Origin of the sequence: Vibrio bathopelagicus, from assembly GCF_014879975.1 — a bacterium.
GTDB lineage: Bacteria > Pseudomonadota > Gammaproteobacteria > Enterobacterales > Vibrionaceae > Vibrio > Vibrio bathopelagicus.
The window spans coordinates 1,845,485-1,903,155 of sequence record NZ_CP062501.1 but is presented as its reverse complement, the minus strand read 5'-3'; the positions used below and the strand labels follow the sequence as shown (position 1 = coordinate 1,903,155).

Here is a 57,671-nt window from a genome sequence, read left to right as displayed (position 1 = left end):
AATAAAGCCAGAGGTGATCAGCTTGTCTTTGTATTCTTTTACTTCGAGTGTTTTTGGTTGGCGAGCCAATACGTCATCCGCATGGCCTAGGTCAACGATGTGGCCGTTCTCAACCACTAAAACACCGTCTTCAAAATAGTCGTAAGACTCATCGATACCGACGTCTTTTGGGTCGGCTACGCTGTGTAAAATACTTGCGCGATAAGCTTTGCGTTGCGTTGTCATGTTTACTTCCTTTTAATGACTTCAGCGACGTTATGGCCACTGAAGCTTTGCGACTTTTATTAGGCGATCTTCTCTTCCAAAGGAGGTTCGCCTACATCGCTTGGTTGACTGTGTTGATCGGTCAAATCCTGATTTTGATATTGTTTGGTTGGACGCTTTTGTTCAAGTGCCTGGCCTTGATAATGTGCGATCAGTTCACCCGCAACCGATACCGCAATTTCGGCCGGATGTTTGCCATTCACAGCACTAATACCAATAGGGCAAACCATGGTTTCAATTTGTTCTTGGCTATAGCCACGTTGCTCTAGGCGGAAGTCGAATTTCTTGCGCTTGGTCAGCGAGCCGATCATGCCGAAGTAGCGACTGTCTTCACGGTCGATGATGGCTTTAGTTAAATCGAAATCAAGCTGGTGGTTGTGCGTCATCACAAGGTAGTAGCTGTTTGGTGGCATGTGTTTTACTTCGCCAACCGGATCGTCTGAGACCAGCTTTTTCACACCGTGAGGAAGTGTGTCAGGGAACACTTCTTCACGTTCATCAATCCAGGTCACACGGAAGGGCAGGGTTGCGACAATGTGCAGCAGAGCTTTGGCCACATGGCCAGCGCCGAACAGCACGAGGTGGTTCTGCTGAGTGCCGATCGGTTCAAAGCTTAATGTTGCCATTCCGCCACAACATTGGCCCAAACGAGCACCTAGGTTAAAGCGTTCTACTTTGAGCGATTTTTCGCTGGCAATCAGCATCTCGCGAGCCATTTTAGTGGCCACATGTTCAAGGTGACCACCACCAATCGTAGCGATGATTCGGTCACGAGTGACAAGCATCTTGGTACCCGCATCACGTGGCACTGAGCCTCTGTCTTCAAGCACTGTCACCATGACACATGGTTCGTAGTTCTCTTCCAGTTTTGCCAGTTCGTGAATCCAATTATCCTTAAACATATGTCCTCCTAAATCCCTTCTATGCTTCCTAAGCTGTTTATTACGCCCTAAGCCATATCTGTCAGCTCTAAGCCGTTTCTGATTGAGCATCGACCGAAGTCGGGGCTGTTTCAGAGACTTCCTGAATCGCCATCAGAATGCGCTCTGGCGTTGCTGGTGTGTTCAGCTTAGGAATCGCGCCATCAACGGCTACGTAGCTAATCGCATCTTTCAATGCACTCCATACCGACATACCCAACATGAAAGGTGGCTCACCCACGGCTTTCGAGTTGAATACTGTGTCTTCTGGGTTGCTACGGTTTTCCAAAAGGTGCGTTCTGAAATCAATCGGCATATCAGCAATCGCAGGGATCTTGTAACTTGCAGGGCCATTGGTCATTAAGCGACCTTGTTGGTTCCATACCAGTTCTTCGGTCGTCAACCAGCCAACACCTTGCACAAAGCCACCTTCGACTTGGCCGATATCAATCGCTGGGTTCAACGAAGCCCCCACGTCATGCAGAATATCGACACGTAGAATTTTGTTTTCGCCCGTTAGGGTATCAACGATAACCTCTGAACAAGATGCGCCGTATGCGTAGTAGTAGAACGGGCGACCGCGTGCTTTCTCGTGATCGTAGAAGATCTTCGGCGTGCGGTAGAAGCCGGTGCTCGACAGCGAAATTTGGTTAAACCAAGCCAGTTCAACAAATGAGTTGAAGGTCATGATCTCATCGCGGATCTGCACCATACCGTTCTTGAAGATGACTTCTTCGGGCCACACTTTGAAGTGTGAAGAAGCAAAGTCAATCAAGCGCTGCTTAATAGTTATTGCGGCGTTTTGCGCGGCCTTACCGTTGAGGTCGGCGCCCGATGAGGCTGCGGTTGGTGATGTGTTCGGAACTTTGTCTGTGTTTGTAGCGGTGATCTGGATACGTTCGACATCGACTTGGAACTCCTGTGCAACGATTTGTGCCACTTTGATGTTCAAGCCTTGCCCCATTTCCGTACCACCGTGATTCAAATGAATACTGCCATCGGTGTAGATATGGATGAGCGCACCTGCTTGGTTCAAGAAAGTCGCAGTAAATGAGATACCGAATTTCACTGGTGTGATCGCTAGGCCTTTCTTCAAGATAGGGCTTTGCTTGTTGAACTCGGCAATTTCTTTACGACGTGCGTGGTAGTCACTGCTGCGCTCAAGCTGTTCGGTTATCTCAGGTAAAAAGTTGTCTTCAACGGTTTGGTAGTAGTGGGTCACGTTACGGCCTTCTTCGCCGTAGTAGTTTGCCTTACGTACTTCCAAAGGATCTTTTTTCAGGTAACGCGCAATCTCATCCATGATGTGTTCGATGGTCATCATGCCTTGCGGACCACCAAAGCCACGATACGCGGTGTTCGATGCTGTGTTGGTTTTGCATCGGTGACCGACCACAGTTGCATCGCCTAGGTAATAAGCGTTGTCCGAGTGGAACATCGCGCGGTCGACGATAGAGCTTGATAAGTCAGGTGAGTAGCCACAGTTACCTGCAACGGTTATATCAGCACCTTGAATCACACCATTGTCGTCAAAACCGACGGTATATTGGTTGTAGAACGGGTGGCGTTTACCTGTTTGCTGCATGTCTTCACTACGCAGCAAACGCATTTTTGTTGGTCGACCGGTTAGGCTCGCGATAACCGCTGCCATACAAGCTGGAGAGGCCGCCTGAGTCTCTTTACCACCAAAACCACCACCCATACGACGCATATCAATCACGACTTTGTGCATCGGTACACCAATCACTTCCGCAACCAGTTTTTGAACTTCGGTCGGGTTTTGGGTTGAGGTATACACGATCATGCCGCCATCTTCGGTTGGCATCACGCTACTGATTTGTGTTTCTAGGTAGAAGTGCTCTTGGCCGCCGATCTCTAGGTCGCCAGAGATCACATGTTTTGCTTTTGCCAGTGCTGCTTTTGAATCACCACGCTGTTGAGTGTGGCTTTCTGTCACGAAGTGCTCTTTCGCCAGTGCTTCTTTTACATCAAGAATGGCAGGTAGCTCTTCGTATTCAATAATGGCGGCGTGTGCGGCTTTACGTGCGGTTTCTAAATCGTTGGCAGCCACGGCAATTACTGGTTGGCCGTAATACTCTACTTTGCCATCCGCAAGTAGTGGGTCACCCGGTAGGATTGCACCGATATCCAGTTCACCCGGTACGTCTTTGGCCTGAATAGCAATCGCCACACCTTCAAACTCGTAACACGGTGATAAATCTATCTTGGTGATGTTGGCGTGTGCTTGTGTGCTCAGGCGTGCGTATACATGCAGCTGATTTGGGAACTCTAGGCGGTCATCAATGTATACCGCTTCGCCCGTTACTTGTTTGGCTGCACTGTCGTGTTTAACGCTTTTACCCACGCCAGTTTTTAGGTCTTGTTTTGCAATGGTAACCATTTCTTCGTGGGTCATCGCATGCTCGTTTGATTTAGACATAAGACGTTACCCTTGTTTCGATTTGGTTGCTTTTGTTCTGTTGTTCAATGAAGTAGCGACGCAGCATGTTAGCCGCTGACAATGAACGGTATTCTTGGCTTGCACGGAAATCCGATAGCGGCTCAAAGTCGTTATACAGTTCCTGCATCGCTAACTTAATATTAGCGTCTGTCCACGGTTTGCCTAATAACGTATTTTCACAACGCGCCGCGCGCTTAGGTGTTGCTGCCATACCGCCAAAGGCGATGCGAGCATAGGAAACCTTGCCATCTTCAATTTGAATATCAAACGCACCACAAACCGCAGAGATGTCATCGTCTAAACGTTTAGACAGTTTGTAAGCTCGGAAGCTGTCATTGGTTGGCTTTGGAATAATAATCTGTTCAATGAATTCACTCTCTTTCTGAGCAGTCACCTTGTAGCTGATGAAGTAATCTTCGATCGGCATGATGCGTGACTCATCACCGCAACGCAGTTTGATTTTCGCGTTAAGTGCAATCAGCAGAGGAGGTGTATCACCGATAGGCGAAGCATTCGCAACATTACCGCCAATGGTTCCTTGGTTACGCACTTGCAGCGAAGCAAAGCGATGCAGAAGTTCACCAAAGTCTGGGTAGTGTTTTTTCAGTAGTGAGTATGAATCGCTAATAGGCAGGTTGGCACCAATGATTAAGTCAGTGTCTGTCTCTTCACATACTTTCATGTCTTCAACAAGGTTAACGCTGATTAGTGTTTCAATCTCACGATGGAATTGAGTCACTTCCAGTGCTAAATCCGTACCGCCAGCAACCAGCTTAGCGTTCGGATGTGCTTGAAAAAGCTTGGCCAACTCATCGGTGCTTTTCGGGGAAAAAGCCGTGAGGTGACCAAGGCGTAAGTTGGCCTCAGTGTCTTGAATGCTTTCTAATTTCTTGATGGTGTTGCGTTCAAGTTCAGCAAATTGGTCTATCAAAGGTTGGTCTGTTGAAAGTGACATCGCAGCATCAACAATTGGGCGGTAGCCAGTACAGCGACATAGGTTACCCGCCAGTGATTCCATGACGTCTTCTTTGCTCGCATCGGGTTTGTTCTTACCTAGCGCAAACATCGACATGATGAAGCCCGGAGTACAGTAACCACACTGTGAACCGTGAAAATCAACCACTGCTTTTTGCACTGGGTGCAGAGAGCGGTCTTTGTTTTGCAAATCTTCTACCGTGATCAGTTGCTTACCATGCAGCGCTGATACAAACGTTAGGCAAGAATTCACCGAACGGTATTGCAGTTGCCCATCAACTACTTCACCTAGAACGACCGTACATGCGCCGCAGTCGCCTGAACCGCATCCCTCTTTTGTACCCGTCTTATTTATCTTGGTACGAAGGTAGTTGAGCACTGTCATGTTAGGTGACAGATTGTCTTCACGTCTTATTTCCTGATTGAGCAAAAAAGTAATCAAGAGACCTCCTTGTATATCGACATATTTCCATGTGTATTCTTTTTGACTTCTAGGTCAATAATTATCCATCCTGACCCTGTGGTCAACTATTTATTTACAAAAATGCAACAAAGAGGCGCTAATTGGAATTGTATACAATAAATTATCGACTCTATTTGGTTGTTTTATAAAGGGTTGTCCGAAGTATTAATTAGTTTGACAGTGTGAATGAATTGATAGCGATGTATACAAAATAACGGCAGGGTTTGTGGGGTAGGAAGGAAATGCATTATTGAGGTTAAGTTAACGGTTCAGGCCTGTTTTGATGGGACTTTAAGGATAAGTGGTATCGATTTTTGTACCGAGTTAGAGAAGGTGGGGCATAAAAAAGAGAAGTGAGCACAGGCGCTTACTTCTCTCTATTTGTTAACAGGTGGTTACTAATGTTTGTGCTGTAATGTTCTTAGCATCGCTATATCGCTATATCGTTGATACGGTTATGATTTGCTCTTGAGCAGATCAGAGAACACCACGTGTAGGTCGCTAGAAGCTGTGCTGCTGTCTAAATTGAGCTTTGAACGGATGTGGCTTAAGTGTTCTTGCATCAACTCTACCGCTTGCTCTTCATTGCCTGATTCAATCGTATCAAGTAACCCAGAGTGCTCATCTAAAGAACAGTTTGAATGATTACCTGTTTCGTATTGAGCGATCAGCAGTGAAGTTTGTGACACTAAACTGCGTTGGAAGGCGAGAAGTGGTGCGTTTTCTGCCATTTCAGCCAGTTTGATGTGGAACTCACCAGACAGTCGTAAGCCAGAGCCGTAATCACCTTGGTCAAAGGCGCAATTCTCTTTCGCTACTAATTTTCTACATTCTTCGATTTGAGCTTTGGTCGCATTTTTCACTGCAAGTTCGGTGATAGCGATTTCCATCACTTCACGCGCTTTAAATATCTGTTTGGCTTCGTCTACCGTTGGCGCAGCAATCATTGCCCCTCGGTTTGGACGGATCACCACAACTTGTTCTAAAGATAGACGTAGCAAGGCACGACGGATGATTGTACGGCTAACACCAAAGATTTCTGCTAGGGCTTCTTCACTTAATTTAGTGGCTGGTGGTAGCCTTTGTTCTAGTATTGCGTCGAAGATATGGCAGTAAACAACATCGTCTTGAGTCTGGCCTGATACTTTTGTATTTACACCTTTGGAGACAGAGTTTTTGAGAGCTGTCATAGAGATAAGGACCCTTGTTTAGTCGAGTTGGTCTGGTCGAGAGTAATTCATGAGTATTACTCTATATTGTATACATTTATCTATACAATGCCACCGCATGAAAGTGTAATACACGCTTATTTGTTAATGACTTATAACATTTAGTTTGCAGGATACTGTGTGCAATATTGAGCTTTAAGCAATTCTAGCGATAACTAGACTCGATTATCGCCGCAGCTGTATGCAACGATCTGGCTGATTTCGCTTAGGCTACGCCCAGATTGTTGCTGCCACTCATTAAAGGCTTTACCTGCCGCCAGTTGTGCTCGCTTGGTGTTACGACCGCTATCGATAACATCTGTGCTACGCAGGTGTGCTTCAACGTCAGAAGACAGGATAAAGGTGTCTTTACCCATTTGACGCAAGGTATAGGCGCCTGTATTTCCGCCCAATCGCTTGCCGTGTTTCTTCAGGTAATCCCAAAGCTCAGTAATGCGTTCTGAAGGCCAGTCGGCTACCATTTGTGAGAATGAATCGGCTTCACGCTTGGCATTGTGGATCATGGTGGCGTTAGCTGGGATGGTCATCACCTTAGTGAGGTGGCGAATAATACGCGGGTCTTGTGCTTTTTGTTCCCACATTTCATTAGGCAGCATCAGCATTTTTTCGATATTGAATTCAAAGAACACTTCTTCAAATTGCGGCCATTTCTTTCTCACTACATTCCATGAAATGCCACATTGGAAGACCTTTTCGGTAAAGGCTGCCAACCAGCGGTCGTCTGTGATTTGTGATAGATCGGCTTGTGAAAGGGGCGCACGAACAATCTTTTCGAGTTCGGCTGCGCCACCTTTACGGTGAGCTGCACGTTGGTAAATGGTGTCGAATTTTTCTTGGGTCATTGAAGGTTCCAAACTAATGCGAGTTTTTAAGATATGGGGTCAAACCTGGTAATTAAAACCAGCCTGACAATTAAAACGAATTAGCCGAGCTGTAATTCCATTTGATACAAGGGCCATGTTTTACCATTGAATTCTTTAACGCTTGGTTCTTTGTCGACAACCTGAAACCCCGCTTTGTCGTAGCAGCGCTTTGCCCCTTGGTTTTGCTTGAATACGGCCAAGGTGATGGTGGTGACATCCGGTATTTCTTTCGCCGCTTCGAGGGCCGTTTCTAGCATCGATTGTCCTAACCCTTCGCCTCGAAGGTTTGGGTGTATGGCGACACGGCAAAAGCGAAGCTCACTGTCTGACATGCGTTGAAACTCCATAAAGCCAAGCAATGCACCTGTGCTAGAGCCAACATTAGGTTGAGAGAAGGTATATAGCTCAACATGTGGTTCTTGAGATCGTTCGATGATAGAAGTCGCTTCTAACGGCCAACCAAAGGTTCGTCCGCCCCATAGCACGTAATCTTCCAGTGACGTGAACCAAGTGACGATCTCGTCGGCGTCGGATTCCTTAAAGCGATTAATTTCCATATTCGAACTTCTCCCTTGTTGGCTAACTATTTTTCTAAGCAAGTAAGCCGTTAAACTTCTGTGCTCAACTGATCAAGAAAGCCACGCATATAGTCAGTGCGCTTGTTAGCTTCTAACTTGGCGGATTCTGTATTCATGGTTTCAGCGAGCTTAAACAGCTTCACGTAGAAATGGTCGACGCTGTAATGCTTGTCATCCAAGTCTCGTTGCGTCGCGAACGGGTCTTGATGGTTATAGAGTTCGGCATTAAAGCTCTGACCCACGTACAGGCAGCGAGCAATACCAATTGCACCGAGAGAATCAAGGCGATCAGCATCTTGGACGATTTGTGCTTCTAAGGTTTCTGGTGTGACATTGGCGCTGTAGCTGTGCGTGACAATGGCATGATGGATCTCATCAAGATAGGACACGGGGTAGTCGATAGTTTTGAGGAAAGAAATCGCCTTGTCTGCTGCCATTCTTGAGCTTTGGGCTCTGTCTGGATGGTTCTTAGGAAAGGTGAAGCAATCGTGAAGGTAAGCAGCGGGAAGAACGACTTCAAGTTTAGCCTGTTCTTGAGTACACAAAGCTTTGGCAGTTTTGACTACGCGCTTAATGTGGCTGATGTCGTGCGCTGCATCTTGTGTCATTTCTCGCTGTGCAAAATCAAGCAGTTGGCCTTTAAATTTCTCAATCACGTGTCTCTTTCTCCATCTTTAGGCGTTAGCAATCTTGTTCATCATTTGGCATATGTTTCACATCGACTTTAACAGTTTCAAGCGCGAGTTTTTATCTTTTATAAAAACTATACCGACAAAAAAACCGACTCTGTGAGTCGGCTTAATAGGAGGCTTGTCTACGTTGATAAAAGCATTATCAACGGCAGTTAGAGCTTAAGCTGCAGCTTGTTGAAGCTGTGCTAATACATCATGCAGAGAAGGGCTGATGGTGTGACCAAGCGCTTTTACTTCGTCACATGGCTCTACTAAATCAGGGATTTGAAAGCTGATCATGTTGGCTGCCATCGAAGCGCGAATGCCGTTGTTTGAATCTTCAAACGCGAGACAAGTTTCAGGTGCAACCCCTAGGCGTTCAGCTGCAAGTAAGTAAATCTCTGGGTGAGGCTTACCATTAGTCACTTCGCAACCTGTGCTTAATGAGGTGAAATAAGAATCTAAGCCAGCCAGTTCCAGCTTTTTCTTCGCGATATCAAGCTGCGTCGATGTTGCCACCGCGATAGGAATATCGTTCGACTTTAGCCACTCTAAAAGCTCAATCACGCCGTCTTTTACTGGAATAGCTTGGTTCTTCACTATCGCGCTATAGCGGGTGCGCCATTCGTTATTTAGAGCCGGATAATCGAGATCTTCACCATAACCATTTCGAAAGATCTGTTCGATGGTTCTTGCGTTGCAGCCAATGATGCCTAGGTAAACGTCCTTTAAAAATGGGACACCCTGCGCGTGACATGCTTCTTCAAAAATCTGCATACAAAGTCGCTCGGTGTCGAGCAGCAGTCCATCCATATCAAAAATAGCAGCTTGAAAATTCATATCCGTGGTTCTTTATGTGTTGTCGTCGTGAGGGCAGGTATTTTGACATAGTGTCTAGGGATAGGCGAGCCAGTGTTGTGTGAGAATATGTCTAATTAGTTCGGCAATATGCTTATGAGTGACTTTAATTGTGATTGGTTGTAGTTGAAACAATACCGTTAAGTTATGAGTCTGGTGTTTTATAGGCTATACGGATCTAATAGACACAATAATGGTTATCATAGATAACAAATCTAGGTCGAGAGTCTAGTTTGCTATTACAATTCATAAACTTACAGACTTGGTAGCGTGACCACAATCTTATAAAAAACAATTTGCGGAAGCCTGCAATGAGAGTGTGACCAAGCAATAAGTAAATGGCTGAATTTGCGGACAAAATATAAATAGTCCACACTTTTAGCAGGGTTGCTTATGTTGTATTTTGAGTTTCTATTTTTACTTGTCGTTCTCTATATCGGTTCTCGATATGGTGGTATTGGTTTAGGGGTTGTTTCTGGAATTGGTTTGGTTATCGAGGTGTTTGTCTTCAAGATGCCACCAACGTCTCCACCTGTCACAGTAATGCTGATTATCCTCGCCGTTGTTACCTGTGCCTCGATCCTCGAAGCCGCAGGTGGCTTGAAATACATGCTGCAAGTTGCGGAAAGGGTGCTCAGAAAGAACCCGAAACGTGTCACCTTGATAGCCCCGTTTGTGACATATTCGATGACTTTCCTATTGGGTACTGGCCACGCGGTTTACTCAATCATGCCGATCATTGGTGATGTGGCATTGAAGAATGGGATTCGTCCTGAGCGCCCGATGGCGGCAGCTTCCGTTGCGTCTCAACTTGCGATCACAGCATCGCCAATCTCGGCAGCCGTGGTTTATTACTTAGCGCAGTTGTCGGATATTCAACACTCTATCACTTTGCTTTCAATTCTATTAGTGACTGTGCCTGCAACGCTATTCGGTACGCTGTTACTTTCTTTGTACAGCTTGAAGCGCGGCAAAGAATTGAACGACGATCCTGATTATCAAGCTCGTTTAAAAGATCCTGAGTGGAAAAAGCGCATTGAAAACACCACTGCGACGTCTTTGGATGAAGTGCTTCCAAGCTCGGCACGTAATGCAGTATTGATTTTCCTACTGTCGATAGTTGTGATTGTTATTGTGGCGATGGTGCCAGAAATCAGAACCATCGTAGACGGTGACAAGCCAATCAAGATGTCGGTCATCATCCAAATGATGATGCTCTGCTTCGGCGGTATCATCTTGCTAGCAACCAAAACTGACCCGCGTGATGTGCCAAATGGCGTGGTATTTAAATCGGGTATGGTGGCGGCAATTGCTATCTTCGGTATCGCATGGATGTCGGATACTTACTTCCAATACGCAATGCCTCAGTTTAAATCGGGTATCGTGGAAATGGTAACCAACTACCCATGGACGTTTGCACTAGCACTATTCATCGTATCGGTTGTGGTGAACTCACAAGCCGCAACTGCACGTATGATGCTACCTGTAGGTCTTGGCCTAGGGTTAGACCCTGCCTTGCTTATCGGCTTGATGCCAGCGGTTTACGGTTACTTCTTTATCCCAAATTACCCATCTGATATCGCAACAGTGAACTTCGATGTCTCTGGCACCACCAAGATTGGTAAGTGGTACTTCAACCACTCATTCATGTCGGTGGGTTTAATTGGTGTAGTAGGCGCATGTTGTTTGGGTTATGCACTGGCACAGATTTTTATCGCTTAAGCTAACTTCTTGTCGCTTAATTAAACTAGCGATAACGAGATAAGAAACGAAAAACAGCGCCTGAATTGGCGCTGTTTTTGTTTGTGATTAAGGAGGTGTCGTCAGTCGTTTTGATATTTATGACTCTTAAAGAATAGGTGGGCTAACTGAGTTTTGAAGTATCGATGATCTGAGAGGACATTAAAAAAAGGCCACTCAATAGGGGGGAGTGACCTTCAGGAGTTTAGGTTGGGTTTTTAGCAGGAGTATAAATTCCCATCGACTAGAACGGAATTTGGTTCGCCGTTTTTATCAAGAATTGTTGCAGATGCTCGGTATCCTACTTTTAGGTAGCCTAGTTCATTTTCAAGATTCATCGCATGGGCTGGGTTAGTGCTGGCCATTTGGTAAGCGTGTTCTGGGCTAACGCCCCAATCAATAAGGTTTTTTACGGACTGAGCCATGGTGATATGCGCGCCTGCGAGGTTGCCTGCTTCGTTAACTAACTTACCATCTTTGACTCGAATCTTTTGGCCATCAAGAATGAAGCTTTCATCAGGGTTTCCTACTGATGCCATTGCATCGGTAACCAGCACCATTTTGTCTTTTGGCTTAAGTTTGATAGCCATTAACAAGTTTTGTGGGTGAACGTGAATACCATCAGCAATGTAAGATGCCCAACAATCATCATCACTTAATGCGACACCGACTGCGCCAAGCTCACGACCAGTTTGTGATGACATCGCGTTATATAGGTGGGTAAAACCATGGATGTTCTCACGCTTGCCAACGAGATCTAGCTCGGCAAGGTTGGTATGTCCTGCAGCAATGATGCAACCCTTATCTGATAGCCATTTGATGGATGCTGAATCCACTTGCTCAGGCGCTAAAGTTATGAAGTTAATGCCTTGCGTTAGCCACGGAAAAGCGGCCAACTGTTCAATGCTCGGGCTGTAGAAGTTATTTTCATCGTGAGCCCCTTTTTTTACAGGGTTTAGCCATGGACCTTCTAAGTGAATGCCTAGCAAACCATCAACTTTTTTCTCTATCCCTTGCTCAATCGCGTTTAGCGCCGCTGCCATAGCGGATGGCTTTTCGCTGACTAGGGTAGGTAATAGATACGCTGTGCCGCCTTTGCGGTGTGCTTTTATGATGGTTTCAATCGTGGGAACGGATTGAGCATCATGCCACCACCGCCGTTGACTTGAATATCGATAAAGCCTGGGGTAATGATAGCGTCCCCGTAACTAATCAAATCGACACTTGAATCGAGTTTGTCGATTGGGGTTATTTCGAGGATCCCGGTGTGATCAAACACTAAAGCGTGTTGCTCTAGATAGCGTTCACCGTCAAATAATGTGCGTGCGGTAATGGCTTTCAACATGATGCTATCCTTTTCTTATTTCGCTATTTTTGCACTAGCGGCTGCGTCGAGGTACCACGATGTTGCAACTTCTAGACGCGTTAGTGCGGAGCCTACGGTCACTGAAAGCGCACCGGCTTGGATGGCTTGTTTACATAGTTCTGGAGAGTTGAATCTTCCTTCTGCCATAGTGAGATAGCCTGCTTGAGCAAACTTGGTAACCAGTTCAAAGTCTGGCTCTTCTGGAGTTGTCTCACCAGTGTAGCCAGAAAGCGTAGAACCGATCAATTCAATGCCTTGGGAATGCGCCCAGAAGCCGTCTGCAAACTCGGCACAATCGGCCATACCAATACAACAAGATTGAACAATAGCTTGCGCAATGACTTGGCGGGTTTCCGGTCTAACTCGATCGGTCGCATCGAAAGCAATAATCGCTGCACCGGCTGCTTCTAGTGCTTTCACATCATCAACAAAGGGTGTGATACGCACCGGGCTGTCAGGTAAATCTCTCTTTACGATGCCAATGATAGGGATGGATACGGCTTTCGCCACAGCAGCAACGCGTTCAGCACTTTCTATTCTTAACGCTGGTGCACCTGCCATTTCTGCGGCCTTTGCCATAGCAACAACAAACTCAGTGGTGTCGAGTGGACTTCCTTCAACTGGTTGGATAGAAACGACAATAGTGTCGGCCAGTGTTTTGGCTATTTTAGTGATATCCCAGTTCTTCATTACTCGCCTCTTAATATGATCTTTATTCTTCAGAACTTGTTTATGAGGCAGTTATACTACTGAAAATAATCTTCATCCACAGTGAAGATTATATTTTTTACACCGATCACAGATTTTCTTCATGGTGTTTGAAGAAAATTTTTATTGTGTTGATAATTGACTCGATTAAGGGAAGCTGCATAGCGGTTTAAATACAATTTTAATAAATCAAAGGGTTTGGAGGGTACATGAACGGTATCTTTTCTGTACTACAAAAGATCGGTCGGGCATTTATGTTGCCCATTGCTGTTTTGCCAATGGCGGGTATTTTACTTGGGGTTGGTGGGGCATTTACGAGTGGGCCACTCATTGAAACTTATAATCTGACCTTCTTAGCTCCAGGAACGCTTGCCAATCAGTTTTTGGTACTCTGTTTCCAAGCGGGTCTATTCGTGTTTGTAAACTTACCATTGCTATTTGCAGTTGGCGTTGCGATTGGTATGGCGAATAATAATAAAGAAACGGCGGCACTCTCCGCAGTACTTGGCTTCTTACTATTCCACACAGTGATTGGTGCAGTACTTGGTTTCCAGGGCTTCTCACCAGAGACTACCAGTATTGATGGGCTTATTGCGGCTGGCGCCAATGCGGATGAAGCGGTGGGTTTAGCCTCTCTGTATACCAAAGAGCTTGGCATATTTACCCTACAAACAGGTGTGTTTGGCGGTATTACGTGTGGCCTATTATCGGCGTTTATCACTAACCGTTTCTCAAACGTGACACTGCCTGATTACTTGGCGTTCTTTAGCGGAAACCGCTTAGTACCCGTCATGACAATGGTGTTCTTTATTCCGTTAGCATTTGTGTTCCCATTCATCTGGCCACCAATTTTTAAATCTATCGTTTTTGCAGGTGAAGCCTTCTCTGCAATGGGGTACATCGGTACTTTCTTCTACGGTTCATTGATGCGTCTATTGAACGTATTTGGTCTCCATCATGCGATTTACCCATTGTTCTGGTATACCGAATTAGGTGGCGTACAAGAAGTTGCCGGTGAAATGGTCGCTGGTGGTCAAAAGATTTTCTTTGCTCAGCTCGCTGATCCAGCGACGGTACATTTTAGCTCTGAAGCAACACGCACAATGACCGGTGGCTTCTTACCAATGATGTTTGGCCTGCCTGCCGCAGCTTTAGCTATGTACCGCTGTGCAGACGATAAGAATAAAGCCAAAGTAAAAGGTATCTTGTTCTCAGCTGCGTTAACGTCGTTCCTGACAGGTATTACTGAGCCACTAGAGTTTACTTTCTTGTTTGTTGCACCAGCATTGTACGCGGTACACGCAGTGCTCGAAGGTATCGCTTACATGTTGATGCACATGCTGGACGTCGCGGTTGGTATTACTTTCTCTCGCGGTATCATCGATTTTACCTTCTTTGGTTTGCTACAAGGGACAGCGAAAACATCGTATCAATGGATTCTGATCCTTGGCCCGATTTACTCTGTGATTTACTACTTTGTGTTCAGCTTTATGATCCGCAAGTTCAATTATTCAACACCGGGCCGTAACGATGCTGAGAGCAAACTTTACACACGTAAAGACTATAGCGGTAAAGAGGGTGGGCTGATTGATGACATCGTGACGAATTTAGGTGGTAAAGAGAACATTGCTTCGATTGACGCTTGTATCACTCGCCTGAGAATTACTGTGAAAGACAGTGAGTTGCCTGCCAGTGATGAGGTTTGGAAATCGTTGGATGCCAAAGGAGTGATTCGCTCCGGCAATGGTATTCAGTTGATTTACGGAACTCAGGCTGAAACCTATAAGAATCAGATAATAGAAAAATATCAGTTATAACAATTAATTGAGATAAGAGCCTAGCAATCGCTAGGTTCTTGTTGTTTGAAATTACGTTATACTCCCAGCGTTAGTTATGGAATCAAGAGCACTATGAACGCACAATCTCAAGTCAATTTACTCTCTCGCCTTCGCTATGGCATGGAAGGTTACAGCCCTAAATTAAAAAAAGTGGCTGATTTTATTGTATCTAACGCTGATAGCGCTCAATACCTAACCATTACAGAGTTAGCAAGAGATACTACGACAAGTGAAGCGACCGTGATTCGCTTGTGTCGAGACTTGGGCTTTAAAGGTTACTCTGACTTTCGAATGGGGTTGGCAATTGAGCTCAGCCAGCCGCGAGCACAGAAAGCAAATGAACCCCTTAATGAGAATGCAGATCGAATTGACAGCGCGACCCAAAGTGCGATTACCAGCCTGCAAGACACCAGTACACTGATAGATAGAAAGCAGATTGATCGTATTTGTCTGATGATTCATGAAGCCGATAATATTCATTGTGTCGGTGTTGGGGCGTCGAGCATTGTTGGTCGTTACTTATCTTTTCGCTTAACTCGAATAGGTAAATGCTCGACCATGTTTGAAGACACTCATATTGCAGCGATGCGTGCCGTTAAGTCGAAAACAAGTGATCTGTGGTTTGCGATTTCAAGCTCGGGTTCAACGAAAGATGTGGTGTATGCCGCGACAAGAGCGAAGAGCCAACAGTCTCCAGTCGTGAGTTTAACTAACATTCGCCATAGCCCATTATCAGTGACTTCTGATGAAGTGTTGGTTGCCGCTAGACCAGAAGGCCCTTTAACTGGCGGTGCATTCGCATCAAAAGTAAGTGCATTGCTTTTGGTTGACGTCTTGATTAATCAGTTGGTGGCTGAGTACGAAGAGTACGCGGAATCGGTAAAAGACACCGCTGAAGTAACCATGGCGTTTATGGTCTGAGTACTGAATTTATTGGATACTCGATTTGATTTTGAAAAACAGCGCTTATTCGGCGCTGTTTTTGTATCCACTGTTTAACGAGCCTGATTTGTATCAGCAACCAATCTTAACGTGGCTCAAAAGCCAAAGACTGAATCGCTTCTTCGATAGTCAGGAAATGAATCTTCATCAGGCACACTTCTGCTTTCTGGAACTCGTGATTTCGAATCAGTTTAGTGATGTTTTCAACTGAATACTGCTGTGTTCTTTTAGATAGAGCTAATTGGTTGTGACTCGATTGAAGCGAGTAGCTATCACCCTGTGAATCAATAAGATAATCATGTTCGCCCAAGATCATGTCTGAGCATTCCGTCTGAAAATCTTGCTCAGATGAGACGTAAATAAGCTCATCATCACCGTCGAGTTTTACTAAAGATGGCCAACTGATCATTACTGCCTCTATATCATGGGTGTTGAAGTTTGTGTTTCACGACTATAAACACTTTTCATTGTTGGATCATCTCTTGTCCCTACGACGATTTGCTTAGATAGATCCGTTATTTAAACATCTATTATTCTGTATATTTACTTACTCAATGACCTGCCTAACGGTGCGAAGTAACCTTGTAACGCTTGGTATATTTCTTCTCTGTGTGAGAGATCGGGATACAAAGGGAACATGTCAGGCTTGGTTGTGCCATTGACTAGATAAGGGTTTTTGATATCCGAACAGGATTCAATCGTGGCCTCAAAGGCACGGGCCATCATTTCTGTTGGCAATGAGAAATAACGTGCAGACGTCGCCTTGTCGGCGATGACACTACGAGCAACGTAATCATGCTTATCTAAGCTGTTGTCGCTAAGTAGAGTGGTATCGAACAGTGACATCAAACTCTCGTTTAATGGGTGAGGTCGAACTTTTCTATCGTGTAGCCAACAATCGCTGGCAAACAAGATGTGTTTTTGAGGGCCTGAGGTGTCACCAATCTCAAAAGCCTTTTCGGCGATGTAGTGGTCAAAAGCATGCCAAAATTCGTGGGCTAACGCACCTGCACCTGCGTTCTTAGCGAGTGCCAATTCTCGTTGGTTCGGTGCATAGTGTGCTTGCACCCCTTTCCTGCCACCGCTGCCGAAGGCTAAGCCTAGTGTACCTCGAAGGCCAATCGCTTCTGGTGGCAGGGCTAAGATGTAAGCTAAGTCAGCCAATGAATCGAAGATCAGATTTGCGGCTAACTCTTTCTCTTCTTTCGTTACCCAAGCCCCCACACGAATACTGCCCATACCGAAGGTCTGCTTGATGTCCATAAAAGACACCTGATCGCCATGTCGGTAGTCTGGGCCTTTACGTGTTTTGTATTTAAAGTGAGTTAACTTCAAAGGGTTCCTTAGAAACAGGCGTAAGATGGAGAGATACGTTCTTTTAGGATGCTCCTCTTTGAGCCGTAGCTCTTTGGCTCATCTTTTTGAAACCAGAGAAAGTTAGCACTTTTGTCATTAAATTACCGAACAAAATTATTCAATATTGAGTTTAAGTGGATCTTACGACGTTGGATTACCTTCACGAGTTAGTGGAAATAAAGGCTCGTAAGATCTGCCTAAATCGTTGGTAATAAGGGGTAAGTCGATTATCTAAAAAGCATTGATGATTTAGGCATAGTCTAAAGATCCAAAGTTACTCAATTTTCTATTGCAGCGGTTTGCTATTGAGCGATACCATGTACGGCTGTTTTATTGGTAAAGATTGCAAAATGTCAGATGAAAAGCTCGCGCTAGAGTGGATGCGCCAACAAGCGCATAGAATTGATCCGTATGTTATAAATCCATCATTTGATGAGTGTGTCGAACTGCTTGAACCTGCTTTCAAAAAGGGGAAAAGTGTCGCGCAGCTAAAATATCTATTATCAGAAGCCGATCGCCGAGCAGGTGCCGCCGAGCGTAAACATGCTGCCTTAAAGTTCGCCAAAGAAAAAAGCCCAAAGGCGGGCCAAAATCTTCGCCTTCAAAGCAAGCTCCAGCAAGTGCAGTTAGCGTTAAAGTTAGCAACAGGCGACAACAACATGACCATATCGCAGTTCTGTTCTGAGTATGATGTGAGCAAGCGAGACGGCAACGTAGCGTGGAATGAAAAACTGGTTGAGCAGAACAAGAAGAAGTGATTTTTCAAAAGCCTGAAAAGCTTCTTTTATTCTCAGGCTTTGGCAACGATCAGTGATTAATCTCTTCCTCTTCCTCCTTACTCGCGACTAAAAGTATCGATGAGCGAATGTCAGACGCTAAGGTCGAATATTATTGAAGCTGACCTTCTGCATTCCGCCCTCAAGCTTCTCCAACTTAACCAAATCCCCTTGATAGTAATACGGTGCCATTGGCATTGTGCTGTTGGTTGGCCTTGCGTAGTGCAATACCGCGGGTTGCTCTTCAACTTGCTGTGCGTACAAATAACCAATCAACGCGTGCTCAAACTGATGGTACCCGTTGCCCCAATGGAAAGCTTTGGTGCGCTTAGGTTCAAGCCCTACACCACCATATTTGTGGTCGACCCACACATCATGAAAAGTCGGCAACGTGTATTGCAGGACTTCTTTCATTGAACCATCGACAAGAGATACCGTCATTGCAGCTTGGTCGAGCTCAGCCCACTCCCATGAGGAAGCCCAATTTGTGTTTGGTCTGCTTTGCCAGCCAGTAATTTCTCGTCCTTGCCATGCCTTCTGAAGCTTGCCGCCAAAGTATTGGGATACATCGGTGAAGTCTTTCTGGTACTGCGCTTGGGCTAAAGTGTGCTTCATCCCTTTCATACCGAACTCTTTCCATTCGGAGTTATCCAGTGTTTGTCCGGTAAGGTAAGTCATCCAATACGCTTTTATCGTGTGCCCAAAATCGTTGTGATTGGCGTTCGGCATCATGGCTGCTTTGCTGTGAATTGCACCGTAGAAGCGTTGTTCATCTTGAGAGTGATAGTGATCGACCATGGTTTGGGTCAGCCAATTCAGGTCATCAAGCCATTTTGATTGGATGGGCTCTTTTAGCAGCGGAGCAACTAACAGCATGTAACCGTTAATCTGGTCAAGCTGTGCAACCAATTCCCGTTGAGTGGCTTTGCCATCTTCACCGTCGGCAAGTACCCACGCTAGGCCGCTGTTATCGCTAAGTCGATATTTGTCGAAGATAAAAGCTTGTTGGGCAATGAGCGCTTGCTCAACCTTTTTGTCTTGGGTCAGGTAGTAGTACATGGCTAACCCAACCAGAGCATAAGCTTGATCTTGAGAAGTTCGCTGTTGCCACTCAAGTCCCGCTTTACCGTCTTTGGTGAAGCTTATGAAGCCACCATTTTGCTCATCTTCTAAGTGTTCAATGAGGTAGTACGCTCCTTGCTTGGCAAGTGCTAATGCCTGTTTGTTTCCGGTTAGGTGGTAGAGCACGCCATAGGCATAGGTTTGGCGTGACTTCATTCGTGTGAACTCTTTGCCAAAGTGCGGCGTGATCCAGCCTCGGTCTAACTCAGGACAAACATTGGTTACATCAAGCAATGTTCCATCATCACAACGAAAAGTAGGGAAGTTGCCTATCGGCTCGCCCTGAGCACTGGGCATCAACCAGTAAGGTGCTAATCCTTCGCTGGCATGAGCAATCCAGTCTTCTCCAGTGGGAAGGGCAATATTGGCAGATACAGCTAAGCTCGTGACACTGATTAATGCGATAGAGGCTCGTAACATGATGTTTATCTTAATAATTTGAGTTTGCTTGAATATAAACAATCAGCTCTGCACATTGTGGTTAGGCGATCACAATCAACCACATTATCAACGATGCTGAGTAAGTTTTTCAAAGTTATGAACTTTACTGGGTCAACAAATTACCATTGAGAATTATCCTAAAAATGAATAATAACTAATGAGTATAAGTCATTGGATGAATTTTGGTCTCATTCGTATACTTGGTTCAAACAAAGGATGTTTTTTAAACAATTGAATGTTTCAACTTTACGAAGAGATATGCTCAACATGAAAAAACTTCTACTCGCTTCGCTACTCACTATCAGTACATTGCCGGTCTATTCTCAATCATTTGATGATACTGATGACATCCTTAACCGCGCATCACAGATCGAAAACCTCGAATACAAAATGATGGTACAACGTGCCACGCAAACCGCTATTCATTACATGCCAGCTGTCACTCAGATTGATTTTTTGAAAGCGACTCGTCGCGACCTGAATGGCGATTTCAACGACGTGGTTTACGTTAACGAACCTTTTGGCTCAGAAAAAGGCTTCCTCACGGCTAACGACACCACGGCATATGCTTGGGCAACCACAACCTCTAAAAATGGCCCTGTTGTTATTGAAGTTCCGGCTGCAACAGACAAGGTGAATTACTTTGGCTCGATTGTTAACCAATGGGAGGTGCCGATTACAGATGTGGGGTACAAAGGTGCTGATGAAGGTAAGGGAGGAAAGTATCTATTCTTACCACCAGGTTACGATAATGAACTTGGTACTAAGCAAGCGTTAGAAAGCCAAGGTTATTTGGTGTTTGAAACTGACACGTATTTGTATGGTTTTTCGTTCAGACCGTCGTTGACCAATGGAGCAACAGATTTAGATGCGGGTAATTACGCGAAGAAAATCAAAATCTACAATCTTGCTGAGGCCAAAAATCCACCAAAGACAGACTACTTAGATGCAACGGATGTCGCGTATGACAGCCTTCCGTATTACAACGAGACGTTCTTCCAAGACATTAATGATGTCATTCAAGAGAACCCTGTTAGAACACAAGATAAGGCGATGGTTTCGTTACTAAAAGATCTTGGTATCGAGAAAGGCAAAAAATTCGACCCGTCAGAAGAGCAGAAAAAAGCGATTCGTGAGGGGGTACTGATGGCGTATGCGCACATGCAGTCGAAATTCGTAGAGCCTGATCAAACGGTTAGCGCGCTATGGAAAGATGAAAATGGCAAACCACTTTCACAATGGTCTTTCTGGAACTTTGGCCCTCAGGCTCAGCTTGGCTTCCCATTTGTGGATGAAAATGAAGTGCTAGTCGATAAGCGTGCAGCGTCGTACTTTTATGTGACTTATTTACCGAAACAGCTGGGTGGTTCAACCTTCTACCTAACGGGGCTGCGTGATTCAAAAGGTGAAATGTTAGATGGAAAAGCGACGTATAAGCTCAACGTGCCAGCCGATACGCCAGTTGAAGATTTCTGGTCTGCCATTGTTTACAACATGGAAACCAAGAACTTTGTTAAAGGTGTCGACCGAGTAGGACTATCTTCTCGAAACGCAGACACGATGAAAAAGAATCCAGACGGTTCTTACGACCTGTACTTCGGTCCAGAAGCACCAAAAGGGCAAGAGAATAACTGGGTGCCTACGGGCGGAGAAGATTACTTCTTGTTGTTCCGACTTTACCGACCAACCTCGAAAACATTCTTTAAGAACTGGATGCTAGAAGACATGGAGAAAATCAGTGACTAGCCAGCAATAGAGACTCAACCGTCTCTGGAAATAAATAGCCTATGGCGTGGATAGCCAAATGAAGATTACAAACGAGACAGCCTAGGCTACGTGAATCACATTAGATAAGAGAAATTATGATGAAAAAATCCATTATTGCTACGTTACTGATTACTTTAGGTTGTTCATCTTTTGCATTCGCTGAGCCTAAATATAGTGCCCAAGTACCAGAGAGTATTATCACCCCAAATAAGGTTGAGTCAGCCTATCTAGGAGATCTGAACTATACCGATGGCGCACCTACTGAAGAAACGCACACTAAGGTGCAAGACTTTGTTCAAGTCTCCAATGCGGTTCGTGTGTTTCTATCCGGTATTCCTGTTGCTTCAATACAAGGACTGCTACTGGGACATGAAAGTATTGGCATGAAGCCGAACCAAACCATTGCGATTTCTGAAGACAACTTAGACGCCAATAGCCTGTGGTTAACCGCGAATACAACCACACCGTATATCACTTCTGAAATTGATGTGAAAAATGGCCCGGTTGTTCTGGAAATTCCAACCCCAGCACTTGGCTTACTCGACAACGCTGCGTTTAAATATGTAGACCGAATTGGTGTTACCCACCCAGACAATCTCGCAAAGTCAGGCAAGTACTTTATCCGCCATTCCTCGTGGGAAGGTGAAGTGCCAGAGGGATACATTGAAATCGTCAGTGAAGGTTATCAGCACTGGTTGTTATTGCGTCTTGTAAGCTCGCCAGATGAAATGCAAGCGAGTATTGCGACGCTGAAAGAGACCACTAAGCTTTACCCGTATGGAGAGAAAGACAACACAGAGTTCATGAATATTTCAGGTGTCGACTACAACACTATTCATGCAATGGATGCGACATTTTACGATGAGGTGAATGCACTCATTCAATACGAACCTACGGCAATCTTTGATGCTGAATGGTTGTCGTTAGCCAAAGATATCGGAATCGAAAAAGGGCAGGAATTTGCTCCCAATAAGCGCATGCAGCAAATCCTGTCGGAAGCGGCAAAAATAGCAACCGCTGAAGCGCGCTCTACCTATTTTCATCCTAAGGAAGAGATGTTTCGCTACGAAGATAGACAATGGTTTACTCCGTTAGTCTCAGGGCATGAATTTAAAGACGCAAATGGGGTTATTGACTCTGATATGCGAGCAACATTCCACTTTATGGCAACGGGAATTACCCCTGATATGGTGACGAAAACCGTAGGCAAAGGTTCGGATTACTTATTGGCAACACGTGATGCCAATCAGGAAGTGTTAGATGGTAGCCAGTACTACACGGTAACACTGCCGCCGAATGCGCCTGTAGAGAAGTTCTGGTCATTTATGATCTACGATAACCAGACGCGTTCCATGTTAGAAACCGACCAAAAATCTGCGGGTATCGATGGTTTGAGTGAAGACATTAAGAAAAACAGTGATGGTTCTATCACCATACATTTTGCACCTGATGCGCCAAAAGGAATGGAAAACAACTGGGTGCAAACGACGGAAGGGAAAGGTTTTAATATCATCTTCCGTATGTATTCACCGACAGAAAAATGGTTTGATAATTCATGGAAGCCAGGTGACTTTATTAAAGTAAACGAGTAATTCTATCAAAGTAAAGTAGCAGGCTAATCAAGATTGGATACACCTTTAAGTGGGTGTATCTTTTCGTGTTATGGTTAGTTCGTCTAAACAATGTCGTTGTTCAATATCGCAGAGGGATTATGCAAAAAGATATTTCATATCAATTGAATCGAGTCGACCTGAATTTGCTGGTGGCCTTTGACACATTACTTAGAGAACGCAATGTAACCAATGCTGCAAAGGTGTTATTTGTCTCGCAGTCGGCTATGAGTCGCAGCTTAAAACGGTTGAGAGAAACCTTCGATGATCCCCTTTTTATCCGAACCTCTACTGGCCTGACACCGACATCAAAGTCGCTAGAGTTAGGTCAAGAGCTGCAACACATTCTTCCGCAGTTGGGGGCGTTGTTTCAACGTAGTCAATTTGATCCTCAAGAATGTAATGATACGTTTTCGATCTCTTTGCCTACCTTTCTAGGAAGTACCATTCTTCCTAACTTAGCATTAGGGTTATTTGAAGAAGCCCCAGACGTCAACTTGATAGAAATGGCCGCCAAAAGTAACCCTTATGACTTACTCGACAAAGGTAAGTTAGACTTTGCGATTCATTATTCAAGCTCGCTAGATCAAAAATACCAAGCGACAAAAATAGGAACCATCTATCCCAAACTGTTTGTTCGTAAAGACCACCCGCTGGTTGGAAAAGACACTACGTTAGATGAAATCATGCGATACCCTATAGTCGCTATGAACGTAGAAGAAGACCACAAGCAAGCATTCAACACGCCTCTTCAACAAGTTCTATTACAGTTGGAAAGTGACAAACGCCCAAAACTTCGAAGCACCCAAACTCATGTGTTGATGGAGATCGCGTCTCGTTCAGATGCGGTGATCTTTGGTATGAATGCGTTGAATGCACTACCGGGTTTCGATAGCCAGTTTGTGGATATTTACGATTTTGTAGCCAGTAAGCAATATCACGTCGACCTATATTTACTGCAACATCAGCGTACATTTACATCAGCTTCGCATCAGTGGATAGCGTCGAAGTTCAGTGAGTTATTGAAGAGTACACTTTAAAAGTTATCGTTTATCGATAATTTTTTATTGATCATCGTTTGTTTTGATCTTAGTATCCTCCTGTCAACTCAACAGGAACAATAACTATGTCTAACATTCAAAAACAAAGCCGACGTGTTCGCATGCTACTGCAATGTCTTTTTGCACTTGTACCAATCATGGTGTGTTACTTTTGGCTAGCCGTTCAAACTCCCTATGACTTCCTTACTAATATGGGTATTGTTCAGTTTTCTTACGAAATTGAATCTCTTACAACGTTGCCATTAACTTTGACCACAAGAATCATTGCGATGTTCACAAGTTTGGCCGTGTGGAGCATTGTTTTGTATGCGTTAATGGTTCTGATACGTTTATTCCGTAATTATGAACGCGGAGAAATCTTCTCACTAGAAAATGCAATGTCTTATCAGAAGCTTGGTTACTGCTTGTTTTACTGGGTATTTGGGTCGGTGATCTACGGTGCAGCGATGTCTGTAGTATTGTCGTTCAATAATCCTCCTGGCGAACGAATATTTGCAATTAGTTTTGTCGGCATGGATTTTTTAACCCTGATATTGGGTATGATTATCTTGATCATCTCATGGGTGATGAAAGAGGGGTATATTTTGGCCGACGAACACAGCCACACGATTTAAAGGACTTGTCATGACTATCTGCATTAATTTAGACATTATGATGGCCAAGCGGAAAATGCGATTGAAGACATTGGCAAAAGAAGTAGGGATTACAGAAGCCAACTTGTCGGTGTTAAAGAATGGCAAGGCCAAAGCGGTAAGGCTATCTACACTCGACAAGTTGTGTGAAGTATTAGAGTGCCAACCGGGTGACATATTGGAATTTGAAGCGAACGTTCACCAAGACAGCGTTACTGCTGAATAGCGAGTCAGTAAATCGTATTCCGTTATGAAAACAATGAGTCTCGAAGCCATTCGAGACTCATTCGCTCCAGACTAAACAGGTTCTCCCGCCTCGTCTTCTTTAACGATATCCTTTTCTAAACTCGCCTCCGCCAACCATTTTCTTATAGACGGGCTATTCAACACACGTTGTTGATACTGTTGGGCTTTGTCCGAAAGCTTGATGCCATAGGTTTCGGCTCGCAGCGCTACAGGTGCAAACATCGCATCAGCAATCGACCACTCACCAAACAACCAGCCTTCTGGATACTGTTCCATTTGCGCTGACCATATCGCATCGATACGAGCGATGTCTTTCAGTGCGCCTTCACTCAGCGTTAGCGTTCTTTTTGCTCGGCAGTTCATTGGCACTTCATTTCTTAGATTGAAGAACCCAGAGTGCATCTCTGCGGAAATTGCTCGGGCATGGGCGCGTTCTGCGACGGAAGAAGGCCACGCAGCACCGTCTAAATAGGCATCGTTCACGTATTCGAGAATAGCCAGTGAATCCCACACTGCAATGTCACCATCAACCAAAGTCGGGACTTTCGCAGTCGGTGTTACTGAGGCTAGAGTGTCGTAAAAGTCAGAGGTGAAAAGCTTGAGCTTGATAACTTCTGTATTCAAGTTGTAGTTGTCGAATATTAGCCATGCGCGCAGTGACCAAGTTGAGTAGTTCTGATTAGCGATATAAAGCTGCATAGATGCTTCCTTGCATTTGGTGGGGATGCATTTGAGATTAAGGGATTGTATTACTGAGCACTAACGGATAATTTTGATGCAATACATTAATAAAAACGATGGGTGGTTATTTCAATATGGATATTGATGCTTTGCGAGGCTTTCTCGCGTTTGTGGAAACAAGTAGCTTCACGCGTGCTGCCAAACAGATCAATCGCACCCAATCGGCATTTAGCGCGCAGATGCGTAAGTTGGAAGAGGAACTCAACGTCACCCTGTTTCAAAAAGAGGGGCGTAACTTAGTTTTAACTGAGGCGGGCTTAGCACTGCGTTCTCATGCGGAGCAGCTAGTCGCACTCCACAATACGGCATTAAAACAAGTTAAGCGTTATGAGGATAAACAACCTCTGCGATTAGGTTGTCCTGAAGACTATAACGACACCATTCTGCCGAAAGTCATTCGTCTGTTGCAGAAAGCAGAACCTACCTGTTCTATTCAAGTATTCAGCTTACCAAGCATTACGCTCAGAGAGTGGTTGGATGATGGCCGATTAGATGCCGCGATTGTGACCAGAGCACCTGACAGTGAAGAGGGTTATTGGCTGACCCATGATGTTGGAGTGTGGATAAGCAGTTCTGATTATGTCTTGGATGACTCTAAGCCAGTTCCATTAGCTCTATTTCAGACTGACTGTAAATACCACGCTGCGGCGGTAAATGGTTTAACTAAGCAGGGGATACCCTATCAATTACTAGCCTGTAGTAACACGGCTTCAGCTCAGCGCGCGATTGTGAAAGCCGGTTTAGCGATTGGTGCAATGGGTAAGCTCAGCGTCACTCCGGATCTGAAAATCCTTGATGACATGCCACCATTGCCTTCGGTTGATATCGTGCTGATCCTAGCGAGCAAACACCACCCTGTATTAGATAAAGAGGTGCTCAATCAACTTGTCGAGTTGGATTCTGATTAGCTTTTTCTAAAGGACTTTTGCTTTCTTACTCAGGAGTTGAGCTTTTTACGATGGGATAAGGTGGATAAGAGATAGGCCGAGAACATTGAGCTTCTCGGCCTTGTTTTTATGGAAGAGATAGCGAATTAAGAGAGCTTAAACTTGCTCAGTTCTCCGTGCAAATCTCCAGCTTTTACTGTCAGATCGTTACTAATTTGGACCGACGATGTCATGGTGCCCATCACCTCAACGGCAGTGTCATTGATGATCACCACATTACGGTTAATCTCTTCTGATACCGAGCTTTGTTCCTCAGCAGCGGAAGCAATCTGGTTGTTCATGTCGTTGATCACTTCAATCGCTTGGTTGATTTCTGACAAGGCGAGATGAGCGGCTTCAGTTTCGCCTTTGGTGTCGTTTGCTTGCTTTTGGCTTTGCTCCATCAATACCACGATAGATTGAGTCTCTTGCTCTAAGCGCGCCAGCATTGAGCGGATCTCTTCGGTCGAACCTTGAGTACGATTCGCGAGGTTACGTACTTCATCAGCAACCACAGCAAAGCCACGTCCGGCTTCACCCGCACGAGCTGCTTCAATCGCGGCGTTAAGTGCAAGTAGGTTGGTTTGTTCTGCAATACCGCCAATTTCACTCAAAATACCTTGAATGGCGGTGCTTGAATCAACTAAGTTTTGCGTTTGTTGCTGAGCGTCATTGACCTGAATGGCCAAGCTATCTACTGCGCTCGCGGCATTGTCCATACGTGCCATACCATTAAGGCTGTTGCTTTGCACTTGGCTCGCAGCTGCGGCCGCTTGAACGGCTGAACTTGCCACTTCTTGTGCAGTCGCACTCATCTCATTGATTGCAGTGGCCAGTGAGTTCACTTCGTTAACTTGAGAATTCAACTGATCACGAGAAACCTCAGCGCGAGCTTGGCCTTCAGCAGCATTTTTATCCACTTGGTCTGCCGTTACCATAACGGTTAGGAGCATTTCTTGTATGCGAGATAGGAAAGTATTGAACCAATGTGCTAGCTGAGCAGTTTCATCCTTACCTTTCACTTCAATGCGATAAGTTAAGTCACCCTCGCCTTGTGCTGCATCTTTGAAACGTTCCACTAAGTTGTTCAGAACCTTGCCTAAAGAGTTGGCGATAAATGCCATGGAGGCAATGCCTAGAAGAGCTGCGATGATCCCCGCCCACACACCTTTTTCAAGTGCTTTTGAATTCTGTTCATCACTCCAATTCGTGTAGTCGTCGACGCTTTTTGTAAGGTGACTACTGGGTACTGAAACCATGACGACCCATGGCGCATCACTGGTATTAATTGAAGTAATCGCGTATTCATCGCCGCCGAAAGTGACAAGGCCAGCGCCTGCTCGCTGAGCGATAGATTGAATGCTCGACCATTCTGCTTCCAATTCAGATGAGACTTTTTTACCTACCATATCTGCAGAGCGACTGTTGGCCAGTGTAATACCTTTCCAGGATGTGATGAGGATCTTGCCTTTGCCATCAAACAGGTCACGCGCAAACAATTCACTCTGGCTTTGAAGCTCGAACAAAGACAAATCAAAGCCAATTGAGCCAATGATTTTCCCGTCTTGTTTGATTGGTTGGCTGATGGTGGTGATGAGCTCTTGCTTACCTCGAACCGGGTAGAAATACGGTTCCATCACAAATGTCTTACCGGTTTGGTAAGGCATTAAGTGCCAATCGTCTTTTCGCTCCCCGTTGCTGTTGAGTTCAGTATTGCTGAAGCTCTCCATTGCGACGGCATCAAAACTGTTGTGATCATTTGGAGAGAAGAAAGGTGCAAGGTAGCCTTGGCTGTTAAAGCCTAATTCGGTGTCTGAGCTTTCTTGGGAGTTTGAGTTGCTTTCGCTGTTCAACTTAGCTTGCTGTGGCCATGTTTTGTTTTCCCAAACCATGTAGCCCGCAAATACAGCTTTGTTTTGTGCTTCCAAGGCGGCAGTAAACTGTTTAACAACAAGGTCTGCGCTTGCGTTGGTTTCTGAACTCAACTCAATGATTGAGCGTGCTTGTTTTAGGTTGGCCAATACAGGGTCAAGCTGGTTAGCGATGTTTAAACCTTGTTGAAGCGCTGTGTTTTGTAAATCCGATGTCGTGGCGTCTGTCAGCTGCGTTTTGACTTTTTTAGTGACTTGCTCATTCACATCGGTAAATGCGTTGGTCGTCATCCCCATTGCGATTAACAGAGTGAAAGCCATTGCCCCGCCTGCACTTACCGCAATTCGTGTACGTATACTGTTAAACATATGATCTCATGCCAAATATTTTAAATTTGCTGAGATTTTAAACAAGATAAATGAATGAAAAATTCAAAATAATGAATACAAAAAGAACAGACAGATCAAATTTATAAACAGGATTGCATTGGGCTTATCTTTATATTTGATGTGTGGGTTCTGAAAGATAAATAAATGCTTGCTTAAGGTTAAGTAACCAATTGTATTTATTGATCTTTAAACCTTATTGATAAAGTGGTCTTTTATTGGGTGAGAACAGTGTTGTTTTCGCTCGTTACTGAATGTGGATTATTCATTATATGACAATGGTCACACTTAATTTTACTCAAAGTCATTCATTCCCCCTATTTATGCGAGTGTTTATGTTTGTTTTATAAATTTAGGGCAGCCAAAGCTTGGTTCATTTTCTTCATTGAAGAATCCCCAAACTCTTTAGTTTTCGATAAATAGTATTACGGCTGATGCCTAGTATTCGGGATGTCTTGCTGATATTACCTTGGTTGGCTTGATAGGTTTGTAGCAAGGTCTCTTCAACGGTACTTCTTAAATCAGCATTTGACTTACCTTCGATGATACGAGAAGCAGTAATCTGATGATGACTATCTTGAGCTAAAGAGGTGAGGTGCTGAGCAAGGTGGCTTGGTACATGTTCTAGAGTGACTTGTGGTTCGTCGCTCGCGAGTAGGGCGGTGACCTTCAGTAAGTTATCTAATTCTCGGATATTACCCGGCCAAGAATAAGCGCATAGTAAGCTCATCAAGTGAGGGCAGATTGTCTGTTCATCTTCTGCGTATTTTCGGTGAATATTTTTGATTAAAGCGTGCTTGTCTTGTCGGTATTGCAGGCTTGGTAAGGTGAAGGCCAAGCCATTTAGTCTGTAATACAGATCTTGCCTAAATTCTCCTGTCGCAACTAACTGCTCGAGGTTTTTATGTGTGGCAGCGATGATCTGACAATCAACTTGGTAACTCTGGTTTGAACCTACAGGTACTACGGATTTATCTTGCAGAACATGCAGCAGTCGACACTGAGCCTCCAAAGGCATGTCGGCGATCTCATCTAGAAATAGAATCCCTTTGTCTGCTTGGCGGATCTTGCCTTGGAAGCCCTTGTGGCTTGCTCCCGTAAAGGCGCCCGGCGCGTAACCAAACAATTCAGATTCGATAAGATCTTTCGGTAGTGCTCCACAATTGACGGCAACTAAGGGTGAGGATTTACGCTGGCTCTGTTTGTGTAAGGCTTTAACAAACTCACCTTTTCCAACGCCAGTTTCACCTAAGATCAGCAAGCTGATCCCTTTATCGATGACCTTATTAGCTTGCTGCCAAGCGTGTTCTATCTGTTGTTCGCCATGGTGCAAATCACACGATGCTGAAATAGAACGTGTGCGTTTGGTTGTCGTGCGTTTGAGGTGCTGTTTTTCAAACACAAATGAGGTGTCTAATGAAGTTCGGTTGAAGAGGGTATCAATGCATGCACCAACGATCGAGGTTTGATCCAGCAATTGAGAGGCGACTTGATTATGCGCCACCACCTCACCAGCCTCATTCGCTATTACGATCCCTTGCCAACCACTGTGCAATAACGATTTCTCACACGCGAGATCAATACGAGTCGTGCCTTGTGGGATATGACTCAATAGCTGGTTTTCAACAAGCTGAACCATGTTTTGAACGAGTAGCTGCACCGAACTGTCGTGTTGTTGCTGTTCACTGGTTATGTCCAATACGCCAACCATCTGGCCTTGATGATCAAACACAGGGCTTGCTGAACAACTTATAAACCGATGCTGGTGGATGAAGTGCTGTTCGCCAATGATAGTCACTGGTTTGGCTTCCACAATGGCGGTGCCAATCGCGTTGGTCCCCTTGAGTTGTTCCTGCCAACACGCTCCAGAGCTAAGTGCAATCGAAGTCAGTTTCTCCTTAAACCTTTCTTGGCCCCAACTCGCCAGAACCACCCCTTCAATATCGGTCAGAATCAAGCGACTGTCTGTGCGTGCAAACATCTGATTAAACAGAGGCAGTGCATTGCGCTCGACGATTTGAATCAAGTCAGAAGATTGATGACGTCGTTGCTTAAGGATCGATTGTGGCAGGCGTATATCTTCAGGAAGCCGTCTTTGTTTTAGTCCAGCTTCTGTGCTGCGGTGCCAAGAGGACGAAAGCCAATCTGAGTTTTGTGTGTGTTGAAGTTGCATGACTGTTCCATGTCGTAACAGTGAGGGTGTACCAAATTGGAACAGTTGAACACTGGAGTGGTTTCCATACGTCCGTTCAATGCCAACTCACTTTGGGTTGTAAACGTTTGGTAATCATAGTTTTACAATTTATTAACAACAAGTTTTGAAGTTCTGGCGTGTGATTTGCGTTGTTACTGTTGTGAAGAAAACACGAAGTATCAGTGTTTTAAACAGAAAGAATAAACATGGCGAATCTTTTTTTGAGTTCTCTTCTCGGGTTCTCTTCTCAAGGGACGCCGCCATGCTAGCTCGACAACATAAGCTCAACAACGAATGAGCAACGACTAAAAATCAAAGAAGGATCTAACTATGATTTACGCACAGCCGGGTAGTGATAACGCAGTGGTGAACTTTAAAGCTCAATACGATAATTTTATCGGTGGTGAGTGGGTGAAGCCTGTCAGCGGCGAGTATTTTGATAACACTTCCCCAGTAAATGGTCAGGTGTATTGCCAAGTCGCGCGCTCAACTGAGGCGGATATTAGCTTAGCACTTGATGCCGCGCATGCAGCTCGTGCAAGTTGGGCAGCAACGAGTGTAACTGAGCGCTCTAATATCCTACTTAAAATTGCTGACCGTATTGAAGCGAATCTAGAAGAAATCGCGGTTGCTGAAACGTGGGAAAACGGCAAACCTGTGCGTGAAACTTTAGCGGCAGATATTCCTTTGGTTGTCGATCACTTCCGCTACTTTGCGGGTTGTATTCGAGCGCAAGAAGGCAGTGCAGCTGAGCTAGATTCAAACACCGCTAGCTACCACTTCCCAGAACCAATTGGCGTAGTCGGTCAAATCATTCCTTGGAACTTCCCAATCTTAATGGCGGCTTGGAAACTGGCACCCGCACTGGCTGCGGGGTGTTGTGTGGTTATGAAGCCAGCCGAGCAAACGCCAACCTCGATTTTGGTGATGATGGAGAAGATCGCTGACCTTCTGCCTGCAGGTGTGGTCAACATCGTCAATGGTTTTGGTAGTGAAGCGGGTCAGGCTCTCGCGACCAGTAATCGCATTGCTAAGTTAGCATTTACAGGTTCAACAGAGGTCGGTCACCATATTCTAAAATGTGCTGCTGAAAGCTTGATTCCATCAACGGTTGAGCTTGGCGGTAAGTCTCCAAACATCTACTTCCCAGATATCTTTAACCATGAAGATGAATACCTAGATAAGTGTGTCGAAGGTATGTTGCTGGCGTTTTTTAACCAAGGTGAAGTGTGTACCTGTCCATCACGTGTATTGATCCATGAATCGGTGTACGACAAGTTCATCGCCAAGGTGGTTGAGCGTGCTCAAACCATCAAACAAGGTAACCCGCTAGATACCGATACTCAGGTTGGCGCACAAGCTTCTAAAGAGCAGTTCGATAAGATTCTGAGCTATCTTGAGATTGGCCGCCAAGAAGGCGCGAAAGTGCTGACAGGTGGCGAAATCGCGCAGCAACCAGATGATTTAGGAAATGGTTACTACATCCAGCCAACCATGCTCGAAGGGCACAACAAAATGCGTGTTTTCCAAGAAGAGATCTTCGGCCCTGTTATCGCGGTCACCACTTTTAAAGATGAAGCAGAAGCGTTAGAAATTGCCAATGATACCGAGTATGGCTTGGGTGCAGGGGTGTGGACACGTGATGCAAACTTAGCGTATCGAATGGGGCGCAATATCGAAGCGGGTCGTATTTGGGTGAATTGCTACCACGCTTATCCAGCGCATGCCGCGTTTGGTGGTTACAAGAAATCTGGCATTGGCCGTGAGACACATAAGATGATGCTCGACCATTACCAAAACACTAAGAACCTACTGATCAGTTACGACACTAATCCGCTAGGCTTTTTCTAAAATAGATATGGTCTAGAACGCTTTATCAAGGAGTCACTAACAACGAGTTGGCTTAACTAATATAAGTAAAATGAAAAGCAAAACGCCAAGTTCTGATGAGCTTGGCGTTTTTTAGTGTTTGTGAGAAATGTGCTAGATAAGCTGAACGCGCTTGGTCTTACTCTTCTGCGATAAAGCTGTTCGTGATTTGCGCTTCTTGCTTAATCATAAGTTGGTGCGCTGTAAGCATATGCTGCTGCATGATTTGCTTTGCTTTTACAGCGTCATTTTTTCTTAGTGCTTGCACAAGGTCGCGCTGGCTTTGCACACCGGTACGCCAAAGCTTGTGGTTTCCTGGTTCGTAAAGCTTGTGATAAATCGTCAGTTCGGTAAGCATTTGCGCGGTGAAACGCACCACAAACTTCAATAGCTCATTATCAGAATAGCTCGCCAGCAGACTGTGGAACTCTAACGAAGCGATGTGATGTTCACGCTCTTGATATATATCTTCTGGCGGCGTCTGATATTTATCGATTTGGTTGCTCAGTGCCTGCAGTTGCGATTCGCCTAATTTTCCCGCGAGGGAAGCTGCAATCTCCGGCTCAAGCGACAAACGCATTTGGTATAAATCTGATATCGAAGTGTTCTTAAAAAACAGGTAGTTACTTAAGAGTGACTGCGCTTTGTTTTCGCTCATCTCACTAACAAAGACACCGCCATTAGGGCCAGTTTTGGTAGACAAAATCCCTTGCGCTTCCAAGATTCGCATACTTTCACGAACCGTTCCTTTTGAAGCGTCAAACCTCTCCATAACCTCTAGTTCGTTAGGTAAACGATCCCCAGGCTGAAGAGCTTGTTCGACGATCCAGTTCTTGATCGATTCTGCTAATTCTTGTGTTCTACGTCTTTTCGCGCTTTTTGCCACATTATCCTCGCTGGGGTGCTATCCGTACTTATTGAATTCTGACGGAATTCCTCTGAATGTCACCTGTTTTCTTGCCATAAAAACCCCGGAAGAATCGGAGTGTTGAGCTATGAAACACTCCGATTATTGATCGAATCTTAGTCACAAAATGCTTATTTATCATGATAAATAGCTTTTATTTGATATTTATCATGATAAATTGCCTGAGTGTACATGATCAGAATGGAATGATTTTAGATGGGTAAATTCGAAGAAACCGCCAGCTTAACGTGGGAATGGCTAGAGTCTATTGCTCAGTGCAGCCAAACATCCGATCCCGATAACGAAGGGGTTACGCGTTTATGTGCGTCTAAAGAACATGAAGAGGCAAACCGTAAGCTGCATAACTGGATGACAATGTCTGGTATGGAAGTTCGAATGGACAATGCGGCAAATTTAATTGGTCGTTACCCAAGTGCTAACCCAGATGCCAAAACACTGATCTTTGGATCACACCAAGATACGGTGCCTAATGGTGGAAAATACGATGGGATTTTGGGCGTAGTGCTGCCAATCGCATTGGTTAATTATTTTCATAACAATCAGTTAGAGTTCCCATTTCATATTGATGTGATTGGTTTTAGTGACGAGGAAGGCACGCGCTTTCAATCAACACTTTTAGGCTCAAAAGCGATTTCAGGCATCTTCGACCCTGCGATGTTGACGGCAGAAGACGCAAACGGCGTAAGCATGCGTGATGCTTTGGTGTCTTTCGGTTGTAATCCAGACCTCATCAGTAATGACGCTTACGAGAAAGAGGATGTGCTTGGCTTTGTTGAGTTACATATTGAGCAAGGCCCGCAGTTAGAACAAGCCAACCTGCCTGTAGGGGTTGTGACTGCAATGACTGGGATTGAGCGCCATACCTTATCGATCATTGGTAAGGCGAGCCATGCGGGCACAGTACCGATGAACTTACGCCAAGATGCGTTGGTGGGTGCAGCTCAAGTGATCCATATGTTTGATCAGCTTTGCAAGCGAGAAGAAGACTTAGTCGGTGTTGTGGGCAAAATTGCTAACTACCCGAATGGCGTCAACGTAATCCCACAGCAGACAGACATTACCATTGAGCTTCGTTCGCCAAATGACGCTTCTCGTGTTAAAGCGCGAGAAGAGATGTTGGCAGATATCGACAGCCTGATGACTCAATACAACTTGGCTTACCGTCATGAACAGACTTATGAGCAAGCAGCTGTGACCTGTGCCGACTCTTTATCGTCAGTTTTAAGTAACGCGGTAAGTTTGTCGGGTATCACACCGAAACACCTATACAGCGGTGCAGGCCATGACGGCTTGGCAGTGAGTAAGCTCACCGATATTGCCATGCTGTTTATGCGTTGTACTGATGGCATTAGCCACCACCCAGACGAAGCCATTCTTCAGCAAGATTTGGTTGCTGCAGTCGAAGTGTTAAACCACTTCTGTCTATTGATGAAAGCAGAGCAAGAATAAACGATTCGAGATTTTAGTAGCAGTCTTTAACGGTATCTGAACAAAGTTCTGGTTATCGCCTGCTACAAATAACACAGAGCGCAGCTCTTAGGCGCTCCCTATACTAAGGAGAGATTTGGTTATGGACATGACAGAGAAAATGGAAACAGCAGAGAAGAAGGCGTGGTACAAAAACGTACCAGACCCGATGGTTCTTATCTTTTTTATACTGGTTGCCACTTACCTTCTTACTTTTATAGTGCCAGCAGGTGAGTTTGAACGCGTTGTCGTTGATGGTAGAACAACGGTTGTTGCTGATTCATTTACTTATATTGAAGGCATTCCGTCAGTACATTTCTTCGATATTTTCGTCTCTATTCCTAAAGGTTTGATTAGCGCGGCACCTTACCTGTTTATTGTGTTTATTGCGGGTGGTCTATTCCATATTTTGCAACGCACTGGCGCATTAGAAAATGCCATCGGTGTTGCGGTAAATAAGGCTGGAATTAAAAACCGTAATCTAATCATTACGATAGGCACGTTCATCTATGGTTTCTTTGGTGTGGCGGTCGGCTTCGAAAACAACATCGCCTTAGTGCCAGTTGCGGTACTGATCTCTGCTGCGGTTGGATATTCGAGCTTAGTTGGCACGGTGATGGCGGTAGGTGGTATCGGTGTGGGTTTCGCTCTGTCACCGATTAACCCGTACACGGTTGGTGTTGCACAAGGCATTGCGGAACTTCCAATCTTCTCTGGTGCTTGGTTGCGTACCGTTATGGTGCTTTCTTCTTTGGCATTTCTGTCTTACTACATTTGTTCTCGTGTCACTAAAATGGAGTTCAAAGAGCCAGAGACTGCTGGCGGCCTGAGTAAAGATCTTTCTGAATACCAACTCAATAAGAAAGACAAAATGACCTTGGGCGTTTTTCTTATTGGCTTAGGTATCATGCTTTACGGTGTGTTCGCTAATGGCTGGTACATCAATGAGATCGCGGGTCTTTTCTTATTGATGGCGATTGCGATTGGTATCGTGAACGGCTTGGGTGCAAACGCTATTGTTAAGCAGATGATGGAAGGTGCGTCGGGCGTTACCTCTGGTGCATTGGTGATCGGTGTTGCTGCATCTATTCAAGTGATCCTTAACCAAGCGTCAATTATTGATACCATCGTGAACGCACTGAGTTCATTGATTCAAGATATGCCAATCGCGTTAGCTGCCATTGCGGCGAGTGTAGTTCAAGGCATCATCAACTTGTTCATTCCTGGTGGTTCTGGTCAGGCGATGGTGACCATGCCGATTATGATCCCGGTTGCCGACCTAGCAGGTATGAGTCGCCAGCTAATGGTTACCGCATTCCAAGTGGGTGATGGCTTAACTAACCTTATTGTACCTACGTCAGGCGGTACTCTAGCGATGCTTGCACTGGGTCGAGTTTCTTACGAGCAGTGGTTGAAAGCGATTGTGCCATTTATGTTGGTGGTTTATGCCCTATGTTGGGTGGCGCTGTTCATTGGACAAATGATTGGTTACTAGTTTTTTGGTGTTGAACATCTATGACAATTTCACTTATTCACGTTAATCCCAATACCGGTTTATCGGCTTCTATCTCTGCGACAGGAGGTGTTTCAGTCGGAGGCTATGTAAACCATAGCTGGCGAGGTGTCGGAGCGTGTGCAACTCAAGGGTTATTTACCAACCCTTGGTATGCGGACAAAGCACGTGAGTTATTTATTCTCGGTCAGACGGCTCAGCAGGTTGTTGAGTCTTTAAAAGCGGGCGATGCCGAATATTCAAAACGCCAATGTATGGTGATGGATAAAAATGGCGACAGCGCTTTCATTCATGGGGATGACAACATCCCTTATGTTGGTTCGATTGCTTACCCTACGATTGCCGTTGCTGGGAACATGCTAGAGAGTGACAAGGTTTTACAGGCCTTTTCTGACAGCTTTATCGCTCAAGCAACCTTGAATCCAAGCTCAATCTCAGAAGATGGTGCGCCTGTTTATAGAGATAACTATGAAGCAGAGCTACCAGAAATATTGATAACAGCATTGGAAGCCGCGTTGCAAGCGGGAGGAGACAAGCGAGGAACCTTTTCTGCATCACTCCGAGTAGAAAGCCTGACTAAAGCGCCGATTGATATTCGTGTTGATTGGGCTGATGGGTGCTTAATTGGTGAATTGCGAAAAGTGCTGGGGCGTGTCCGAGAAACAGGTTTTCGCGACTTCCTAAACAATCTACCAAACCAGTAACAACAAAGGTTTAATCGAAATAAAAGCCAAGTGAGTTTCAAATCACTTGGCTTTTTTGTTTTGCAATCTTTGAGGCGACTAAGCATTAGTGCTTCGAAAAGAAGATCTCTGGCTTGTGGTTCGGGCCAGAGTTCCCTTTTAGTTGGGTAAGCTCTAATCCTTGCTTGCCTATCAGAGATGCGACCAATTGGCGGTTAAACGGGTAACTGTCAGGATTGTTAATGTACTCTTCAACATCAACCCATTTAGCCTCTGCAATTTCATCAGTGTCTTGAATCGCAATCTCCTGAGTTTGAGCAATAAGGTGACAAACAAAGTAGAGGTTCGATTTGCCAAACTGATATGGGTGGCGCGTTGCCATACCAACCACTGAAACGAACGTGGCTTCGATGCCAGTCTCTTCCAAGGTTTCTCGAACCACAGACTCTTCAATACCCTCGCCAAGTTCAATGTGGCCACCCGGTAATTTATAGCCTGTCATGCCATGCTCTTTGATCATCAGCACTTGGTTGTGTTCGTTGGTGATCAATGCGCCTGCACCCAAGGTGTGAGTAGGAATGAAAGGCACAAACTCGACGATTTCAGATTTATGGATCAGCGTGATCTCTTCTTCTAGGCAGTTGTGGAACACGAAGCCTAGTTCAGTAGCTACAGGGATAAGATGCGAGAGCGAAATAGGCAAACTAATCCAAATAATGCCTTTGTTATTTTGTTTTGAAAATTCGGTGATTTCACTAAGTTCGGCATGAAATACATCAGCGTCTTGAGGTGCTGTCGCTGGGTCGATGATGATGCCGTTAAATTTGTCGAGCGTAAATTCCACGGGTGATCCTTTATTATTTTTGATTTATACCAATCACAGTAAGTAAGTGATCAAAAATAGCGTAGGGAAAAGGCTTGAGAACAAGGAAGAATTTTTCGATAAGTAGTTATTCTACAATCAAAAATTCTAACGCAGTTATCGAGCATTTTAGCAAGCTAGGGTGAACAGTTATTTACTACGATTGGTATTATAGGGAGTCGAGCATTGGCTGAGCTTATCGTATCTCAAGCGGAAAGGGCAGTGGTCGGTGGAAAGTGAGGGGAGGTTTGAAGCGAGAGGCAAGAAACAAAAACAGCGCTTGGAAGCCAAGCGCTGTCTAATAATAGATTCTATTGTATGTCGACTTTAACGAACGTAGTTGGCGTCAACACTTACATACCAGTGCTGCAGTTTGCCATCGGCTTTTTTGATCCACAAATCGTTGGTGTAGCTCTCAATCTTGCCGTTAACCGTAAGGTTGAATGTGTTCTCGTCGAATTCGCCAAGCTTCACAAACTGGTCTGTCGTAATCAGAAAAGGGTCCATGTCGTCCACGCCAACCACATCGGAAATCACATAGTAGTGATAGGTCAGCGGCTTGCTCGCATCGTTCGGATTACTGCGATACGCCACCAGCTTGAATGGTTCCGTTAATGGAACGTCGAGTGTTTGTTTGTCCATGGTCGCTGGAATCGGGATAAACAGCCAAGCGGTAAACAGACCACTCAATAAAACCATCAGGAAGAAAAGAGTTTTAATTGCTTTCATAGCAACCTTCAAAATAGGTAATGTTGAAGGCGCTATGGTAACAGGTTTGATTCGCTGATTGTAAGAGTATGAATAAGTGAAGGTATCACCTGCCTGTTAGAAAATTTGAACGAATTGACACACTGTTAATAACTTATTGTTCGCTACCCCGAGTTCACAAGCTTCTGTTCACAACTCTAGGTTAAAATTAGTGCGAGTGACCTTGAGATAGGTTGATCATCACAACACCAGCTGCAACGAATAACATGCCAATCCAAACCATAGTATCTAGGTGCTGGCGGTAAACGAAGGTAGAAATCAGGCTCACTGTCACGATAGCTAAACCTGCCCATAAAGAGTGCACCACACCAACCGGCATCCCTTTCATGGCTTGGCTCAAAAATAGAAAGGCCGCCAAGTGGCCGGAAATAACCAGTAAAGCAGGAATAGGTTTAGACAAACTAAAACCATCAGTTGCCTTAAGTGCAACGTGAGAAAGTGCTTCAGCCATTACGCCCATCATCAAGAAAAACCAGCTCATATTCGTACCTTTATCGTTGTATTGTTTGTGTTGGTATAGCGAGAGTGTTTGAAAGTGGTAATCGATGCTAATCGCGGATTAGCTCATATTGCAGGCACAAAAAAGCCCACACCTCACGCTTTTGCAAGGTGTGGGCTAAATAGGTGTGACTATTTGTTTAGGTAAGCAGCGTGGAACTCAATATGCTCATCAATAAAGCTAGAGATAAAGTAGTAGCTGTGGTCGTAACCTGGCTGCATACGTAGCTCTAAATCGGCATTCGTTACCTTAGCGGCTTCCACTAATTGTTCAGGTTTTAGCTGCTCAATTAGGAAGTTATCGGCTTCGCCTTGGTCTACTAACATTGGTAGCTTAGTGCCTTTGGTTTTTAGAAGCTCAGAGGCATCGTAGTGTTTCCACTCTTCAATATCTAAGCCTAGATATTGGTTGAATGCTTTCTGTCCCCAAGGGCATTGCATTGGGTTTGTTATCGGGCTGAATGCAGAGATAGAACGGTAGTTTTCTTCGTTCTTGATGCCAATTGTTAGTGCACCATGTCCGCCCATACTGTGGCCAGAAATCGATTTTACTGATGTTACAGGGAAGAACGATTCAATCAGCGCTGGGAGCTCTGTTACGACATAATCGTACATGTGGTAATGGCTGTCCCACGGTGCTTGAGTAGCATTCACGTAGAATCCTGCACCTTGGCCTAGATCGTAGCTTTCATTGTCGGCAACGCCTTCGCCACGTGGGCTAGTATCAGGTGCAACAATAGCGATGCCTTGCTCAGCAGCGGCTTTGAAAGCGCCGGCTTTTTGCATGAAGTTTTCATCGGTACAGGTTAAGCCTGATAACCAATACAAAACAGGAACTGGGTTTTCTTTGCTTGCATTTGGTGGCAAGAAAATCGCAAAACGCATGTTGCAGTCAAGCGTTGTTGAAAAGTGGGTGTATTGTTTGTGCCAACCACCAGCAACCTTTGCTTGGCTAATGTTTTCGATTGTCATTTATTGTGCTCCGTTAGGTTGATGGTTTCGGAATTAATGTGTTTGGGTTGTTTAATACTAAAGTCAAAGTTATAGCTAAAGGTTTCACCACCCACCGGGCAGGAGGTGGTGAAGACAGTTTCGCTCTGATGTTTAAGTCAGAACTGTGGTCTCGACACCGAAGTATCGAGACCAAGGAGAGTTACTTATCCATGTGTAGAACAGTACGGATAGATTCACCTTTGTGCATTAGGTCGAATGCTTCGTTTACATCTTGCAGACCCATAGTGTGAGTAATGAACTCTTGTAGACCAAACTCACCAGCCATGTAACGGTTTACGATTTCTGGAAGCTCAGAGCGGCCTTTAACACCACCGAAAGCAGAACCACGCCATACACGACCTGTTACTAGTTGGAACGGACGAGTTGAGATCTCTTGACCTGCACCAGCAACACCGATGATTACAGATTCGCCCCAACCTTTGTGACAGCACTCAAGTGCTTGACGCATAACGTTAACGTTACCGATACACTCGAAAGAGTATTCAACGCCACCGTCTGTCATCTCAACGATAACGTCTTGGATTGGCTTGTCGTAGTTCATTGGGTTGATGCAGTCAGTCGCGCCTAGTTGTTTCGCTAGCTCGAATTTGCTCTCGTTGATGTCAACACCGATGATGCGGTCAGCACCAGCCATGCGAGCACCAATGATTGCAGATAGACCGATACCGCCTAGGCCGAATACAGCAACGTTGTCGCCTTTTTCAACTTTCGCTGTGTTCAGTACTGCGCCCATACCTGTTGTAACGCCACAACCTAGAAGACAAACTTCTTCAAGTGGTGCTTCTTTGCTTACTTTCGCTAGTGAGATTTCTGGAAGTACTGTGTACTCAGAGAAAGTAGAACAACCCATGTAATGGAAAATAGTTTCGCCATTTACAGAGAAGCGGCTAGTACCGTCTGGCATTAGGCCTTTACCTTGCGTTTCACGAACGGCTTGGCATAGGTTAGTTTTACCAGACTTACAGAATTTACATTCGCCACATTCAGCTGTGTAAAGTGGGATAACGTGGTCGCCAATTTCAACGCTTGTTACGCCTTCGCCGATCATCTCAACGATACCGCCACCTTCGTGACCAAGAATTGACGGGAAGATACCTTCTGGATCGTCACCTGAAAGAGTGAATGCATCAGTGTGACAAACGCCAGTAGCAACGATACGAACTAGAACCTCACCAGCTTTAGGAAGTTGTACATCAACTTCTTCCATTTTTAGCGGTTCACCAGCTGCCCATGCAACCATTGCTTTTGATTTAATATGAGTTTGACCAGGTTTAATTTCGATTGTCATTGGATATTTCCTATATATGTCAGTACAGCGGATAACTGTTCAATTAACGTTAACTCGTTAAGAGTAGTTGAGCTTAATTGTTTCCGCTCTCTCGTTTTGTTGTGGCTAGTATAGATGTGAGTGCGGGTTTTGATAATCCCCCTAAATGGAAAATAATTATTACACATGTGTAATAGTTGCTTGGTTTTACTATAAAATCGAAGTGATATGTTTTGGTACTACTCAGCCTTCACTCTTTGAAGCTTGGATTGAGGTGTTATTGGTATAAATGATTGTAAATCATAATGTTATACCCACCTGGTAGTCGCAGTTTATATATTAATCCCCAATGAGGTTTGTTGGAGTGATTAACAGCAATGATGGTAAGTAAGTTATTGAATTTTAAAGGTTGAAGCAATGTCGCATAAGCGCTCTGTGTGCGACGTTTTGTAAGATATCGGAAACAATAATGTCATTTTACTCGCCTAATCTCCTCGCCAAATTTTGAGTTCTAACTTTTTGGGAAGAGAAAATGAAAAAGAGTACATTGACTGTACTGTCGGGCTTGATGGCAGCCACACTGGTGGGTTGTAATTCAAGCTCTCCAAGTGATGACAGCGGTAATCTAGATAGCGCGGTGCAAGTCGCCTTCATGCCTGATATCCACTTCCATGACGTTTACGGTGATTTTCAAGATGGCTCGTTCGCTGGTTTGCCGAATCCAATCAGTGGTGAGAATGCAACGATAAGAACGATGGAGTCTCAAATGAACTCTACTCGTTTATTCAATGAAAACTACTTTGCGATGATAGCGGCACTGGATGATGTGGTTGAGCGTGGCGTGAAGTACGTAGCCTTACCCGGTGATTTTAGTGACGACGGCCAACCTGTTCATATGCGTGGCTTGGTTAGCATCTTTGACCACTACCGTGATACTTACGGTCTTGAGTTTTTTGCGGCGCCAGGAAACCACGATCCAGTTCGTCCATTTACTATCCCAGCGGGTAAGTCGGACTTTTTGGGAGAAGGAGGCAAGAATCAACGTATCTATAGCCGCGGTAAAGAAGAGTGTGTTGGCTACGACGATGAGTGGACAACCATTCCTGGTCAAGGCGACAACCTAGCGACCATCTGTACAGAAGAAGTCCGTGAATGGGGTTATGAAGAGATCATGGGTATTCTTGGAACTCACGGTTTCTACCCTCAACAAGATTACCTCTACTTTGAAACCCCTTACAGCAGCGATCTAGCTCGTACCGATTACAGTTATGAATTAGCCAAAGAAGAAGCGGCTTTTGATCAGCGAATGTACGAGATCTGTTATGAAGGCACTGGCGGCAGTTATAAAGAGAGTGGTTACACAAGTTGTTCTGAAGTGCCTGATACCAGTTACTTAGTCGAGCCAGTTAAAGGCTTGTGGTTGTTAGCTATTGACGCGAATGTTTATCGCCCTAAAGAAAACTCGTCTGATAGCTCTGTAGATGGCAATACGTTTGATGGCTCAAGTAGCGCTGGCTACAACATGATGCTGACTCACAAAGAACATGTGATCGATTGGATCTCTGATGTAGTAAAAGCAGCGAAAGAGCAGAATAAGACGCTTGTTTCCTTCTCGCACTTCCCAATGACAGATTTCTACAACGGTGCCTCTGAAGAGATTGAAGATCTGTTTGGTGAAGGAAGCCATCAACTGGCTCGCGAACCAGATGACAATACCAGTCGTGCACTTGCTGCAACAGGATTGAATATCCACGTTGGCGGTCACATGCACTTTAACGATACGGGCAAGAAGAGCTTCAATATCGATGGCGTACAGCACACACTCTTCAATATTCAAGCACCATCGCTAGCGGGTTACATTCCGGCCTATAAACTATTGAACATTCGCCCTGACAATCAAATCGAAGTAGAGACGGTAGTTATAGATCAAGTGGCACGTTACAACGAGTTGTTTAGTCACTATGAAGAAGAGCATGCGTACCTAACAGCAAGCGCGGGCGATGATGATGAAGCAAAAGCTAAGATTTGGAATAAAGAAATTCTAGATTCTGAAAGCTATTACGAACTCACTGATTGGCACATTCGTGAACTGACGCGTCTACGTTTTCTTCCGAGCGATTGGCCGCTAGAAATGCGCGCAATGATCATGAACATGAACGGTGAAGAGATGATGATCATGTCTCAACTAGAAACGCAATTCACGGTTTGTCAATTAGCAGACAAGCTGGGCTATCCAGTTGAAGGCTGTACTGCGAATGGTGTCGTTGATGAGGAACAGTTCCAGAAAGATTGGCAGGCAGCCAAAGAAGAAGCCGAGGTTTTGGCATCTACTGAGGGGTTAAGCTTAGCTGACTTTGCAGAGTGGAGCGGTGAGCTACTAGCGACAGATTTTTACCGACTACGTAATGCAGACGAGTTGGCGTTCCGTGATATTGGTGAAACACAGCTTCGTCAATACGAACTGTTAAGCCGCGAGCTAGCTGAGTTTGATGGCACTGTGGATTCTGAGCTAGGTGACCTTGGCCAATATACCGTTGGTGAAGTGTTCCGTTCTCGTTTTGGTAGCTTGTTTGTGATTCTTGAAAAGTTTGCGACTGGCCAAGCGAGTGATCACTTCTTGATTGATATCGACCAACAAACCTTGACCGACCTGAAAGGTGAAGTGAAGCGCGATATTCTAAGAGGCTCAACGTCAGCAAATTAAGTGTCTTACCGATTAGATGATTAGATTGATGAAGAGCCTGCTAGCCATGAGTTAGTGGGCTCTTTTGTTTGTCTGAGCGTAGGTTTTAATCGAGAATTACACCTAAGAATTTTTAAGGTGCATCATAATAATTACTTACTGAAAATCGCATGAATCGGAAATAAAACTACAATATTCTGAGCGCCGTATTTTATTGTTGTGGATTCAAACATGCTTTTATCTCTTCCCCCTCCAGTGATGCTGTCACTTGCCATTGTGCTTGAAGTTGTCGCAACTTCTTTATTACCGAAGACGCAGCAATTTACTTCCCTTCCTGCTACCACCGCTGTTTTAGTCGGCTACGGCTTTGCTTTCTATCTATTGTCTCTAACAGTTCAAACCATGTCTTTGGGTGTGGCGTATGCGATTTGGTGTGGGGCAGGGATAGTGCTAGTCGCAGCTTTGTCTTGGCTGGTCTACGGGCAAAAACTGGATATCTACGCGATCATTGGCATCGCTTTGATTCTGTCGGGTGTGGTGATCATCAACCTGTTTTCGAGTTTGGTGAGTCATTAGGGAGCTCTAACTCGTTTTTGCCATGAAATAAGTTAGATCAAATAATCTGCAAAATTTTTTGGGGCGTTTTCCCTACTAAATCTAATCCAATTTGAGAGGGTCAGACAATGCTCATTTGGAACAGACCATATATAAGATTAGTTGCCTTCAATGTTGCTAAAGTGGTCTACAAAATTATTTTGATATCTCATTTTTTGTGGGATATCGATCTGGTCGTGACTTCTGCTTAAATTTCCATCCAAGTAGGATCTTGCCCTGCCATAAAGAGCACTCGCTTGCAATGCAACTATATTTATATAAACTAGCAGCTCTAAAATTTAGATTTTGGAATACCATTTCTATTATTTTTTTGAATAGTAGGAATCAGATATGAAAAAAATTAATAATAAAGGCTTAAAAGTGAATAAATTAAATTACCTTTTCCTAACGACTCTATCTTCAGCTTGTATTGCTCTTACATTCCCTGCTCAGTCAGCAGAAACAATAATATTCCGACCTCAAATAGATACAACATTTCCAATCTATGCTGCACCAGACGATGGAAAGGGTACAAAATGGACTCTCGATCTTGGCGAGACTTTTACTACGATTTCTAAAATGTGTGTAAAGACAAAAGGCGAGAGAAGATATAATTCTGGGAATTCACCGTCATATGGTCATAGAACTAAAGTGTATACCGCCCCAGGTCAAAGCTATGGTCTCGACTTTGGAGGTTGGTTTAGTAATGGGGTTAACACTTCTTGCCATAGAAGCGAAGGTTGGGATAGCCACCCCGAATTTTTTAAACGTCTACAAAGATCGGGCAAGTGGAGCTTCACTTTATACACTTGGAGCAGTTCTGTTCGTTACGATGAAATATGGGTTGAAATTACAGGTGAAACAAACACAACTGGAGATAATATCGTACTTGATATCCCCTCTAACACTTTGGGTGCACTAGGCGCTGGCGAGCTTTATAAACATGTTGTGGAGAAAAATGTATCTTATTCTATCAAAATTCACGAAAATCGTTCTAATCATGATACAAGTAAAGATGAGACACAATTTAAATCTGTTGGTGTAGCTTATTTGGATAATGAGAGAAACAAGCGCCTTTCCGTAATAAACCAAGAAGATGCCACAACAGTAAGTGCCATTGATGGTGAGCTGCAATTCTTTATTATTGACGATGATGTTAATAATGACGGACAAATAACAATAAATATCAAGAATTCAAATATAGATTAATCATCTATTTTAAAATCAAGCCCTTTCGTAGTGCGATTTTACTCATCGCACTAGTTCTTCATGAATAACTTTTCCATACCTAATTATTCATGAATTGCTAATTTAGCAAAGTCGCTGACAAATAGATGCCCAACAACGAGTCACACTAACCTCCCTCTCGCCCCCGCAACACTGCCACAAACGCATCCAAATACTGTTCGATAGTCAAATCTGAAGAAACGGGCGGCAGTTCTACGGTAATGCACGGCAGGTTTTTTTCTTGGCACCATGTTCCGAATGAGCCTGGGGTTTCGTAATCGACGTCTTCGACGAGCGGCAGGTTGAACTGCTTGCCTAGCCAAGTGGCGAGTTCCGATTGAGTGGGGTCGTCGACCATGGCGAGTGGTTCGTGGAACGAGATGACGAATTTAGGTTGGCGTTGTTCGATGAGGTTGATGAGCGATTGCACTTCCGGTTCAAGCTGATCGGCTTGTCCCGTTTTTACTTTTACATCTCTGACTGGGGTGTGAGAACTCCAGCGATAGACGGTGCCGTTTTCTGTCCAGTTTTGAGTTGGGAAAGCGCGGTTTAGATCGACTTGATTAGCGTTGGCACGGGTGCCTAGTTGGTTGCCATCTGGGTTCATCGACAGAATCACATCGTGTCGTAAGTTGGTGGCAGGTAGGCTTCTTAGTGCGCAAGACAAACCCGCGATAGAAGCGGTTTCATCGCCGTGTGTGCCCGCTAAAATCAGCCCGCGAGATTCGCTTTCTACTTGCGCGGGGAAGTAGAGCAAGGGTGCGCCCAATACTGACTTTCCATATTGTAGCGGCTTTATTGAAAATGCAGCTCTTTCCGTTCTTGGAATTAAACTCACCTTTATCTCCTGATTGATCAAGTACTATCAAGTATTAACGATTACACCAACTTACTTAAATAAACTAAAGCGTTAAAACTCGTCAACAGTCGCATTGTTAATTTTATTACTTGCTTCAAAGATAGGCTAGGAGAGCAAAAAAACATGGATTTTAAGAAACATTCAACGGCTTTAATCATTTCATCTTTATTGACCCCTTTTATATCAGTGACTGCCGTTGCTGACACATTGCCTGCCGGAACTTCTCTGGCGAAAGAGCAACACTTGGTGCGCGCTAATGATGCAGAAGCGGCGACACTCGATCCGGCTAAGGCAGAAGGCTTGCCTGAAATGCACATTCTACGCGACCTATTTGAAGGTTTAGTGATTCAAGATCGCGATGGCAACATCACTCCAGGTGTTGCGGAATCTTGGGAAACTGAAGACAACCAGAGGTTTGTATTCCACCTGCGTAAAGATGCTAAATGGTCGAATGGCGATCCGGTGACGGCCGATGATTTCGTGTACGCGATAAGACGTGCGGTCGACCCGAAACTCGCTTCGCCGAATGTTTGGTACCTCAAGCTCACCCAAATCAACAACATTGCTGACGTGGCAGAAGGCAAGAAGCCTGTTGAAGAGTTAGGCATTTCCGCTGTCGACAAGCACACCGTAAAGTTCGAACTCGATAGCAAAGTGCCTTATTTTGTGGCGATGACAGGCCACACCTCAATGATGCCAGTTCACAAGGCAACGCTAGAAAGTAACGACAAGCCGTGGAGCGATCCTAAGCAATTTGTCGGTAATGGTGCGTTTGTGCTGGATGAGTGGGTGGTTAACGAGCGCATTGAACTGAAGAAGAACTCTAACTATTGGAACAGTTCAGATACCAATCTAACCGAAGTGACTTACATTCCGTTCGAGAACCAGAATGCGTCGATCAACCGTTATGCGGTGGGCGAGGTCGATATCACATCTGATGTGCCGACACACATGGCGCAGCAACTTAAAACTAAATATCAAGATGCGTTTACCGCTGTGCCTTTACTGTGTACTTATTACTACGCGTTTAATACCACGCGTCCGCCATTTGATGACGCGCGAGTGCGTAAAGCGGTGTCTTATTCAATGATGCGTGATGTGATTACCAATGGTGTTACTCAGGTGGGTAACCTACCTGCTTATACTTTTGCCCATGAGTACACGGCAGGCTTTGATGCGACTCAGCCTGAATACAGTGAATGGACTCAAAAGGAACGCGACCAAAAGGCGAAAGAGTTGTTGAAAGAAGCGGGTTACGATTCGGCTAATCCATTGGATTTCAAATTGCTCTACAACACCAGTGAGTCGAACAAGTCGATTGCAGTGGCTATTGCGTCGATGCTGAAAGGTAATCTAGGCGCTCAAGTTGAGTTAGAAAATCAAGAGTGGAAATCTTACCTAGTATCACGTCGCCAAGGTGATTTTGATGTGATGCGAGCGTCTTGGTGTGGTGACTACAATGAAGCATCGACTTTCTTGAGCCTGCTACGCTCTGAGTCTTCGGGTAACTTTGCGCGTTACAACAATGACAAGTACGACTCAGCCATGGACAGTGCGTTAGCCGCAACTAATGAGCAAGATCGCCAAGGCTTCTATGACCAAGCGGAGCAGTTACTGGCTGAAGATATGCCTATCGCGCCAATCTATTACTACATGCAGGCTCGACTAGTGAGACCAAGTGTTGGTGGCTTTGCGAAGAACAACGTAGAAGGGCGCATCTATTCTAAGGATCTTTATATCAAAGAATAGATAAGCCTGATGCGAGCTCTGATATGACGGAGCTAAGGTATTACGTATAAAAATAGAAATAAGAAATAGAAGAAAAGGGACGTTGATCATAAATATTTGATCAATGTCCCTTCGTCATTAATCTGTAACTGGAACCGCAAAAAACTGAAACCTGATTGAAGTATTTTTCACTTTTATTTCAATCAGGTGAAGCCATGTTACCCCCTCTGCGCGCCCTTGTTGCGTTCGAAGCTGTTGCTCGTCTCGGTTCCATTGGCGCCGCTGCGCGAGAGCTTTGCGTCACTCAAGCTGCGGTTAGTCAGCAGCTCAAAAGTTTAGAAACCTTCCTCGATACCACCCTGTTTGAACGCAGTTCTAAAGGCGTGAAGCTGACCTCTTCGGCTCAACATTATCAACCGATTGTGGCGGGCTCGCTCGCTCACCTGAAATTGCAGACTCAGATCTTGTTCGGAGAAAAAGAAACCGACGTGTTGAGCCTGCGCGTTAATCACACCTTTTGCCATAACTGGCTGTTACCTCGTCTGCCATCTTTCTATCAAAAATACCCTTTTATCAGGCTCTATATTCAGCTGGTGGACTGGCCATCAACCACACCTTGTCAGAATGTTGATATCGAACTGACCAACGGCAAGGTCGAAAGCGAAGACACCCATTGCGAGAGACTGTTTCAAGAACACTGGCAACTGGTGTGCAGCCCTCAATTCAAAACCGACCATCAAGAACTACTCAGCAAGCCCGACTTCGCTGCTTTGCCAACGGTTCAGGTGAAAGGCTACCGAGAGAACTGGTTGCAATGGCTCAGTCATAACCAATTCGAGATGACATTGCCCAAAGTGTTGCTCGAAGTGAGTAACTCTCTGCATGCCTTAGAAGCGGTCAAGCATGGCATTGGAATGTTGTTAGTGCGCTCCCTCGCTGTGTCTGAATTGCTAAAGAAAAACGACCTTGTATTAGCAAGTGATTCGTCAATGCCTGCCGAATCGGCCCACTACCTGATTACCAAACACAGTCGCAGTGCCAAGGTGAATTTCTTCTGCGATTGGCTCTATCACCAGATGGAAGACGGTGAACTGGAGTAAAGATTTTCTTATGGGTAGCCATAAAAAAAATGAAGGGCGCTCTTACTAACCTGTCATAAAAAACACTTAGTTTAACCGCATACAAATAAGGACGAGGTCACCATGAGTGCTTTCTCACAACCAATGAAAAACCGCTTAAAGGTACTGTTATTTACCGCACCGTTGTTGGTGCCACTGTTTACTTTTTGGCTCGTACCATTTGGTTATTCGATTTATATCAGCTTCACCGATTGGGATTACATCTCACCAGATTACTCGTTCATCGGTTTAGAAAATTACCAGTACATGGTTGAAGACTATGAGTTCATTCAAGCGGTACTCAACACGTTTTGGTTCTCGGTTGGTGTGGTGATTCCCACCATCATTCTTGGTCTTGTGTTTGCGCTGTTGCTACACAAAAACTTTAAGGGCAGCCAGTTTTATCGTGCGGTGATCTTCTCACCTTGGATTACACCAACCGTCGCTGTGTCGATTGTGTGGTCTTGGGTTTTTGAAACTAAATCGGGCTTGGCAAACCACTTACTAGAGTCGGCAGGGTTTAGCGCGATTCCATGGCTAGAGAACGGTAACACAGCCTTGATTGCCGTGATTATTGTGACGGTGTGGCAGGCGATTGGTTGGACGATGCTGTTCTACATCAGTGCACTCAACAAGATTCCAGAGTCACTGTATGAGGCCTCTTTGATTGATGGTTGCAGTAGCTTAACGCGCTTTTTGAAGATAACGCTGCCACTGATTTCTCCAACCACATTCTTCTTGGTGGTGGTTAACATTATCACAGCAATGCAGGCGTTCGATCAGTTCCAGATTCTAACGCAAGGCGGGCCGGGTGGTGAGACACGTACCTTGCTGTACCTGTTCTACCAACAAGCATTTGAGCGTTACGAAATGGGGCCTGCAGCTGCGACATCGTTAGTGATATTCCTGATTACTGGATTGCTGGCACTTATTAATACCTACATCGGCAAGCGCTGGGTGTACTACTAGTCGATTTTTGAAAGGACAGAATTATGACCACGCAAGTATTGGATGCCAACCAAGTCTTAAATCAGAGTGTAGCTAAAGCCAAAGTTAGAGCCCAAACGAAAGCGACCAAATCAGAGATTGTGTCAAAGAAAGCCTCAGTGGATCGCCGTTCGTTTATCGCATTGGCTAAGCACCTGTTCTTGGCAACCTGCGGAACCATTATGGTGTTCCCGTTCTTATGGATGCTGTCAGGCTCGCTGAAAACCAATGATGAGATCTTTGCTAACCCGCTGGACTTGATTCCAGAGCAGTTTCGCTGGGAAACCTTCGTAGAAACCTTTCACAGCGCGCCGTTTGGTTTGTACATCTTCAACAGCTTTAGCGTGGCTTTGTTCACGACCTTATTGGTGATTGTGAATTCAGCGATGTTTGCATACGCGCTGACTCAGCTGAAGTTTCGCTCGAAGACAGTGCTCTATTTCATCGTGATGGGTTGTTACATGCTGCCGGGCGCAGTGACTTACATTCCGTCTTACATCACCTTGGCAAAACTGGGTTTGTTGGATTCACACATGGGCTTGGTGGCGTCGAACGCGGCGTCGGTGTTCGGTGTGTTCTATCTACGCCAAGTGTTTATCAAGGTGCATCCGTCGCTGATTGAAGCGGCACGAATTGATGGTGCAGGTGAGCTCAAGATCTTATGGGCAATCATCTTACCGCAATGCCGAGCAGCAGTCGCAACACTGTTCCTCATCACTTTTATTACCAATTACAACAGCTACATGTGGCCAAGTCTGGTGATTACGACTCAGGATTTAAATCTGATCGCTACTGGTATTCGTCACTACTTTATTGCCGAAGGTAACTATGGGTTGAACTGGTCGCAAATCATGGCGGCGAGCACCATTGCAGTATTGCCTTTGTTAATTCTATTCGTCATTTGTCAAAAGACGATTCTTTCAGGTATCGCCGATAACGGCGTAAAAGAGTAAACGGAAATGAAATTAAAAACTCTCGCACTAGTGTGTGCCGGCGCAGCAAGCGCGTCTATGTTCTCTAGCAGTGTTCTGGCCGCAACCGAAGTTAACTTTTGGTATTCCGGTGGTACTAAGCCACAGCAAATGATGACTAAACTCATCGAAGAGTTCAACGCGAGCCAAGATGAGTATGTGGTGAAGCCTGCATTGCAAGGTAACTACACGGAAACCTACCAGAAGCTGCAAGCCGGTTTAGCGTCGAAAACGGCACCTGAACTTGTGCTGTTAGATTCAGGTCGTGCGGAAGCGATGCACGGACGTGGTTTGAGCCGTGACCTAATGCCGTTCATGGATGAAGAGTTCAACTTCTCTGATTTCATTGGCGCGTTCAAAGATCAAGTGACAGCAGACGATGGCACCATCATTGGTCTGCCTGCTTACGGTACAACCCAAGTGTTTTACTACAACAAGCAGGTGTTAGCGGAGAACGGCTTTACCGAGCAAGACCTAAACACATGGCAAGGCGTGGCTAAGGTCGCAGAGAAAGTCACACAGCGTGACGAGAAAGGCAAGGTAACGTTTTATGGCTGGGAGCCGATGTGGGGTCAAGATAACATGATTGACGCGGCTTTCTCTAATGGCGCGCAGATCATCAGTGATGATGGCAAAACCGTACTTATCGATTCACCTGAGTGGGTTGAGGTGTGGGACAGCTTCCGTAAGTGGATCCACGATGATCAAATTATGCGTATTCACTACGGCGGTCAAGGTTGGGAATACTGGTACAAAACCATTGATGACGTAATGAAAGATAACGCGCTTGGTTACACCGGTTCATCGGGCGACCAAGGTGACTTGGACTTCACTAAGCTTTCAGCAACCACACAGCCAGGCTGGGGTTCAAACCCTTCTGCGCCACAAGCGGGTGCGCTGGTTTACGTGATGCCAAAAGGCACAGACGAAGCAGCAGCAAAAGGCGCGTTCGAGTTTGTTGAGTTCTACACCAACGCGAAAAACACGGCGGCATGGTCAATGTTTACGGGTTACATCCCAGTGCGTAATAGCGTTTCTGAAGTACCAGAATACCAAGCGTTCACTAAAGATAATCCGCAAGCTCTGATTCCGTTGAAGCAAGCGAACACGGCAACCAAAGACTTCTTAGATCCTACCAACGGTAAGATCATGGATGCTCTAAAAGTGGCAGCGGATCAGATTCAGATTCAAAACGTGCCTGCTGACAAAGCGCTAAAACAAGCGGCTAAGAAAGCGCAACGTGCACTAGACCGAGCGAATCGTTCTTAATCGGTAAAGTGGTTAAAACTATCTTTGCATGCATAAAGGCCCATCTATTCGGGTGGGCCTCTTTTTGACCCAGTCCTTCAATTAGGACGAATTTGGTGAAGACAATGACCCAATTTCAAGGTGAGCTGCCGTTTGGCAGAGTACGTATCCCCTTTGATGTGCCAACAGGCTCTCACAGCGTAGCGATTACCGGCACGACGGTGAAAAAAGGATTCTTATACGCAGCAGCCTACGATGCCAACCAAGCATTTCGTGGCAAGGTGTTGTTTGAAAAGGCGCACAAGTCACTCACTATCCAGCCGAAAAACTCAGGGCTAGGCGCGATTGATGGAGCGATTCCATCGGGCGAGTGGTTTTTAGAACTTTATAACCTCGAAGGTGAGTTTCGCACTGAGCGCGCGATGCAGTATCAAGTCGATGTGCTGTGCTCTGATGAGCAAAATACTGACGGAATTGAGACCGAGCTTGAGCTGAACTCAACAGTAACAACGGATCACGATATCGAGTTCGATTACAGCCACATGCTGAGTTCTGAATCTCGTTGGTATCGTGGTGATTTGCACGCCCATACACAGCTTTCTGATGGTCACAATACCTTAGCCGCGGCTAGAGACATTGTGGAATCACAAGGGCTCGATTTCTTCTTCTTCACAGAGCACAACATCTGCCAGCCTAAACTGCCAGTATCAAAGCAGTGCTTGTTCTTACCCGCTTTAGAAGTCACAACCGACCTTGGGCACTTTAATGTGCATGGCCCGGTTAAGTCTTTAGACCTGAGAGACGTTAAACACAGCAGCCAAGCGACCATGGAAGCCGGATTGAGCTTAGCTAAAAGTGGACACAGCTCCCTTGGCATTAATCACCCGATGATGAAGCCGTGGCATTGGCATTATGATCAAGTGGATCTAAGCCAAGTGTCTACGTTTGAAGTGTGTTGTGACCCGACTTGGTCAACCTCGCCAAAAGCGACCGAAGAAGCGTTATTGGTTCTCAATGAAATGTGGAATTGCGGCCAGCGCATTACCGCGATTGGTGGCAGTGATTCACACCTTGAGCCCCATGAACGTAATCCAAAATCGGATGAACCCTCTATCTATGGTGACCCATCAACCTTCGTATACAGCCATGGTTTGACTGGCGAAGGCATCTTGTCTGGTCTGCGTAATGGACAAGTTTACCTAGAGCGCCGTTGCGGCTTGAAGTTTGATATTAACTTAGGTGATTTGCTACCGGGCAACGACTCTAAAGGCCAAGCACTAACCTACCGAATTGCAGTCTCTGACTCAGAAAACCCTTACTACGCTGAGTGCGTGGTTGATGGTGAAATTATTGAGCGAATCGCTTTGAGTGATGAGCTGCAAAGTATCCATATTGATGAGGGCTACCGTTGGTGCCGAGTGGATATCCGTCGCGGAGAGCTTGCTTCAGCATTAATGAATAGTACTCAATCTGTATCTGACGAACGTGAGTTTGAAGGCTGCATCAATGCCGTATTCGACGGCAAACAACCAGAATTTAACCAACCCCCAGTGCGTACTTGGGGAGAACTAATGGAGCGAATGAGCCGTGATGAAGTTTAAGGCGATGTTATTTGATAAAGACGGCACATTGTTAGAGTTCCATAAGATGTGGCTTAACGTTTCTCGTGGTGCTTGTGAGCGTGTGAAATCTTACAGTGACCAGCATCAAGGTAATCAAACTGTCACACCTGCTGAGTTACTCTTGGCCATCGGCGTTGAAGGTGATGTGGTTGATAACTATGGATTATTAGCCTCAAACCCAGTGGAAGATACCGCGATAGCGTGGTTCGACATGCTGCAACCTAATGTTTCGCTCACTGAGTTTACTAAGGTGACCAAAGCCGCTTTCAATGACGAAGTGGAAGAGAATCCAAGCTGGATTGAAGCCCTACCGGGTGTGACCGAAAAGCTCGGTCTGTTCAAGCAACAAGGCATGATTTTAGGCATCGCGACGGCAGACACTAAAGATTCAACCATCTACACATTAGAGCAATCGGGTTTGAGCGAGATGTTCGATTATGTTGGTTACTCCGATGGTGATATTGAACCTAAACCAGCGCCAGCACTGCTTAACGCATTCTGTGAGCAATGCGGTATTGAGCCACACGAAGTGATCATGTTTGGTGACACGGTTTCAGATATGGAATTTGGCCGCAATGCAGGCGCAAGCAATGTCGGTGTTCTGACGGGTACGGCGCAACATAGCGAGTTAGAGCCTGTGGCAGATCTGGTCATCGCATCAGTAGCCCATTTTGAGCTCAATCAACTGCAAGAACGTGGCTAAAACGTCCACGACAGATTGCAAAGATAGTATTTAACGAATTGATTTAAGGACAGGTTATGGCTGAAGTCACACTGAGAGGGGTAGAGAAAACCTACCCAAATGGTTTTAAGGCCGTGCACGGTGTCGATCTGAATATTCGCGAAGGTGAGTTCATGGTATTTGTAGGGCCGTCTGGCTGCGCAAAATCCACCACACTTCGAATGATCGCAGGCCTTGAAGATATCTCAGAAGGCGATGTCTACATTGGCGATAAGCGTGTAAACGAGCTGCCACCCAAAGATCGAGGCATCTCAATGGTGTTTCAGAACTACGCGCTTTATCCGCACATGTCGGTGTATGAAAATATGGCTTTTGGCCTTAAGCAACAGAAGCTGCCAAAGCATGAAATCAATGAACGTATTGAAGACGCAGCCAAGACTCTGGATATCGAACACTTGTTGAATAACAAGCCGGGTGAAATGTCGGGCGGTCAAAGGCAGCGTGTGGCGCTGGGCCGTGCGATGGTTCGTAAGCCGGATGTATTTCTGTTTGATGAGCCTTTGTCTAACTTAGATGCCAAGCTGCGTGTTTCAACGCGAGTCAGCATTGCACAGCTGCATAATAACCTAAAGCAAGAAGGACAGAACGCCACCATGATCTACGTGACACACGATCAGGTGGAAGCCATGACTCTTGGTGACCGCATCTGCGTGCTGAATCAAGGTGAGATCATGCAAGTCGATACGCCGATGAATCTTTATCAGTACCCAGCCAATAAGTTTGTTGCAGGCTTTATTGGTTCGCCAGCCATGAACCTTATCAAGGTCAGAGTGGACGAGATTGACGGCGCAATGAATGTGGTATCAGAAAGTGGCGCACGTTGGACGTTGCCGCAAGACAAGCAAGCTATCGTACGTGAGAAGGTAGGTGAGTGGTTGTGGTTTGGTGTTCGCCCTGAGCATATTCAATTGGCTAATCACGATGCTCCATTGTCTGAGGTGAATACTCAAACGCACAGGCTTGATGTGGTCGAGTCGATGGGTAACGAGCTGTATCTTTACTTTAAACTCGGTGCAGATAAGCTGGTGGCACGAGTGCCTTTCGATGCAGATCGCACGGCAAACAGTGGTGAAGAGACAGTACTCCATTTTAATACGCTACAGTGTCACTTGTTTGATTTGGAAACCGAAGAGACGCTTGTTCCTCAGGGCTGATCAAACTGACGCTACAGAGTTAAAATTTGTGACCAAATCCTTTAGATAAACAAATCCCCATTCGCTGACAAAACGAATGGGGATTTTAGTTACTAGGGGGTAGTTACTTTATCAATAGTGAGCATTCACTAATTTATTGATTCTTTATTTAGATAGCTTTTAGCTTTAGATCGCCACCATAGTCGCAGCTTTCTTCATTGCTTCCTTAGTTGAACACTCAATCACGTTCGCGTTAGCAAAGCGGTGAGCGTCTTTCACTTGAATATCGTGAGCTAAGATAACCAGTCTTGCGTTCGCAACATCTAGGTCGCTGATGCGGTTCTGAATACCGTTTTGACCTTGTGTTTCTACCTTAATCTTAAGGCCTGCTGCTAAGCCTGCTTTTTCTAGTGCTTTGGCTGCCATGAAGGTGTGTGCAACACCAGAAGGGCAACATGTTACTGCTACGATGTCGTACTCGCCTTCGCCTGCTACAGGCGCTGTCTGAGCTTGTACTGGCGCTTCAGTCATGTCTTCGTCCGTTTCTACCGCGACAGGTTTCCAGAAGCCAACGATAACGGCTGTAGTTAATGAGCCAAGTGCAATACCCACTACGTACATAGGAATGTTGCTTGATACTGGCGCAGTGATTAGGCCGCCCCATGGTGCGTGCAGTAGAACGTCTGTCATGAAGCCGAACACACAGCCAACGATACCACCGGCAACGATTGAAGGAAGTACGCGCATTGGGTCGTTCGCTGCGAACGGGATAGCGCCTTCAGAGATACCGATAGAACCCATGATTGCAGCCGCTTTACCTGCTTCTTGTTCTTGTTTAGAGAACTTGTTTTTGAATAGGAACGTTGCCAGTGCCATGCCTAGAG

49 protein-coding genes and 1 pseudogene (2 of these 50 running past the window's edge) are annotated in these 57,671 nt (G+C 45.2%); 25 read left to right on the top strand and 25 right to left on the bottom strand.

From position 1 onward, the window contains the following. From guaD to IHV80_RS24600, 9 genes are all read right to left on the bottom strand, one after another. A protein-coding gene (gene guaD, locus IHV80_RS24640; RefSeq protein ID WP_192891387.1) for a guanine deaminase crosses the window boundary here: on the bottom strand, positions 1-225 show its 5' end (the start). 1,110 nt of this gene lie to the left of the window's left edge; the window shows 225 of its 1,335 coding nt (coding positions 1-225); its start codon is at positions 223-225; its stop codon lies beyond the left edge, outside the window. Between the two features lie 59 nt (positions 226-284). After that, the gene (gene xdhC / locus IHV80_RS24635; protein WP_192891386.1) at positions 285-1,166 is read right to left on the bottom strand and encodes a xanthine dehydrogenase accessory protein XdhC; all 882 of its coding nucleotides are present in this window, start codon (positions 1,164-1,166) and stop codon (positions 285-287) included. A 67-nt stretch (positions 1,167-1,233) separates the two neighbouring features. After that, a complete protein-coding gene (xdhB, locus tag IHV80_RS24630) occupies positions 1,234-3,624 on the bottom strand; it encodes a xanthine dehydrogenase molybdopterin binding subunit (protein WP_192891385.1) in 2,391 nt (796 codons plus the stop codon). Further along, the gene (xdhA, locus tag IHV80_RS24625) at positions 3,617-5,005 is read right to left on the bottom strand and encodes a xanthine dehydrogenase small subunit (RefSeq protein ID WP_239719108.1); all 1,389 of its coding nucleotides are present in this window, start codon (positions 5,003-5,005) and stop codon (positions 3,617-3,619) included. Before xdhA ends, xdhB begins: the two co-directional genes overlap by 8 nt. Before the next feature lie 533 nt (positions 5,006-5,538). Then, positions 5,539-6,273, bottom strand: a complete 735-nt coding sequence (locus IHV80_RS24620; protein ID WP_192891383.1) for a GntR family transcriptional regulator — start codon at positions 6,271-6,273, stop codon at positions 5,539-5,541. 194 nt (positions 6,274-6,467) lie between these two features. After that, complete coding sequence (locus IHV80_RS24615) at positions 6,468-7,154, bottom strand: DNA-3-methyladenine glycosylase I (protein WP_192891382.1); 687 nt, start codon at positions 7,152-7,154, stop codon at positions 6,468-6,470. Between the two features lie 80 nt (positions 7,155-7,234). Further along, entirely contained in the window at positions 7,235-7,732 is a 498-nt protein-coding gene (locus tag IHV80_RS24610) for a GNAT family N-acetyltransferase (RefSeq protein WP_192891381.1), read from the bottom strand. Positions 7,733-7,782: 50 nt separating this feature from the next. Continuing rightward, positions 7,783-8,409, bottom strand: coding sequence for an HD domain-containing protein (locus IHV80_RS24605; RefSeq protein ID WP_192891380.1), 627 nt, complete (start codon positions 8,407-8,409; stop codon positions 7,783-7,785). 195 nt (positions 8,410-8,604) lie between these two features. Continuing rightward, on the bottom strand, positions 8,605-9,264 hold the full coding sequence (locus tag IHV80_RS24600; protein WP_192891379.1) for an HAD family hydrolase: 660 nt from the start codon (positions 9,262-9,264) through the stop codon (positions 8,605-8,607). A gap of 411 nt (positions 9,265-9,675) precedes the next feature. Here IHV80_RS24600 and IHV80_RS24595 point away from each other — a divergent pair, with 411 nt between their 5' ends. After that, complete coding sequence (locus tag IHV80_RS24595; RefSeq protein WP_086714443.1) at positions 9,676-11,004, top strand: anaerobic C4-dicarboxylate transporter; 1,329 nt, start codon at positions 9,676-9,678, stop codon at positions 11,002-11,004. Positions 11,005-11,240: 236 nt separating this feature from the next. Here IHV80_RS24595 and nagA read toward each other — a convergent pair. Continuing rightward, positions 11,241-12,370: pseudogene (gene nagA / locus IHV80_RS24590) on the bottom strand (N-acetylglucosamine-6-phosphate deacetylase). 12 nt (positions 12,371-12,382) lie between these two features. Continuing rightward, a complete protein-coding gene (locus tag IHV80_RS24585; protein WP_146490288.1) occupies positions 12,383-13,078 on the bottom strand; it encodes an N-acetylmannosamine-6-phosphate 2-epimerase in 696 nt (231 codons plus the stop codon). Between the two features lie 227 nt (positions 13,079-13,305). On the opposite strand from IHV80_RS24585, the gene IHV80_RS24580 reads away from it, so the two are divergent. Then, the gene (locus IHV80_RS24580) at positions 13,306-14,913 is read left to right on the top strand and encodes a PTS transporter subunit EIIC (RefSeq protein WP_192891378.1); all 1,608 of its coding nucleotides are present in this window, start codon (positions 13,306-13,308) and stop codon (positions 14,911-14,913) included. A gap of 93 nt (positions 14,914-15,006) precedes the next feature. Continuing rightward, positions 15,007-15,855: a MurR/RpiR family transcriptional regulator gene (locus IHV80_RS24575; protein ID WP_192891377.1), complete on the top strand. Its 849-nt coding sequence runs from the start codon at positions 15,007-15,009 to the stop codon at positions 15,853-15,855. A gap of 106 nt (positions 15,856-15,961) precedes the next feature. Here IHV80_RS24575 and IHV80_RS24570 read toward each other — a convergent pair whose 3' ends face one another. Beyond that, a complete protein-coding gene (locus tag IHV80_RS24570; protein WP_192891376.1) occupies positions 15,962-16,285 on the bottom strand; it encodes a DUF4144 domain-containing protein in 324 nt (107 codons plus the stop codon). Between the two features lie 134 nt (positions 16,286-16,419). Further along, a complete protein-coding gene (locus IHV80_RS24565) occupies positions 16,420-17,211 on the bottom strand; it encodes a CLCA_X family protein (RefSeq protein ID WP_192891375.1) in 792 nt (263 codons plus the stop codon). A gap of 371 nt (positions 17,212-17,582) precedes the next feature. Between IHV80_RS24565 and IHV80_RS24560 the strand changes: the two genes are divergently transcribed. Next, a complete protein-coding gene (locus IHV80_RS24560) occupies positions 17,583-17,990 on the top strand; it encodes a hypothetical protein (protein ID WP_065206759.1) in 408 nt (135 codons plus the stop codon). A gap of 117 nt (positions 17,991-18,107) precedes the next feature. Here the strand turns inward: IHV80_RS24560 and IHV80_RS24555 are convergent, their stop codons facing one another. After that, complete coding sequence (locus IHV80_RS24555; RefSeq protein ID WP_192891374.1) at positions 18,108-19,550, bottom strand: AGE family epimerase/isomerase; 1,443 nt, start codon at positions 19,548-19,550, stop codon at positions 18,108-18,110. Positions 19,551-19,838: 288 nt separating this feature from the next. On the opposite strand from IHV80_RS24555, the gene IHV80_RS24550 reads away from it, so the two are divergent. The 5 genes from IHV80_RS24550 to IHV80_RS24530 all read left to right on the top strand — a co-directional run bounded on the left by IHV80_RS24550 (position 19,839) and on the right by IHV80_RS24530 (position 24,867). Further along, the gene (locus tag IHV80_RS24550) at positions 19,839-21,317 is read left to right on the top strand and encodes a DUF1214 domain-containing protein (protein WP_192891373.1); all 1,479 of its coding nucleotides are present in this window, start codon (positions 19,839-19,841) and stop codon (positions 21,315-21,317) included. Positions 21,318-21,433: 116 nt separating this feature from the next. Next, positions 21,434-22,930: a DUF1254 domain-containing protein gene (locus IHV80_RS24545; RefSeq protein ID WP_226088549.1), complete on the top strand. Its 1,497-nt coding sequence runs from the start codon at positions 21,434-21,436 to the stop codon at positions 22,928-22,930. Between the two features lie 119 nt (positions 22,931-23,049). Next, positions 23,050-23,988 (top strand): LysR family transcriptional regulator, encoded by a 939-nt coding sequence (locus tag IHV80_RS24540; RefSeq protein ID WP_192891372.1) that lies wholly within the window; start codon positions 23,050-23,052, stop codon positions 23,986-23,988. A gap of 86 nt (positions 23,989-24,074) precedes the next feature. Next, a complete protein-coding gene (locus tag IHV80_RS24535) occupies positions 24,075-24,623 on the top strand; it encodes a DUF2975 domain-containing protein (RefSeq protein WP_192891371.1) in 549 nt (182 codons plus the stop codon). A gap of 10 nt (positions 24,624-24,633) precedes the next feature. Next, complete coding sequence (locus IHV80_RS24530; RefSeq protein ID WP_192891370.1) at positions 24,634-24,867, top strand: helix-turn-helix domain-containing protein; 234 nt, start codon at positions 24,634-24,636, stop codon at positions 24,865-24,867. 71 nt (positions 24,868-24,938) lie between these two features. Here the strand turns inward: IHV80_RS24530 and IHV80_RS24525 are convergent, their stop codons facing one another. Further along, positions 24,939-25,586, bottom strand: a complete 648-nt coding sequence (locus IHV80_RS24525; RefSeq protein ID WP_192891369.1) for a glutathione S-transferase family protein — start codon at positions 25,584-25,586, stop codon at positions 24,939-24,941. Positions 25,587-25,684: 98 nt separating this feature from the next. Between IHV80_RS24525 and IHV80_RS24520 the strand changes: the two genes are divergently transcribed. Beyond that, positions 25,685-26,536 carry a LysR family transcriptional regulator gene (locus tag IHV80_RS24520; RefSeq protein WP_192891368.1) on the top strand — a complete coding sequence of 284 codons (852 nt, stop codon included), beginning with the start codon at positions 25,685-25,687 and terminating at the stop codon, positions 26,534-26,536. A gap of 125 nt (positions 26,537-26,661) precedes the next feature. Here the strand turns inward: IHV80_RS24520 and IHV80_RS24515 are convergent, their stop codons facing one another. Next, positions 26,662-28,794, bottom strand: coding sequence for a methyl-accepting chemotaxis protein (locus IHV80_RS24515; protein WP_192891367.1), 2,133 nt, complete (start codon positions 28,792-28,794; stop codon positions 26,662-26,664). A 400-nt stretch (positions 28,795-29,194) separates the two neighbouring features. Further along, entirely contained in the window at positions 29,195-30,985 is a 1,791-nt protein-coding gene (locus IHV80_RS24510; protein WP_192891366.1) for a sigma-54-dependent Fis family transcriptional regulator, read from the bottom strand. A 351-nt stretch (positions 30,986-31,336) separates the two neighbouring features. On the opposite strand from IHV80_RS24510, the gene exaC reads away from it, so the two are divergent. Further along, entirely contained in the window at positions 31,337-32,857 is a 1,521-nt protein-coding gene (gene exaC / locus IHV80_RS24505) for an acetaldehyde dehydrogenase ExaC (protein WP_192891365.1), read from the top strand. Positions 32,858-33,014: 157 nt separating this feature from the next. Here exaC and IHV80_RS24500 read toward each other — a convergent pair whose 3' ends face one another. Further along, entirely contained in the window at positions 33,015-33,761 is a 747-nt protein-coding gene (locus IHV80_RS24500) for a FadR/GntR family transcriptional regulator (RefSeq protein ID WP_192891364.1), read from the bottom strand. A 237-nt stretch (positions 33,762-33,998) separates the two neighbouring features. On the opposite strand from IHV80_RS24500, the gene IHV80_RS24495 reads away from it, so the two are divergent. The 3 genes from IHV80_RS24495 (at position 33,999) to IHV80_RS24485 (ending at position 37,487) form a co-directional block, all read left to right on the top strand. Next, positions 33,999-35,252: an allantoate amidohydrolase gene (locus IHV80_RS24495; protein WP_192891363.1), complete on the top strand. Its 1,254-nt coding sequence runs from the start codon at positions 33,999-34,001 to the stop codon at positions 35,250-35,252. 121 nt (positions 35,253-35,373) lie between these two features. After that, on the top strand, positions 35,374-36,765 hold the full coding sequence (locus tag IHV80_RS24490) for a YfcC family protein (protein ID WP_192891362.1): 1,392 nt from the start codon (positions 35,374-35,376) through the stop codon (positions 36,763-36,765). A 20-nt stretch (positions 36,766-36,785) separates the two neighbouring features. After that, on the top strand, positions 36,786-37,487 hold the full coding sequence (locus IHV80_RS24485; RefSeq protein WP_192891361.1) for a DUF1028 domain-containing protein: 702 nt from the start codon (positions 36,786-36,788) through the stop codon (positions 37,485-37,487). An 85-nt stretch (positions 37,488-37,572) separates the two neighbouring features. Here IHV80_RS24485 and IHV80_RS24480 read toward each other — a convergent pair whose 3' ends face one another. The 5 genes from IHV80_RS24480 to IHV80_RS24460 form a co-directional block, all read right to left on the bottom strand. Then, on the bottom strand, positions 37,573-38,310 hold the full coding sequence (locus IHV80_RS24480; protein ID WP_192891360.1) for an NUDIX domain-containing protein: 738 nt from the start codon (positions 38,308-38,310) through the stop codon (positions 37,573-37,575). 345 nt (positions 38,311-38,655) lie between these two features. Further along, positions 38,656-39,057, bottom strand: a complete 402-nt coding sequence (locus IHV80_RS24475) for a hypothetical protein (protein WP_060981035.1) — start codon at positions 39,055-39,057, stop codon at positions 38,656-38,658. A gap of 187 nt (positions 39,058-39,244) precedes the next feature. Further along, entirely contained in the window at positions 39,245-39,577 is a 333-nt protein-coding gene (locus tag IHV80_RS24470) for a DMT family transporter (protein ID WP_009846216.1), read from the bottom strand. 149 nt (positions 39,578-39,726) lie between these two features. Further along, positions 39,727-40,566 (bottom strand): S-formylglutathione hydrolase, encoded by an 840-nt coding sequence (gene fghA / locus IHV80_RS24465; RefSeq protein WP_192891359.1) that lies wholly within the window; start codon positions 40,564-40,566, stop codon positions 39,727-39,729. Between the two features lie 181 nt (positions 40,567-40,747). Next, a complete protein-coding gene (locus IHV80_RS24460; protein WP_102285555.1) occupies positions 40,748-41,896 on the bottom strand; it encodes an S-(hydroxymethyl)glutathione dehydrogenase/class III alcohol dehydrogenase in 1,149 nt (382 codons plus the stop codon). 511 nt (positions 41,897-42,407) lie between these two features. On the opposite strand from IHV80_RS24460, the gene IHV80_RS24455 reads away from it, so the two are divergent. The 3 genes from IHV80_RS24455 (at position 42,408) to IHV80_RS24445 (ending at position 46,361) form a co-directional block, all read left to right on the top strand. Then, the gene (locus tag IHV80_RS24455; RefSeq protein ID WP_192891358.1) at positions 42,408-44,579 is read left to right on the top strand and encodes a metallophosphoesterase; all 2,172 of its coding nucleotides are present in this window, start codon (positions 42,408-42,410) and stop codon (positions 44,577-44,579) included. A gap of 210 nt (positions 44,580-44,789) precedes the next feature. Then, the gene (locus IHV80_RS24450) at positions 44,790-45,134 is read left to right on the top strand and encodes a DMT family transporter (protein WP_192891357.1); all 345 of its coding nucleotides are present in this window, start codon (positions 44,790-44,792) and stop codon (positions 45,132-45,134) included. 369 nt (positions 45,135-45,503) lie between these two features. Next, positions 45,504-46,361 (top strand): hypothetical protein, encoded by an 858-nt coding sequence (locus IHV80_RS24445; protein ID WP_192891356.1) that lies wholly within the window; start codon positions 45,504-45,506, stop codon positions 46,359-46,361. A 145-nt stretch (positions 46,362-46,506) separates the two neighbouring features. Here IHV80_RS24445 and mpaA read toward each other — a convergent pair whose 3' ends face one another. After that, positions 46,507-47,217, bottom strand: a complete 711-nt coding sequence (gene mpaA / locus IHV80_RS24440; RefSeq protein WP_192891355.1) for a murein tripeptide amidase MpaA — start codon at positions 47,215-47,217, stop codon at positions 46,507-46,509. A 144-nt stretch (positions 47,218-47,361) separates the two neighbouring features. Between mpaA and IHV80_RS24435 the strand changes: the two genes are divergently transcribed. The 8 genes from IHV80_RS24435 to IHV80_RS24400 all read left to right on the top strand — a co-directional run bounded on the left by IHV80_RS24435 (position 47,362) and on the right by IHV80_RS24400 (position 56,808). Then, positions 47,362-48,987 carry an ABC transporter substrate-binding protein gene (locus tag IHV80_RS24435; RefSeq protein WP_192891354.1) on the top strand — a complete coding sequence of 542 codons (1,626 nt, stop codon included), beginning with the start codon at positions 47,362-47,364 and terminating at the stop codon, positions 48,985-48,987. 194 nt (positions 48,988-49,181) lie between these two features. Continuing rightward, on the top strand, positions 49,182-50,066 hold the full coding sequence (locus IHV80_RS24430; protein ID WP_192891353.1) for a LysR substrate-binding domain-containing protein: 885 nt from the start codon (positions 49,182-49,184) through the stop codon (positions 50,064-50,066). A 102-nt stretch (positions 50,067-50,168) separates the two neighbouring features. Then, a complete protein-coding gene (locus IHV80_RS24425; protein ID WP_192891352.1) occupies positions 50,169-51,053 on the top strand; it encodes a carbohydrate ABC transporter permease in 885 nt (294 codons plus the stop codon). Between the two features lie 23 nt (positions 51,054-51,076). After that, on the top strand, positions 51,077-52,024 hold the full coding sequence (locus IHV80_RS24420; RefSeq protein WP_192891351.1) for a carbohydrate ABC transporter permease: 948 nt from the start codon (positions 51,077-51,079) through the stop codon (positions 52,022-52,024). Between the two features lie 6 nt (positions 52,025-52,030). Further along, the gene (locus tag IHV80_RS24415) at positions 52,031-53,311 is read left to right on the top strand and encodes an extracellular solute-binding protein (RefSeq protein WP_192891350.1); all 1,281 of its coding nucleotides are present in this window, start codon (positions 52,031-52,033) and stop codon (positions 53,309-53,311) included. A gap of 104 nt (positions 53,312-53,415) precedes the next feature. Then, positions 53,416-54,891, top strand: a complete 1,476-nt coding sequence (locus tag IHV80_RS24410; RefSeq protein WP_192891349.1) for a CehA/McbA family metallohydrolase — start codon at positions 53,416-53,418, stop codon at positions 54,889-54,891. After that, positions 54,881-55,615: an HAD family hydrolase gene (locus tag IHV80_RS24405; protein WP_192892218.1), complete on the top strand. Its 735-nt coding sequence runs from the start codon at positions 54,881-54,883 to the stop codon at positions 55,613-55,615. Before IHV80_RS24410 ends, IHV80_RS24405 begins: the two co-directional genes overlap by 11 nt. A 56-nt stretch (positions 55,616-55,671) precedes the next feature. Next, a complete protein-coding gene (locus IHV80_RS24400) occupies positions 55,672-56,808 on the top strand; it encodes an ABC transporter ATP-binding protein (protein ID WP_192891348.1) in 1,137 nt (378 codons plus the stop codon). Positions 56,809-56,973: 165 nt separating this feature from the next. Here IHV80_RS24400 and IHV80_RS24395 read toward each other — a convergent pair whose 3' ends face one another. Continuing rightward, positions 56,974-57,671: the end of a fructose-specific PTS transporter subunit EIIC gene (locus IHV80_RS24395; RefSeq protein WP_192891347.1), read on the bottom strand. 733 nt of this gene lie beyond the right edge of the window; only the last 698 of its 1,431 coding nucleotides appear in the window; the start codon falls outside the window, past its right edge; its stop codon occupies positions 56,974-56,976.

Bases quoted from the DNA above. Each gene is read 5' to 3' on its own strand.
- IHV80_RS24515 (WP_192891367.1), bottom strand. From the start codon at position 28,794: ATGTTTAACAGTATACGTACACGAATTGCGGTAAGTGCAGGCGGGGCA.
- fghA (WP_192891359.1), bottom strand. From the start codon at position 40,566: ATGACAATCGAAAACATTAGCCAAGCAAAGGTTGCTGGTGGTTGGCAC.
- IHV80_RS24545 (WP_226088549.1), top strand. From the start codon at position 21,434: ATGATGAAAAAATCCATTATTGCTACGTTACTGATTACTTTAGGTTGT.
- IHV80_RS24455 (WP_192891358.1), top strand. From the start codon at position 42,408: ATGAAAAAGAGTACATTGACTGTACTGTCGGGCTTGATGGCAGCCACA.
- IHV80_RS24560 (WP_065206759.1), top strand. From the start codon at position 17,583: ATGTCAGATGAAAAGCTCGCGCTAGAGTGGATGCGCCAACAAGCGCAT.
- IHV80_RS24475 (WP_060981035.1), bottom strand. From the start codon at position 39,057: ATGAAAGCAATTAAAACTCTTTTCTTCCTGATGGTTTTATTGAGTGGT.
- xdhC (WP_192891386.1), bottom strand. From the start codon at position 1,166: ATGTTTAAGGATAATTGGATTCACGAACTGGCAAAACTGGAAGAGAAC.
- IHV80_RS24420 (WP_192891351.1), top strand. From the start codon at position 51,077: ATGACCACGCAAGTATTGGATGCCAACCAAGTCTTAAATCAGAGTGTA.
- xdhB (WP_192891385.1), bottom strand. From the start codon at position 3,624: ATGTCTAAATCAAACGAGCATGCGATGACCCACGAAGAAATGGTTACC.
- IHV80_RS24620 (WP_192891383.1), bottom strand. From the start codon at position 6,273: ATGACAGCTCTCAAAAACTCTGTCTCCAAAGGTGTAAATACAAAAGTA.
- IHV80_RS24485 (WP_192891361.1), top strand. From the start codon at position 36,786: ATGACAATTTCACTTATTCACGTTAATCCCAATACCGGTTTATCGGCT.
- IHV80_RS24530 (WP_192891370.1), top strand. From the start codon at position 24,634: ATGACTATCTGCATTAATTTAGACATTATGATGGCCAAGCGGAAAATG.
- IHV80_RS24450 (WP_192891357.1), top strand. From the start codon at position 44,790: ATGCTTTTATCTCTTCCCCCTCCAGTGATGCTGTCACTTGCCATTGTG.
- IHV80_RS24490 (WP_192891362.1), top strand. From the start codon at position 35,374: ATGGACATGACAGAGAAAATGGAAACAGCAGAGAAGAAGGCGTGGTAC.
- IHV80_RS24520 (WP_192891368.1), top strand. From the start codon at position 25,685: ATGGGTGGTTATTTCAATATGGATATTGATGCTTTGCGAGGCTTTCTC.
- IHV80_RS24550 (WP_192891373.1), top strand. From the start codon at position 19,839: ATGAAAAAACTTCTACTCGCTTCGCTACTCACTATCAGTACATTGCCG.
- IHV80_RS24555 (WP_192891374.1), bottom strand. From the start codon at position 19,550: ATGTTACGAGCCTCTATCGCATTAATCAGTGTCACGAGCTTAGCTGTA.
- xdhA (WP_239719108.1), bottom strand. From the start codon at position 5,005: ATGACAGTGCTCAACTACCTTCGTACCAAGATAAATAAGACGGGTACA.
- IHV80_RS24610 (WP_192891381.1), bottom strand. From the start codon at position 7,732: ATGGAAATTAATCGCTTTAAGGAATCCGACGCCGACGAGATCGTCACT.
- IHV80_RS24495 (WP_192891363.1), top strand. From the start codon at position 33,999: ATGGGTAAATTCGAAGAAACCGCCAGCTTAACGTGGGAATGGCTAGAG.
- IHV80_RS24425 (WP_192891352.1), top strand. From the start codon at position 50,169: ATGAGTGCTTTCTCACAACCAATGAAAAACCGCTTAAAGGTACTGTTA.
- IHV80_RS24600 (WP_192891379.1), bottom strand. From the start codon at position 9,264: ATGAATTTTCAAGCTGCTATTTTTGATATGGATGGACTGCTGCTCGAC.
- IHV80_RS24615 (WP_192891382.1), bottom strand. From the start codon at position 7,154: ATGACCCAAGAAAAATTCGACACCATTTACCAACGTGCAGCTCACCGT.
- IHV80_RS24535 (WP_192891371.1), top strand. From the start codon at position 24,075: ATGTCTAACATTCAAAAACAAAGCCGACGTGTTCGCATGCTACTGCAA.
- IHV80_RS24410 (WP_192891349.1), top strand. From the start codon at position 53,416: ATGACCCAATTTCAAGGTGAGCTGCCGTTTGGCAGAGTACGTATCCCC.
- IHV80_RS24510 (WP_192891366.1), bottom strand. From the start codon at position 30,985: ATGCAACTTCAACACACACAAAACTCAGATTGGCTTTCGTCCTCTTGG.
- IHV80_RS24595 (WP_086714443.1), top strand. From the start codon at position 9,676: ATGTTGTATTTTGAGTTTCTATTTTTACTTGTCGTTCTCTATATCGGT.
- IHV80_RS24525 (WP_192891369.1), bottom strand. From the start codon at position 25,586: ATGCAGCTTTATATCGCTAATCAGAACTACTCAACTTGGTCACTGCGC.
- IHV80_RS24575 (WP_192891377.1), top strand. From the start codon at position 15,007: ATGAACGCACAATCTCAAGTCAATTTACTCTCTCGCCTTCGCTATGGC.
- IHV80_RS24540 (WP_192891372.1), top strand. From the start codon at position 23,050: ATGCAAAAAGATATTTCATATCAATTGAATCGAGTCGACCTGAATTTG.
- IHV80_RS24460 (WP_102285555.1), bottom strand. From the start codon at position 41,896: ATGACAATCGAAATTAAACCTGGTCAAACTCATATTAAATCAAAAGCA.
- IHV80_RS24580 (WP_192891378.1), top strand. From the start codon at position 13,306: ATGAACGGTATCTTTTCTGTACTACAAAAGATCGGTCGGGCATTTATG.
- IHV80_RS24405 (WP_192892218.1), top strand. From the start codon at position 54,881: ATGAAGTTTAAGGCGATGTTATTTGATAAAGACGGCACATTGTTAGAG.
- IHV80_RS24415 (WP_192891350.1), top strand. From the start codon at position 52,031: ATGAAATTAAAAACTCTCGCACTAGTGTGTGCCGGCGCAGCAAGCGCG.
- exaC (WP_192891365.1), top strand. From the start codon at position 31,337: ATGATTTACGCACAGCCGGGTAGTGATAACGCAGTGGTGAACTTTAAA.
- IHV80_RS24445 (WP_192891356.1), top strand. From the start codon at position 45,504: ATGAAAAAAATTAATAATAAAGGCTTAAAAGTGAATAAATTAAATTAC.
- IHV80_RS24470 (WP_009846216.1), bottom strand. From the start codon at position 39,577: ATGAGCTGGTTTTTCTTGATGATGGGCGTAATGGCTGAAGCACTTTCT.
- IHV80_RS24585 (WP_146490288.1), bottom strand. From the start codon at position 13,078: ATGAAGAACTGGGATATCACTAAAATAGCCAAAACACTGGCCGACACT.
- IHV80_RS24435 (WP_192891354.1), top strand. From the start codon at position 47,362: ATGGATTTTAAGAAACATTCAACGGCTTTAATCATTTCATCTTTATTG.
- IHV80_RS24430 (WP_192891353.1), top strand. From the start codon at position 49,182: ATGTTACCCCCTCTGCGCGCCCTTGTTGCGTTCGAAGCTGTTGCTCGT.
- IHV80_RS24570 (WP_192891376.1), bottom strand. From the start codon at position 16,285: ATGATCAGTTGGCCATCTTTAGTAAAACTCGACGGTGATGATGAGCTT.
- IHV80_RS24400 (WP_192891348.1), top strand. From the start codon at position 55,672: ATGGCTGAAGTCACACTGAGAGGGGTAGAGAAAACCTACCCAAATGGT.